Source organism: Staphylococcus caprae, from assembly GCF_002902725.1.
In the GTDB taxonomy this organism is placed as follows: Bacteria; Bacillota; Bacilli; order Staphylococcales; family Staphylococcaceae; genus Staphylococcus; species Staphylococcus caprae.
This window is the reverse complement of sequence record NZ_PPRT01000097.1, coordinates 1-54007: the sequence shown is the minus strand read 5'-3', so window position 1 is coordinate 54007 and position 54007 is coordinate 1. Positions and strand designations below refer to the sequence as shown.

General features: G+C 34.4%; 47 protein-coding genes, 1 tRNA gene, 1 other RNA gene and 1 riboswitch. Of the genes, 38 read left to right on the top strand and 11 right to left on the bottom strand.

Translation table 11 applies throughout. The features are described from left to right. Positions 1–143: 143 nt before the first annotated feature. A riboswitch (purine riboswitch) is annotated at positions 144–246 on the top strand. Positions 247–533: 287 nt separating this feature from the next. The 11 genes from xpt to CD155_RS12700 all read left to right on the top strand — a co-directional run bounded on the left by xpt (position 534) and on the right by CD155_RS12700 (position 13997). Continuing rightward, a complete protein-coding gene (xpt, locus tag CD155_RS12750; protein WP_002445192.1) occupies positions 534–1112 on the top strand; it encodes a xanthine phosphoribosyltransferase in 579 nt (192 codons plus the stop codon). Beyond that, the gene (gene pbuX / locus CD155_RS12745; RefSeq protein ID WP_103213501.1) at positions 1112–2380 is read left to right on the top strand and encodes a xanthine permease PbuX; all 1269 of its coding nucleotides are present in this window, start codon (positions 1112–1114) and stop codon (positions 2378–2380) included. Before xpt ends, pbuX begins: the two co-directional genes overlap by 1 nt. A 36-nt stretch (positions 2381–2416) precedes the next feature. Continuing rightward, positions 2417–3883, top strand: coding sequence for an IMP dehydrogenase (gene guaB, locus CD155_RS12740; RefSeq protein WP_103213500.1), 1467 nt, complete (start codon positions 2417–2419; stop codon positions 3881–3883). Positions 3884–4054: 171 nt separating this feature from the next. Then, complete coding sequence (gene guaA, locus CD155_RS12735) at positions 4055–5596, top strand: glutamine-hydrolyzing GMP synthase (protein ID WP_103213499.1); 1542 nt, start codon at positions 4055–4057, stop codon at positions 5594–5596. Positions 5597–6197: 601 nt separating this feature from the next. Beyond that, a complete protein-coding gene (locus CD155_RS12730; RefSeq protein ID WP_103213498.1) occupies positions 6198–6437 on the top strand; it encodes a ferredoxin in 240 nt (79 codons plus the stop codon). Positions 6438–6439: 2 nt separating this feature from the next. Beyond that, the gene (locus tag CD155_RS12725; protein ID WP_258026363.1) at positions 6440–8155 is read left to right on the top strand and encodes a hypothetical protein; all 1716 of its coding nucleotides are present in this window, start codon (positions 6440–6442) and stop codon (positions 8153–8155) included. 3 nt (positions 8156–8158) lie between these two features. Continuing rightward, on the top strand, positions 8159–9406 hold the full coding sequence (locus CD155_RS12720) for an ATP-grasp domain-containing protein (protein ID WP_103213497.1): 1248 nt from the start codon (positions 8159–8161) through the stop codon (positions 9404–9406). Next, on the top strand, positions 9403–10614 hold the full coding sequence (locus CD155_RS12715) for an ATP-grasp domain-containing protein (protein WP_103213496.1): 1212 nt from the start codon (positions 9403–9405) through the stop codon (positions 10612–10614). The genes CD155_RS12720 and CD155_RS12715 overlap by 4 nt, the downstream gene beginning before the upstream one ends. Before the next feature lie 17 nt (positions 10615–10631). Next, positions 10632–11807 (top strand): MFS transporter, encoded by a 1176-nt coding sequence (locus tag CD155_RS12710; protein ID WP_103213495.1) that lies wholly within the window; start codon positions 10632–10634, stop codon positions 11805–11807. Between the two features lie 430 nt (positions 11808–12237). Beyond that, entirely contained in the window at positions 12238–12621 is a 384-nt protein-coding gene (locus tag CD155_RS12705; RefSeq protein WP_002445209.1) for a VOC family protein, read from the top strand. Between the two features lie 173 nt (positions 12622–12794). After that, entirely contained in the window at positions 12795–13997 is a 1203-nt protein-coding gene (locus tag CD155_RS12700) for a GTP-binding protein (RefSeq protein WP_103213494.1), read from the top strand. A gap of 167 nt (positions 13998–14164) precedes the next feature. Here the strand turns inward: CD155_RS12700 and CD155_RS12695 are convergent, their stop codons facing one another. The 3 genes from CD155_RS12695 to CD155_RS13265 all read right to left on the bottom strand — a co-directional run bounded on the left by CD155_RS12695 (position 14165) and on the right by CD155_RS13265 (position 14912). Further along, positions 14165–14353 (bottom strand): hypothetical protein, encoded by a 189-nt coding sequence (locus CD155_RS12695; protein ID WP_002445215.1) that lies wholly within the window; start codon positions 14351–14353, stop codon positions 14165–14167. A 325-nt stretch (positions 14354–14678) separates the two neighbouring features. Further along, a complete protein-coding gene (locus CD155_RS13270) occupies positions 14679–14750 on the bottom strand; it encodes a PSM-delta family phenol-soluble modulin (RefSeq protein ID WP_095323428.1) in 72 nt (23 codons plus the stop codon). 93 nt (positions 14751–14843) lie between these two features. Continuing rightward, a complete protein-coding gene (locus CD155_RS13265) occupies positions 14844–14912 on the bottom strand; it encodes an alpha-1/alpha-2 family phenol-soluble modulin (protein ID WP_103213502.1) in 69 nt (22 codons plus the stop codon). A 601-nt stretch (positions 14913–15513) separates the two neighbouring features. Here CD155_RS13265 and CD155_RS12680 point away from each other — a divergent pair. The 3 genes from CD155_RS12680 (at position 15514) to CD155_RS12670 (ending at position 20084) form a co-directional block, all read left to right on the top strand. Next, a complete protein-coding gene (locus tag CD155_RS12680; RefSeq protein WP_103213493.1) occupies positions 15514–17013 on the top strand; it encodes an NADH dehydrogenase subunit 5 in 1500 nt (499 codons plus the stop codon). Positions 17014–17028: 15 nt separating this feature from the next. Continuing rightward, positions 17029–19599 (top strand): DUF2309 domain-containing protein, encoded by a 2571-nt coding sequence (locus CD155_RS12675; RefSeq protein ID WP_103213492.1) that lies wholly within the window; start codon positions 17029–17031, stop codon positions 19597–19599. 116 nt (positions 19600–19715) lie between these two features. Next, positions 19716–20084 (top strand): Na-translocating system protein MpsC family protein, encoded by a 369-nt coding sequence (locus tag CD155_RS12670; RefSeq protein ID WP_103213491.1) that lies wholly within the window; start codon positions 19716–19718, stop codon positions 20082–20084. Between the two features lie 43 nt (positions 20085–20127). Here CD155_RS12670 and CD155_RS12665 read toward each other — a convergent pair whose 3' ends face one another. Beyond that, a complete protein-coding gene (locus CD155_RS12665; protein ID WP_080981431.1) occupies positions 20128–20373 on the bottom strand; it encodes a hypothetical protein in 246 nt (81 codons plus the stop codon). Positions 20374–20708: 335 nt separating this feature from the next. Between CD155_RS12665 and CD155_RS12660 the strand changes: the two genes are divergently transcribed. The 5 genes from CD155_RS12660 (at position 20709) to CD155_RS12640 (ending at position 24887) form a co-directional block, all read left to right on the top strand. Beyond that, entirely contained in the window at positions 20709–21386 is a 678-nt protein-coding gene (locus CD155_RS12660) for a phosphatase PAP2 family protein (protein ID WP_103213490.1), read from the top strand. Positions 21387–21410: 24 nt separating this feature from the next. Further along, positions 21411–22262: a patatin-like phospholipase family protein gene (locus CD155_RS12655; protein WP_103213489.1), complete on the top strand. Its 852-nt coding sequence runs from the start codon at positions 21411–21413 to the stop codon at positions 22260–22262. A 128-nt stretch (positions 22263–22390) separates the two neighbouring features. After that, entirely contained in the window at positions 22391–23119 is a 729-nt protein-coding gene (locus CD155_RS12650; protein ID WP_103213488.1) for an alpha/beta hydrolase, read from the top strand. A gap of 36 nt (positions 23120–23155) precedes the next feature. Continuing rightward, positions 23156–23404: a hypothetical protein gene (locus tag CD155_RS12645; protein WP_070830714.1), complete on the top strand. Its 249-nt coding sequence runs from the start codon at positions 23156–23158 to the stop codon at positions 23402–23404. A 154-nt stretch (positions 23405–23558) separates the two neighbouring features. Continuing rightward, positions 23559–24887: a sodium-dependent transporter gene (locus tag CD155_RS12640; protein WP_070830716.1), complete on the top strand. Its 1329-nt coding sequence runs from the start codon at positions 23559–23561 to the stop codon at positions 24885–24887. Positions 24888–24972: 85 nt separating this feature from the next. Here CD155_RS12640 and CD155_RS12635 read toward each other — a convergent pair whose 3' ends face one another. Beyond that, positions 24973–25521: a hypothetical protein gene (locus CD155_RS12635; protein WP_070871584.1), complete on the bottom strand. Its 549-nt coding sequence runs from the start codon at positions 25519–25521 to the stop codon at positions 24973–24975. A gap of 121 nt (positions 25522–25642) precedes the next feature. Continuing rightward, complete coding sequence (locus tag CD155_RS12630) at positions 25643–26182, bottom strand: pentapeptide repeat-containing protein (RefSeq protein WP_002445235.1); 540 nt, start codon at positions 26180–26182, stop codon at positions 25643–25645. A gap of 326 nt (positions 26183–26508) precedes the next feature. On the opposite strand from CD155_RS12630, the gene CD155_RS12625 reads away from it, so the two are divergent. From CD155_RS12625 to CD155_RS12600, 6 genes are all read left to right on the top strand, one after another. Continuing rightward, a complete protein-coding gene (locus CD155_RS12625) occupies positions 26509–27417 on the top strand; it encodes a PLP-dependent cysteine synthase family protein (protein WP_103213487.1) in 909 nt (302 codons plus the stop codon). After that, on the top strand, positions 27410–28555 hold the full coding sequence (locus tag CD155_RS12620; RefSeq protein ID WP_103213486.1) for a bifunctional cystathionine gamma-lyase/homocysteine desulfhydrase: 1146 nt from the start codon (positions 27410–27412) through the stop codon (positions 28553–28555). The genes CD155_RS12625 and CD155_RS12620 overlap by 8 nt, the downstream gene beginning before the upstream one ends. 217 nt (positions 28556–28772) lie before the next feature. Continuing rightward, on the top strand, positions 28773–29798 hold the full coding sequence (locus tag CD155_RS12615) for a methionine ABC transporter ATP-binding protein (RefSeq protein WP_103213485.1): 1026 nt from the start codon (positions 28773–28775) through the stop codon (positions 29796–29798). A gap of 2 nt (positions 29799–29800) precedes the next feature. Beyond that, entirely contained in the window at positions 29801–30460 is a 660-nt protein-coding gene (locus CD155_RS12610; RefSeq protein ID WP_103213484.1) for a methionine ABC transporter permease, read from the top strand. A gap of 49 nt (positions 30461–30509) precedes the next feature. Further along, the gene (gene gmpC / locus CD155_RS12605; protein ID WP_103213483.1) at positions 30510–31355 is read left to right on the top strand and encodes a dipeptide ABC transporter glycylmethionine-binding lipoprotein; all 846 of its coding nucleotides are present in this window, start codon (positions 30510–30512) and stop codon (positions 31353–31355) included. A 435-nt stretch (positions 31356–31790) separates the two neighbouring features. Further along, positions 31791–32795: a LysM peptidoglycan-binding domain-containing protein gene (locus CD155_RS12600; protein ID WP_103213482.1), complete on the top strand. Its 1005-nt coding sequence runs from the start codon at positions 31791–31793 to the stop codon at positions 32793–32795. A 71-nt stretch (positions 32796–32866) separates the two neighbouring features. Here CD155_RS12600 and CD155_RS12595 read toward each other — a convergent pair whose 3' ends face one another. Both CD155_RS12595 and CD155_RS12590 read right to left on the bottom strand, forming a co-directional pair. Then, a complete protein-coding gene (locus CD155_RS12595; RefSeq protein WP_103213481.1) occupies positions 32867–34369 on the bottom strand; it encodes a glycosyltransferase in 1503 nt (500 codons plus the stop codon). Between the two features lie 216 nt (positions 34370–34585). Continuing rightward, positions 34586–34858 carry a hypothetical protein gene (locus CD155_RS12590; RefSeq protein WP_070871591.1) on the bottom strand — a complete coding sequence of 91 codons (273 nt, stop codon included), beginning with the start codon at positions 34856–34858 and terminating at the stop codon, positions 34586–34588. Between the two features lie 179 nt (positions 34859–35037). Here CD155_RS12590 and CD155_RS12585 point away from each other — a divergent pair, with 179 nt between their 5' ends. Continuing rightward, on the top strand, positions 35038–35427 hold the full coding sequence (locus CD155_RS12585; RefSeq protein WP_002445248.1) for an NUDIX hydrolase: 390 nt from the start codon (positions 35038–35040) through the stop codon (positions 35425–35427). Between the two features lie 15 nt (positions 35428–35442). Next, positions 35443–35910, top strand: coding sequence for a GNAT family N-acetyltransferase (locus CD155_RS12580; protein WP_002445250.1), 468 nt, complete (start codon positions 35443–35445; stop codon positions 35908–35910). Between the two features lie 111 nt (positions 35911–36021). On the opposite strand, the gene CD155_RS12575 is transcribed toward CD155_RS12580, so the two are convergent. The 3 genes from CD155_RS12575 to gltC form a co-directional block, all read right to left on the bottom strand. After that, entirely contained in the window at positions 36022–36813 is a 792-nt protein-coding gene (locus CD155_RS12575; RefSeq protein WP_002445251.1) for a YibE/F family protein, read from the bottom strand. Further along, positions 36810–37922, bottom strand: coding sequence for a YibE/F family protein (locus tag CD155_RS12570; RefSeq protein ID WP_002445253.1), 1113 nt, complete (start codon positions 37920–37922; stop codon positions 36810–36812). Before CD155_RS12570 ends, CD155_RS12575 begins: the two co-directional genes overlap by 4 nt. Before the next feature lie 154 nt (positions 37923–38076). Continuing rightward, a complete protein-coding gene (gene gltC, locus CD155_RS12565; protein WP_103213480.1) occupies positions 38077–38958 on the bottom strand; it encodes a glutamate biosynthesis transcriptional regulator GltC in 882 nt (293 codons plus the stop codon). Positions 38959–39162: 204 nt separating this feature from the next. On the opposite strand from gltC, the gene gltB reads away from it, so the two are divergent. The 11 genes from gltB to recR all read left to right on the top strand — a co-directional run bounded on the left by gltB (position 39163) and on the right by recR (position 53245). Then, positions 39163–43659 carry a glutamate synthase large subunit gene (gene gltB, locus CD155_RS12560; RefSeq protein WP_103213479.1) on the top strand — a complete coding sequence of 1499 codons (4497 nt, stop codon included), beginning with the start codon at positions 39163–39165 and terminating at the stop codon, positions 43657–43659. 21 nt (positions 43660–43680) lie between these two features. Further along, positions 43681–45144, top strand: coding sequence for a glutamate synthase subunit beta (locus tag CD155_RS12555; protein ID WP_103213478.1), 1464 nt, complete (start codon positions 43681–43683; stop codon positions 45142–45144). 61 nt (positions 45145–45205) lie between these two features. Then, positions 45206–45298, top strand: a tRNA-Ser gene (locus CD155_RS12550). 179 nt (positions 45299–45477) lie between these two features. Then, positions 45478–46929: a PTS system trehalose-specific EIIBC component gene (gene treP / locus CD155_RS12545; RefSeq protein ID WP_103213477.1), complete on the top strand. Its 1452-nt coding sequence runs from the start codon at positions 45478–45480 to the stop codon at positions 46927–46929. Between the two features lie 31 nt (positions 46930–46960). Beyond that, complete coding sequence (gene treC / locus CD155_RS12540) at positions 46961–48595, top strand: alpha,alpha-phosphotrehalase (protein ID WP_103213476.1); 1635 nt, start codon at positions 46961–46963, stop codon at positions 48593–48595. Positions 48596–48617: 22 nt separating this feature from the next. Then, positions 48618–49337, top strand: a complete 720-nt coding sequence (treR, locus tag CD155_RS12535) for a trehalose operon repressor (RefSeq protein ID WP_103213475.1) — start codon at positions 48618–48620, stop codon at positions 49335–49337. A gap of 121 nt (positions 49338–49458) precedes the next feature. After that, an RNA gene (gene ffs, locus CD155_RS12530) (signal recognition particle sRNA large type) lies at positions 49459–49728 on the top strand. Between the two features lie 201 nt (positions 49729–49929). Beyond that, the gene (locus CD155_RS12525; RefSeq protein ID WP_037541799.1) at positions 49930–50460 is read left to right on the top strand and encodes a GNAT family N-acetyltransferase; all 531 of its coding nucleotides are present in this window, start codon (positions 49930–49932) and stop codon (positions 50458–50460) included. A 70-nt stretch (positions 50461–50530) separates the two neighbouring features. After that, the gene (gene dnaX / locus CD155_RS12520) at positions 50531–52237 is read left to right on the top strand and encodes a DNA polymerase III subunit gamma/tau (RefSeq protein WP_103213474.1); all 1707 of its coding nucleotides are present in this window, start codon (positions 50531–50533) and stop codon (positions 52235–52237) included. Between the two features lie 87 nt (positions 52238–52324). Further along, positions 52325–52642 carry a YbaB/EbfC family nucleoid-associated protein gene (locus CD155_RS12515; RefSeq protein ID WP_002434018.1) on the top strand — a complete coding sequence of 106 codons (318 nt, stop codon included), beginning with the start codon at positions 52325–52327 and terminating at the stop codon, positions 52640–52642. Between the two features lie 6 nt (positions 52643–52648). Then, positions 52649–53245: a recombination mediator RecR gene (gene recR, locus CD155_RS12510; protein ID WP_070830748.1), complete on the top strand. Its 597-nt coding sequence runs from the start codon at positions 52649–52651 to the stop codon at positions 53243–53245. Positions 53246–54007: the final 762 nt, after the last annotated feature.

Here is a 54007-nt window from a genome sequence, read left to right as displayed (position 1 = left end):
CATATATAATTATATAATTTTGATGTTGATTTTCCAATAAGAATCTATATTTGAAATTAAAACGATTACATAATAAATTGTTGATTTCTCAACTTTGAACTATTTTAAATGATATTGAAAATACATGAAAAGTTTGCTATCATCATTAAATAATTTATAAAACTCATATAATCTAGAGAATATGGCTTTAGAAGTTTCTACCATGTCGCCATTAACGACATGACTATGGGTAACAACACAATACTTAGGAGTAGTTTAAAGCGTTGAAACATAACTGGGAAAGTGAAAGGCGTTTTGATTCGTAATAAAACTCATTAAATTGGCATCTAACATTTTTAGCATTGTCACAATTTTAGTTTATTTATATCGAAATTGAATCATACGTTTTTAGGACTAAGTTGGCGTATCTTCTTCTTAATTTGCAACCTCGCAATGTATTGCTCGTTCACTCATAGATCCTGAAACTATACTTTAGTTTGAGGGTTTTTTTGTATCTAGAAATCAATACCAAAGAATTTGAGGAGGTTTTTTGAGTGGAGTCGTTAGGACGTAAGGTCAAAGAGGACGGCGTTGTGATTGATGAGAAAATTTTAAAAGTGGACGGTTTTTTAAATCATCAAATCGATGCTTCGCTTATGAATGAAGTAGGAAAAACGTTTTATGAACAGTTCAAAGACGAGGGCATTACTAAAATTTTAACCATAGAAGCATCAGGTATCGCCCCAGCTATCATGGCTTCTTTCCATTTCGATGTTCCTTGTTTATTTGCTAAAAAGGCTAAGCCTAGCACATTAAAAGATGGTTTTTACAGTACAGATATTCATTCATTTACTAAAAATAAGACGAGTACAGTTATCGTTTCTGAAGAATTTTTAGATGAAAATGATAAAGTGCTTATTATTGATGATTTCTTAGCAAATGGAGATGCCTCATTAGGACTTAATGAAATTGTGCAACAAGCAAAGGCGACTACAGTTGGTATCGGTATCGTTGTTGAAAAAAGTTTCCAAGATGGGCGTCAACGTCTAGAAAATGAAGGGCTGAAAGTATCTTCATTATGTAAAGTGGCATCATTAAAAGGTAATAAAGTTACGCTTCTAGGTGAACAATAATGAAGAATTTCATCCTAAGTGTTCAGCATCTTTTAGCAATGTACGCCGGAGCGATTTTAGTCCCTATAATCGTAGGAACTAGCTTAAAATTCTCTTCCGAAGAAATTGCTTATTTAGTAACAGTTGATATCTTTATGTGTGGTATTGCTACTTTTTTACAGGCTAATAAGATTACGGGAACAGGTTTACCCATTGTATTAGGTTGTACGTTTACTGCAGTAGCACCAATGATACTTATCGGACAAACGAAAGGTCTTGGCATACTTTACGGCTCATTATTTGTTTCAGGAATTTTAGTCGTAATCATTGCTCCTTTCTTCTCTTATTTAGTTAAATTCTTTCCACCTGTTGTTACAGGAAGTGTCGTAACGATTATTGGTATTAATCTTATGCCTGTAGCAATGAACTATCTTGCTGGTGGGGAAGGTGCTAAAAATTATGGAGACCCTAAAAATTTGATTTTAGGTGGCGTGACATTGGTCATCATTCTAATTTTACAAAGGTTTACGAAAGGCTTTTTGAAATCAATTGCTATCCTCATAGGTCTTGTATTAGGGACAGCCTTAGCAGCTGTGTTCGGTCTGGTAGATATTAAACAAGTAGGAAGTGCCCATTGGGTTGGCTTACCTCTACCATTTAGATTCTCCGGTTTTGGCTTTGATTTAAGCTCAACACTCGTTTTCTTTATTGTTGCAGTCGTAAGCTTAATAGAGTCCACAGGTGTCTATCATGCACTTAGTGAGATTACTGGGAAAAAGCTTGAGCGAAAGGATTTTCGTAAAGGTTACACTGCGGAAGGTCTAGCAATCATTTTAGGATCTATATTTAATTCTTTCCCTTACACCGCTTACTCGCAAAATGTAGGTCTTGTGTCACTCTCAGGGGCTAAAAAGAATAACGTCATCTATGGCATGGTGGTTTTATTACTCGTTTGTGGTTGCATACCTAAGTTAGGTGCACTTGCTAACATCATACCTTTACCTGTTTTAGGTGGCGCAATGATTGCAATGTTTGGCATGGTTATGGCGTATGGTGTAAGTATTCTAGGGAGTATTGATTTTAAAAATCAAAACAATTTATTAATTATCGCTGTTTCTGTAGGACTAGGCACAGGTATTAGTGCAGTCCCTCAAGCATTTAAAAGTTTAGGAGAACAATTTGCTTGGTTAACTCAAAATGGCATTGTTCTAGGTGCAATTTCTGCAATTATCTTAAATTTCTTTTTTAATGGTATAAATTATAAACAAAGCGACGAAAATGTGAAATAATGTAACTAACTATATTAAATTGGAGGCTGTTTTTAAATGTGGGAAAATAAGTTTGCTAAAGAATCTTTGACGTTCGACGATGTATTACTCATTCCAGCTGAATCAGATGTTTTACCTAGTGACGTAGATTTAAGTGTAGAATTATCAGATAGAATTAAATTAAACATTCCTGTTATTTCTGCAGGTATGGATACGGTAACTGAATCAAAAATGGCAATTGCTATGGCTCGTCAAGGTGGATTAGGTGTCATCCATAAAAATATGAGCATTGAAGAACAAGCTGATGAAGTACAAAAAGTTAAACGTTCAGAAAATGGTGTCATTACTAACCCGTTCTTCTTAACTCCAGATGAAAGTGTTTATGAAGCAGAAGCTTTGATGGGTAAATATCGTATTTCAGGTGTCCCAATTGTTGATAATCATGATGACAGAAATTTAGTAGGTATTATTACTAATCGTGATTTACGTTTCATTGAAGACTTTTCAATTAAGATTTCAGATGTAATGACGAAAGAAAATTTAATTACAGCTCCAGTTGGCACGACTTTAGATGAAGCGGAAGCGATTCTTCAAGACCATAAAATTGAAAAACTTCCATTAGTAGAAAATGGACGACTAGAAGGTTTAATCACAATTAAAGATATTGAAAAAGTATTAGAATTCCCATACGCAGCGAAAGACGCACATGGTCGTTTATTAGCAGCGGCGGCTATCGGTACGTCTAAAGATACGGAAGTTCGTGCTCAAAAACTAGTCGAAGCTGGTGTTGACGCATTAATTATTGATACCGCACATGGTCACTCTAAAGGCGTAATTGAGCAAGTTAAACATATTAAAGAAAAATATCCTGACATCACAGTTGTAGCCGGTAATGTCGCAACTGCAGAAGCAACGCGTGCATTATTTGAAGCAGGTGCTGACGTTGTTAAAGTAGGTATTGGACCAGGTTCAATTTGTACGACACGTGTTGTTGCAGGTGTCGGTGTACCTCAAATCACAGCTGTATATGATTGTGCGACAGAAGCACGTAAGCATGGTAAAGCGATTATTGCTGACGGTGGTATTAAATTCTCAGGAGATATTATCAAAGCATTAGCGGCTGGTGGCCACGCGGTAATGTTAGGTAGCTTATTAGCTGGTACTGAAGAAAGTCCTGGTGCTACTGAAGTCTTCCAAGGTAGACAATATAAAGTTTATCGTGGTATGGGTTCATTAGGTGCTATGGAAAAAGGATCAAACGATCGTTACTTCCAAGAAGATAAAGCACCAAGAAAATTTGTTCCAGAAGGTATCGAAGGACGTACAGCTTATAAAGGCCCACTACAAGATACAGTTTATCAACTTATGGGCGGTGTAAGAGCTGGTATGGGTTATACTGGTTCTCCTGACTTGAAAACATTACGTGAAGAAGCACAATTTACACGTATGGGTCCTGCTGGTTTAGCAGAAAGCCACCCTCATAATGTACAAATTACTAAAGAATCACCAAACTATTCTTTCTAAATAAAGTATGAAGAAGTTTGATCATTTTAGAGGACGCTCTTTATAACGGTGTCGTATGGGCTTGTTTAATTCATTTTCAAAAGTAATGGAAATAGACCTATACGTTATCATTTGAGGGAGCGTTTCTCTAAGTATTACATAAATCAAAAACAATAAAGGAGATTCGCAATTATGGAAATGGCGAAAGAGCAAGAGTTAATTCTTGTCTTAGACTTTGGTAGCCAATACAATCAATTGATTACACGACGTATTCGTGAAATGGGCGTATACAGTGAATTACATGATCATGAGATTTCAATTGAAGAAATTAAACGTATGAATCCTAAAGGTATCATTCTTTCAGGTGGTCCAAATTCAGTTTATGAGGAAGGATCATTTACTATTGACCCTGAAATTTATAATTTAGGTATTCCGGTCTTAGGTATTTGTTACGGCATGCAATTAACAACAAAACTATTAGGCGGTAAGGTAGAGCGCGCGAATGAGCGTGAATACGGTAAAGCAATCATTAATGCTAAGTCTGATGAGCTATTCTTCGGCTTGCCTTCGGAACAAACAGTTTGGATGAGTCATTCTGACAAAGTGATTGAAATTCCTGAAGGATTTGAAGTGATTGCAGATAGTCCTAGTACGAATTATGCAGCTATTGAAGATAAAACGCGTCGTATTTATGGTGTGCAGTTCCACCCAGAGGTACGTCACACTGAATTTGGTAACGACTTATTAAGAAACTTCGTGCGCCGTGTGTGTAATTGTACAGGCGAATGGACGATGGAAAACTTCATAGAAATCGAAATTGAGAAGATTCGTGAACAAGTTGGCGACCGTAAAGTGTTATGTGCAATGAGCGGTGGGGTTGATTCATCAGTCGTAGCAGTACTGTTACATAAGGCGATTGGTGACCAATTAACTTGTATCTTTGTTGACCATGGTTTACTTCGTAAAGGCGAAGGCGATATGGTGATGGAGCAGTTTGGTGAAGGATTTGATATGAACATTATTCGTGTTAACGCACAAGAGCGTTTCATGGATAAATTGAAAGGTGTATCTGATCCAGAACAAAAACGTAAAATCATAGGTAACGAATTCGTTTATGTATTTGATGACGAAGCGGCTAAGTTAACAGATGTTGATTTCTTAGCGCAAGGCACACTTTATACTGACGTGATTGAGTCAGGAACTAAAACGGCTCAAACTATTAAATCCCACCATAATGTTGGTGGATTACCTGAGGACATGGAATTTGAACTGATTGAACCAATTAATACATTGTTTAAGGATGAAGTACGTGCCTTAGGTATCGAGTTAGGTATTCCTGAACATTTAGTATGGAGACAACCTTTCCCAGGTCCTGGTTTAGGTATCCGTGTACTTGGTGAAATTACTGAAGATAAATTAGAAATCGTACGTGAATCTGATGCGATTTTACGTGAAGTAGTGCGAAAAGAGGGTCTTGAAAGAGATATCTGGCAATATTTCACAGTGTTACCTGGCATCCAATCAGTAGGTGTCATGGGAGACTATCGTACGTATGATCATACAGTAGGTATTCGAGCAGTCACATCCATTGATGGGATGACAAGTGACTTTGCTCGTATCGACTGGGAAGTGTTACAAAAGATTTCAAGTCGAATCGTAAATGAAGTAGATCACGTTAACCGCGTCGTCTATGACATTACTTCTAAGCCCCCAAGTACCATAGAATGGGAGTAAGAAATAATCATATTAAATAGGTTAGAGACTCCAAAACAAAGGGGTTTCTAGCCTGTTTATTTTTTGTGTTGAATACGTTTTGAATACGCATTTTATAAGCCTTTAACCCTTGTGGTTGAAGGTTTTTTGTTTGTCATTCATTTGAATAAAAGGCAAAAACAATGGGAGATGAGATGTCGTTGTACGTATTTGATTATAAAAATTAGGAAGTTGTGTCGAAAGTTTACCTTAGTTATGGCTCCGCAGATATCTATCACTATTTATTTACTTTCTATCATGAAAATAGTAAAAATAAAATTTTTGTTAACAAAATATTTAAAGTATAAGTATTTCTTTCTACATTTTTGTTAAATAAAGCTAACTTCTATTATTTTATTAATTTATATTTTCATCTTTATTGCAAAATTGCACCGAAACAGTTAAAATATTTTTGGGATTGTTGGAAAAAGGGGATTTATATTTAAATTAAAGTAATCTGATATTGGAAAAGTTATCTTTTATAAAAAAGCAATGTTTTTCTAACTATCATTCATTTTAAAAATGAAGTTTAACTTCGATATTTCCACGTGCACATTGAAAATTGAATATAAGGGGGATTCTTATGAACTATTACACTTATGTAGATAGAGAAAATTGTATTTCCTGTGCTGCCTGTGGAGTAGCTGCTCCTAATTTATTTAAATATGATGTAGAAGATATTGCATATGGGTGCTTAGATAATAATTGTGGATGTGAACCTGTTCCCTCTAATGAAATTGAACATTTGAAAAATGCATGTGAGGGTTGTCCGACGGAATCAATCAAAATATCACAACATCCATTTAATAAAAAGGAAGTGTGATAATGATGAATAAAAATGGTTTCGGCAAGTTATTGTTAGAAGTTCAAAATAAAGTCCATTGTTTGAAACATCCAACCGAAATTATTCGTACGCTTTTTACGTTAGATGGAAAAATAGATACGTCCGTTGGAATAAAAAGTCTCAATTTAGAACAAAGTGTCATATATCAAAATTTAACCGAGCAAAATTGTAAAGTCGTGTTTACCTCAGAGTTAGAAAATGTAGATGAGAATAGGATATATTTCGGAATAACTGAATATGGAAGATTACTTTTGGGTGCGGATTATTTTTTTGATGACTACACATTTATATTCGGTTACTTCAAAGTTGATGAACATGTGATAGAAGTCATAAAAGACAATATCCGACTAAAAATAGAGATAGAAGAGCAAATATTTAATGAAGAAGTAAACTCGTTTTTTAAAGATAAAAATAAAGATGAAATCAACGATATATTAAAATTTATAAAGTTTAATATATATCACATGGCTCCGATATTACTTTACGTCAACGATAAAACTTTTAGTACATTTTATAACTATAATAATTTGATAAAAGAATTCGATGGAGATACAGATGAATTTTTATTAAATGATTTGCCTTATAAAAATATTGAAAATTGGGAGAAAGCAGAAAAAATTTTTGTTTTTAATATGTATCTATTACTTAAATCCGGACCTCCCTCACGTGGAGAAGAAGTAAACGGTATACATTTCTCACTGTCATTTTTAAAAGATTATTTTAATCAAAAAATCAAAGAATATAGTCAAATATTGAAAAGAAAGACGGATGGTGATTTTAGTTTAGGAAAACAAGCGGTACTTATATTTTCAATGAGAAAAGAAATAGAAAATCACTATTTAATATATAGGTTTATCAATGGCCTGAATTTACATAAAGAGGAAAGATATATTGACAATAGAGAATTGTCTAAACAGAACGATGATTGTTTAAAAACAGATTTAGAAAGATTAACCTCTGTAAAATTCTCAAAAGATTACTATCATTATTTTTGCCAAATTATAGAGAAAAATCTTGATAAAGAACCTTATCAAATCATTGAAAAAATGATGCATACAATCATAAATAGAGCAATTTCTCGCACTTCATCTGATATAGGTATGGCAAGAGGGTTTAGAGCACCACTAAAATTTTATGAAGCTCACCAAAAAGATGAGCTAGAAGAGATTTTTAATTGGGGACAAAATGAATATTTTTGTTGTGTAGTCCCAAGTGCACTCATGAAAAGTGCCTTTCAAAATAATTCTAAGATACTAGCTGGCGTGCTTACCGCTATAAGTAAAAGAATGGAATATAATAGTTGGCATTATACCCCGGGAAATTTTTTGAATAATCAAACAAGGATCACGCGTCATTTCTATTTTCCGCCTGTTATGGCTGACATCACCAAGTGGAGCGATCAGCATCATAAAGGGCATGTGTTCGCTAAAGTCAGACATGCCATTCGTTGTCCAGGCTCTATTAAAAATGGGGCGACGATATATAACGCATTTTTTGATTTAAGATTAATGAAACAAAGTGGAAGTGATTACAGTGAGAATGACCTCGTCATCGCTATATATTATAAAGAAATATTGAAGCTATTATTTCAATCTTGGTTTGATGTATGTAAGAGAACTAAGCAAGAAATCAATATCACTAGTTATAGCAGAGAATGGTACCAAAATGAATATATTACAGATAAAGTGGGTGGTTAGGATATGGAAACCTTACTATTTATAAACTTAAGAAGCCATAAGGTAGAGAGAATTCAACCTATTATAGAAGCAAAAAATTTAGGATATCGAGTAGTTTTAATGGCAGATAAAGACCCTAAGTTAATCGGTCATTTATTAGATGATTTAATTATTATTAATTCTTATGAAATTCAAAAAACGATTAATACAGTTATTGAATACAACAAAAACATAAAAATTAGTGGTGTTTTTACCTGGTCAGATAAAGATGTAGAGCTTGTGTCTTTTTTAAACAAAGAATTGGGTTTACCTGGTATAAATCCGGAAATTGTGCAAAATGTGAGAAATAAATATTTGATGAGACGTGCGATGTCGAATGTTGAGGGGCTTTGCCCGAAATTTCAAGAGGTTGAAAGCTTGAACGATTTAAAAGAGGCAGTCACTCAGATTGGAATACCAGGTATATTAAAACCAGTTGGCGCCTCTGGTAGTAAAGGCATTTTTAAAATTGAAAGTAAAGCACATTTAGAAGATACGTTTAATTTATTATTGGATTCTACCTCTCCTAAAAAAGATAAAGTTTACCGTTACTATCCTAACCAATATATTTATGAAGAATACATTGAAGGAGAAGAGGTCTCTGTTGAAGGCGTTGTGCAAAATAAAGAAATATTTATAGCTGGGATTACTGATAAAAGCGTAACAGCTGAATTCTCTTTAGAATATATTGCATTTTTTCCTTCTGATAAGCCTAAAAAAGTTAAAGATGAAATCAAAAAGAAAACTAAATTGGCGATTCAAAGTTTAGATATTGATCACTGTGCTTTTCATTTAGAAGGTCGGTTAACGAAATCTGGGTTCAAAGTGATAGAGATTGCGGCAAGACCAGCTGGCGGATTTATAACATCACATCTTATCAGACTATCTTCAGGGCATTCATTTATTGAAAAAATTATCGATGTTGCTGTTGGACATCATGTTAAAGATCGTTGGCCAGATTATGAAAATGGTAATAAGAAATTATGCTTTTATAGTATACGCGCATATCAAAGTGGAATATTCAAAAAAATTGTAGGTTTGGATTCTATTATGGAAATACCTGGCGTCATAGCTGTCATACCTTTGAAAGAAGAAGGTGACGAAGTCATCATGCCACCTGAACATTTCTCTAGTTGCTTCATTGCCAATATTATTTTAGAAGGACAAAGCACTAAAGATATTGAAAACATCATCGGAGAAATCGAATCATTTATAAAGGTGGAGATACAATGACTGTCATTATATTGTCTAATACCGATGGAAACAAAACGCCTTATGATGTGTGGTTTCCAAATGCAGAAGAAAATATCATTCTTTTTTGCCCGCAAGAAAAAGAACATACGTTTAATCAACATCATTTTTTATTCATTGAATCATTTGAGAACTACGTGGATAACGTGGATGTTGAAATTAAAGCGATACAGTTAAGCAAAAAGTACAATATCACTAACATATTATCTATCTCAGAATTTGACGTTGTGCGAAGTGCAAAGTTAAGAGAGATACTACATTGTCCCGGCCAGTCATTGATAAGTGCGGAAGCATATAGAAATAAACTATTGATGAAGCAATTACTTCACGGTTCATCTGTAAATATTCCTAAATTTGAAAAAGTCATTTCTAAAGCACAAGTTGAAAATTTTGTACAACAAACTAACTATCCTGTGGTGTTAAAACCCATCTATGGTTCAGGTTCTATGGATGTATTTATAGCTAAAAATCAACAAGATATAGACACCTTTTTTGAAGAAAATAGAAATATAAATAATTATGAAATCGAAGCGTTTATAAATGGAGATATGTATCATGTTGATGGACTAATTCATAATAATAAAGTCATCGTTTCTTATGTTTCTAAATATTATAAAGGTTGCTTAGAATTTCAAAAAAATCAACCTTTAGCGAGTTATATGATTGATGAAAGTAATGCATTAAATATCACTTTCAAAGCACAAGCTGAAAAAGTCATAGATACATTACCTAGCTTTCCAAACGGTTCATTTCATGCCGAATTTTTCTTAACTGATAGTGGTGAGATATATTTTTGTGAAATAGGAAGTAGAACTGGAGGTGCAGAAGTAGGAAACGTCATTCAGAACTCGACGAATATTCACTTGAATAAAGAAAGTTTATATATGCAAATGTATGAGGATCATGCATGTACAATTCAACAAGAATCTGTTGAACGATACTCTGGCTTTGTTTTACTACCACCTCAAAATGGTGTTTATAAAGGTATTAAGAAACACTTAGATTATGACTGGATAGTAAAATTTAAAAATACTGCTCAAAAAAATAAAACCTATAACGATGCGCAATTTAGCGTGGATCATATCATATCTGTTTTAATAGAAGGCAATAATGAACAAGAACTTATTTCTAGAATTAATATTGTCACTGATTGGTATGAAAAAAATGTTATATGGGAACAACATCATTAGAATAAAGGAGATTTTTGTTGAAAAATTTACCTGAAATCACATATATACTATTTTTAGCTACATTTCTTGAAAGATTTAGCTATTTTCTAATCATACCTTTTTTATCAATTTATTTAGCTCAAAACTATCATTTTAGTGGTTTGGAAATAGGGTTGGTTGTTTCGACCTTTGCGATCACATCTTTATTTATGAGTTTTATAGCGGCCCCTTTTATCGATAAAATAGATAAAAAAATTATTATTTTTTCTGGTTTATTTCTATCGTCAATGAGTTTTCTGTGTTTCCCTTTAATCAGTAAATATATATTTTTCATTATATTTGCTTTAGTTAATAGTATAGGAAGTAGTCTTCTTTCTCCGACATATAAAACAATTTTGGCATTATTCACTAAAAAAAAGGATAAGGAATTGGTATTTAATGTACGCTATTATCTTGTTAATATTTCAGCTACATTGGCTCCATTACTGTCAGTTCAGTTGCAATTTTTAGGCGTTAATATCATTTGTTACATCATTTTTATGGCTTATTGTATCAATTTCAATGCATTTGTTTATGCATTTTTCATACTTAAATTAGATTTGAAAAATAAAAATAATACTTTGAAAATTGATATTAGTCGCATATATACTACATTTCGTGATGATAGAGCATATTCGTGTTTAATCATTGGATTAGTCCTATTTATGTTTGGTTATACCGTTATGACTAGTATATTGCCCCAATTCTTTGCGTCGCATTATAAAAATACTGACGCTTCAAAGTTATTTGCACTGTTACTTTCAATAAATGGAATTACAGTTATTACATGCCAATTTTTCGTTTATTTCTTTAGCAAACGCACATCCATTAAGACAGCAATGATAACAGGAGCTGCCTTATTGCCCATAAGTTTATTTGTGCTAGGGACAGTTGATGATATTATCTTCAAATGTATCGCAATGGTTGTGTTTACCTTGGGTGAAATGCTGGTGTTTACAATGATGGATATTCGGATTGATGAATTATCCAATTGTAGTTATAAAGGTACGTATTATTCGTTAGCTGGGTTACAAAATCTAGGTGCTCTGTTGGCACCAATTATAGGCGGCTTATGTTTAGACCGTATTCAACAAGATTGGTTGTTGTTTGGGTTATTATCTATCATAACGTCATTCAGTATATTATTTTTCTATAAAAGTAATAAACTTGCATAATCATTATGAAGAGATAGTTATCTTAAGTTGGTGATTGTATATTTAACTTCCTAAGTGTATAAATATAGATTTTAATTGTAATATTTTGTTGTAATTTCAACATTTATGTATTGATGTTTGTCAGTTAGGCAAAATTGATTCATTGTAGTTTTAAGGTTTTATAATGAAAATGTAAAAAAATAATTGAGAGGAGATGAAATTCATGAGTGATTTAATTCAATTCGCGAAAAAAGTCTTCGATTTCTTAAGAAGTATTTTAGTAAATGGTGCACCTAAATTTTAAATAGATGGCCACTCCATTAGGGAGTGGTTTTGTTGTATTAGATTGTAGTAAAACGTCAAAAAAATCAACATTTAGATTTTTGAAATTTTCGAAAGTTTAATATATATTTGTAAAACAAACTTTAAGTCTAATAATTCGGAGGGATTTATGAAGAGCGTCAATCCATTTATATATGTAAAGGATGTAGATAAATCATTAAGTTATTACAAAGATGTCTTTCAAGCAAACACTGAAATTTTAATAGCTAAAGATGGTAAAACATATCATGCCCAACTTATTATCGGAGAAAACACGTTCGTTCATTTCTCTGATACCTTTCATAAACATTCTATTTCTAAAAATCCACATCTTCTTGTCGATTGTGATTCTAAGGAAGAATTAGAACGTGTATATCAACGTTTAATCGACGATGGTGGACATATTAAAGTTAAATTATATAAAACATTTTTTAACGCGTATCATGCTGAAGTTAAAGATCGTTTGAATGGTATTACTTGGGTTTTTAATTATTTTATTGATGGTACTTTTTAAAGTTAAATATTGTTCGATGGGTTAGTTGAAAACGTGCATGTATTTTCAACTAACCTTTTTAATGTATGCGGGGAGTAAAATTATTTTCAAAAATAAAGTATTGATTAATAGGATTAACTTCTTTAAAATGTAAAACGTAATAATTACTATTTACATAAAGAGGAGTTCTTTAAATGGCTAAAATACCCGTGACAGTTCTAAGTGGATACTTAGGTTCTGGAAAAACAACATTACTGAATCATATTTTGAAAAATAGAGAGGGACGCCGTATCGCAGTGATTGTTAATGATATGAGCGAAGTCAATATCGATAAGGATTTAGTAGCACAAGGGGGAGGACTTTCTAGGACGGATGAGAAACTTGTAGAACTTTCAAATGGATGTATCTGTTGCACTTTGAGAGATGATTTACTTAAAGAAGTTGAACGTTTAGTGAGAAAGGGTGGCATTGATCAAATTGTCATTGAATCCACAGGAATTTCAGAACCTGTACCAGTAGCTCAAACGTTTTCGTATATAGATGAAGAATTAGGGATTGATTTAACTGCTATATGCAGATTAGATACAATGGTAACCGTTGTGGATGCCAATCGTTTTATTAATGATATTCAATCAGAAGATTTATTGATGGATAGAGATGAAAGCATCGGAGACGCCGATGAACGTACGATTGCCGATTTACTCATCGATCAAGTTGAATTTTGTGATGTCATGATTATTAATAAAATTGATTTAGTAAGTAAAGAAGCATTAGCAAAACTGGAGAAAACACTTCGTGCATTACAGCCCGAAGCTAAGATGATCAAAACAGTCAATGCAGAAGTTGATTTATCAGAAGTGTTGAATACTCAGTTATTTGATTTCGAGAAGGCAAGTGAGTCTGCCGGGTGGATAAAAGAACTCACACATGGTGGACATGAACATCATACGCCTGAGACTGAAGAATATGGCATTTCATCATTTGTGTATCGTAGAAAACTTCCATTCAACGCTGATCGTTTTAAAGAGTGGTTCGATCATTTACCTAGCAATATTGTAAGATCCAAAGGTATTGTTTGGTTCGCACAACACAATAGTGTTGCATGTTTACTCTCGCAGGCAGGGTCTTCTTGTGATGTCCATCCAGTCACATATTGGGTGGCGACAATGCCTGAACAAAAACAACGTGAGATTCTTATGGCTCGTGAAGAGATAGCTGCTGAATGGGATTTAGAATATGGTGATAGACATACGCAGTTCGTTATTATTGGAACTGAATTAAATCAAGAAGAGATTACTAGACAACTAGATGCGTGCTTGATTAATACTGAAGAAATGGATCAAGATTGGCGCTTGCTTCACGATCCTTATCAGTGGAAATATGATAAAAGGATGTAAGGGAAACTATAGTAAATCTGAAATAATGCTGGAATAATATATAGGAAGGTTTATCTGAGTAGTTTAAACTGTTGTTCCACGTGAAAAGTGCATAAAAAATTAAGGTTATTGCAAAAGTGTGTCATATCATTACTTTCGTAATAACCTGTTTTTTAAATTTATTAAAATTAAGCTATAGCAAATGGCGTAGTGAAAATGAGTAGTACGAAAAAGTTAATTAAGAATAAAGTGACGTTTAATGGTTGGTTGGCTTTAAACATTCCTATGATGTTAATAATAATAGATATCACAAAGAAAGTTGCACCTGGGAAATACCAAAAACTAAAGCCACTTTCGTTATATAAATTAGTAAACATTGTTGTATAGCAAATAAAAACACTGATTAGTGTAAAAATAATGGATAAAATATTTAATATTGAGAGTCTTTTCATATATTGTCGTTCCTTTCGATGTCGTTTTATGATCTTAGCATTACAATTGAATTAGCAAATTGTATGCTATACATACTATTATATGTATACATATGTTTATTACAATAGTTATTTTTAGCTTTAATATAAATATTCAAAAGAAATGGCGCGAGAGTTTGTTTGTGTGGATAGATGCATCAATGCATACAAGGATAATAAGTCATAAAAAAACCACCATCCGTAGGGATAGTGGTTGAAGTATTAGTATGAACTATTTTTTGAATTTTTTAACTAAGTCTACGATAGTTTTAACGATTTCGATGATTGTTGTAACGATACCCATGTTTAGTGGCCTCCCTTCGTATCGGTGTATGTTAGAGAATTTTTATTGACTACTCATAAGCCATAAGTAATAGCTTTAGATGAATCAATAAACTTATTTTTTTGTAAGTTTGTCAATTAAGCCTTTGAGTACTTTAACGATTTGATTGATGATATCACTCATTAAAATTACCTCCTTTGCTTATTTGATATCTTTATTGTAACGAGATAATACTTTGGGTAGAGTAAAAGTTCCTAACTCGTATATTCAATGTCCTAAGTGAAATTTTTAGGCCAGTTAATCACACACAATACTTCCTAATTGTAGAGAATCTTTGTAAACCTTTACAAAACCTTAATATTCACGTTTATAGCAATGATGTCTTTTCCTAATTTAACCTTATTTTAGGTAGATGAAAGAGGGATGAATGTACGTAATTAATTGACTTGTGACACTATTTGAAGTATATTTGTGTTAATATGCGCAAAAGTAACAACTAAGTCTTACTCTAGCAATTCTGGATTTTATATCTTAATTGATGGAGAAGAAAGAGTTCTTGCTTTGCTACAAACAATATATAGGCAGCTTATTTAAATAAAGAAATTAAAAGGTAACTTGTGGACGAGTTATCTATACATACTTGAGTTGAATTGAAGCCTACAGTAGTTATAAATTCTTTTACATTATTTTAGAAAGGATAATGGAAGGATTTTGCTATTGTAGGCTTTTTTGTTGTGAAATTTGATTAAATAAGGAAATAAATTTTTAAAGTGGGGGACGTGCAATGTTAAGTATGAGTTTCGTTTTAACAATATTTTTTATAACACTTGTCATTGCTATACTGAGTGGATTGTTATTTTTAATCCAATCAGTACCAATTAAATACATAAACATACATTTATATCTTGTTTTTTTACCAATAATTATTGGCATCATAGGTTTGCTTACTGTTAAAGATGGAGAACAAATCGGTCCGTTTACCTTAGATCATCTTGCGTGGTTGATGGGAAGTTTTATTCTAGTTTTAGGATTTATTATTCAAAAGTTCTCAGCTCGTTATTTATTAGGTGATCGTAACTATCGCAAATATTTTCCATTATTTACGTTGATTACATCATTTGCATCTGTAGCGTGGTTGAGTGGTGATTTAAGATTAATGGTTCTGTTCTGGGGGGCAACGCTGTTATCTTTAACATTGCTCATTCGTGTGAATCGTTCATGGAAAATTCCACATGAAGCAGCTAAAATTTCTGGAAAATCTTTTGCATTAGGATGGTTCGCATTACTAGTTGCAGTCGTTTTATTATTCGTTAGTACTGGAGATTGGCACATCAATATCGCTTCACCTTACGACAATACTATTAATAGTGGGATGAAATTCTTTATTGATATTCTTATTGTCATAGCAGTAATTGTTCCTGCAGCTCAATTTCCATTTCAAAGCTGGTTAATTGAATCTGTAGCGGCGCCTACACCAGTTTCGGCAATTATGCATGCTGGAATAGTTAATGCTGGAGGAATTATTTTAACGCGTTTTTCGCCTGTTTTTGACAATTCATTCGCGATTACAATTTTGCTTATTATCGCTAGTGTTTCAGTATTATTAGGTTCAGGAATCAGTTTGGTACACGTTGATTACAAACGACAGCTTGTAGGTTCTACGATGAGCCAAATGGGCTTCATGCTTGTTCAATGTGCGTTAGGTGTTTATTCAGCGGCTATTATACATTTGATTTTACATGGGGTTTTTAAAGCTACATTATTCTTACAGTCAGGTTCTGTAGTGAAACGCTTTAATATCCCAACTCCACCGAGTGCCAAGCGTTCGTATAGTTGGGTCGTGTTAGGTCGTCTATTAGCGATCGTGATTGCTGTAGCATTTTGGTTAAATAGCGACCGCAGCCCGTATGAAATTATCAGTGCCTTAATATTAGCTTGGTCCCTTATGGTGTCATGGAACCAAATGGTAGCATTTAGTCGAGGTTTAATAGGTAGAGTTGTCGGCGTCATGATGATTGTTATTGTTGCGATCGTGTATATTATTACTCACCATTATTTCTATAATACTTTAAATACCGTTTATATGCATATCGCACACCCACCTGTGATAAGCATCATTATTAGTATTATCATCCTTGTCTTAGGAAGTATTCTCAGCATTTGGGTTGCTCGACAAAGAGATTCTAAAGCATTCGCAATATTGTATTTATGGCTTGTTAAACTAGGTGAAGCCAAAGCGCAGTCTATTGAAAGTCATCCAACTTATTTGAAAAAATATTTGTAAAGGGAGAGAAAGGTTATGACTCAAGATCAACAAGATATGAATGAAATAGTATCACGTGCCAAACGTGTCATTACCCCCTTATCACCAATTTCAATTTTTGCGGCTCGTAACCCGTGGGAAGGTCTCGAAGATCGTACATTTGATCAAGTTGCACTGTGGTTAAAAGATGTCAGAGATATTGATATCTATCCTAATCATGCTTCTATTCAAGCAGCAATTGATAAAGGGGAAATTGATACTGAAGTATTTGATGACCTTTTAAAGAGAGAGTTAGATACGTATGACAGTTCGCTTTCTGAAAATGAAATACTTTCATATATCAATAATGCTAAAAGTGTGCCACATATGAGCGAAGATGATTTCTCTGATGAAAAACATGCAAAATTAGAGAAATGGATAAAAGACAATTTCAAAGAATTTGAAACTACAAAGATTGTGAGAGCGAAGAGTGCCGACCGTCTAAACGTACATGGTGAGACACTTATCGATATTTTGGATGCACATATGATTAAATGGTCAAAATTATATATTGATGATTTTCAATCAAGTTGGACAATGCCTCAACGTGATAAAGGTTTTTATACTGCATGGTTACACTTAGCCCAATATGATCCAATGTTCAAGAAAGAACAACGTCAAAAAGTTAAAGGATTGCCGCATAATGCGAATGAAGCGATACTCCAAGCGTTTAAACAGCTAGCAATTAATGAAGAAAATCAGCAAGCGTATATAGAAAGTCATTTATTATCACTTCCTGGTTGGGCGGGAATGATGTACTACCGTGCAGAGAAAAATGAACATGAAAAAGATTTACTTACTGATTATATTGCTATTAGATTGTCTATGGAGGCATTGCTCCTTAACAATCAATTTGATACGACTTCGGCCCAACCTTTTCATATTAAAAAGGGCTTAGAGTTACTCCGTTCATTGTTATTGAATAGTCAAATGACAGTTGATGAATGGTTAGACTTACCTGAGTCAAAACAACATGATTATTTAAAATTAGTTCAAACGTTTAACTCAGCATATTTTCAAAAACTGTGGCTTGAGGCATGGGAAGAAACGCATGAACGCGAATTAGTCGAAAAAATTTATGATTCATCATCTGAAGCCAATGATAAGCAATCCACACAAGTTCAACTAGCATTTTGTATTGATGTACGATCTGAACCTTTTAGACGTCATTTAGAAAGTGAAGGTCCTTTCGAAACAATAGGAATTGCTGGGTTCTTTGGATTACCAATTCAGAAGGAAGCACTTGATGAGCAATTTACGCATAATTCTTTACCAGTCATGGTAGAACCAGCTTATAAAATTAAAGAATACGCTGAACGCCACGAGTTAAATATGTATAATCAACAACAACGTTCGGTTACATCGATGTTTTACACGTTTAAACTTATGAAGCATAATGTGTTACCAAGTTTATTATTACCTGAATTAAGTGGACCATTCTTGAGTATTAGTACGATTGCTAATACAATTTTACCGAAAAAAGCGTATCAATTTGTCAATCGTTTTACGAAAAGATGGCTTCGCAAACCTGAAGCAAAATTAACAATTGAACGAGAACATGGACAATATTCTGAATTACCTGTTGGATTTACGTCAGAAGAACAAATTCAGTTCTCCAAAAATGCACTACAATTGATGGATTTAACGAAAGATTTTGCACCGCTTGTCGTTTTAGGAGGTCACGGAAGTGAATCACATAATAATCCGTATCATGCAACTTTAGAATGCGGTGCTTGCGGAGGGGCTTCAAGTGGATTCAATGCAAAATTATTAGCTACGATGTGCAATATGCCATCCGTAAGAGAAGGTTTAGCTCAAGAGGGTATTCAAATTCCTGATGAAACGGTCTTCATTGCTGCTGAACACAAAACATCAGTTGACGATCTAGAGTATATTTATGTGCCGGAATTAACCGAGGCTGCACAGCATGCATTTGAAGAATTGAAGGCAGCAATGCCAAAAGTAAGCTATAAAGCAAACTTAGAACGATTAGCTCATTTGCCAAGTATAGTTCGCCATCATAAAGACCCTGTTGGAGAAGCCCGTCGCTATGCGAGTGATTGGAGTGAGATACGCCCTGAATGGGGATTAGCTAAAAATGCAGAATTCATTATTGGTAAGCGAGAGATTACTGAAAATAGTGATTTAGAAGGGCGTGCGTTTCTACACAATTATGATTGGTCTAAAGATAATGATGGCCAAATATTAAATACGATCATTTCAGGCCCTGCATTAGTTGCACAGTGGATTAACTTACAATATTATGCATCAACTGTTGCACCTCATTTTTATGGAAGTGGGAATAAAACTACGCAATCTGTTACATCAGGCGTTGGTGTGATGCAAGGGAACTCTAGTGATTTAATGTATGGGTTGCCTTGGCAATCTGTAATGGCTGGTGATAATGACATGTACCATTCACCGATACGACTACTCGTTGTTATTCAAGCGCCTGATTCACACATTCAACGTTTGCTCAATGAAAATAGTCATTTTCGTCAGAAAGTAGATCATCATTGGGTAAGACTTGCAAGTATCGATGAGCATAATAGCTGGAAAGATTGGTAATTCTAGCGTCGTTCATCGAAAATGCAAAAAGAATGATCACCTAAAATAAGTAGATTTCGGAAATATCTAGAATAATGTTAAACTATAGATAATCAAGAAATAGGAGCAGTCTAGGTATGAAAAAGACTAAAGGTATTTATGAAGCCGAAATCAGTAAAGCCATAACGCAGTGGGAAAAAGACTTTCTAGGAAGAGGTTCGTTATCTGTAAAAACGGATATTTTGCGTGATATGGTCATTATCAATTTGCAAGGTATATTAACGCCAGCAGAATATCGTGTATGTAAGACAAATGAAGGTTTGTTGAATATCAAACGCACACGTTCTGAACTTGTTGAATCAGGCCAAGAAGATTTAAATAATATTATTTATGATTTAATAGGGTTAAAAGTTGTGAGCTTTCATAGTGATTTAAGTACCGTAACTGGTGAACGTGTGATTGTCTTTAAGTTAGAAGATAATTTTGAAAAAAGAATGAAGCAATAAGTTAAAAGATGACAGTGCTATCCATGGGGTAGTACTGTTTTTATTATAGATGGAGTAAATAATTGAAATATACAATTAAGCGATAACACACGCCCATTAAATTAGGAATAATGACCATCGTGGCTATTAACTTTTCAGATTTGAATGCAAATACACATAAAAGGATAGGTATAATATACAGAATAAATAACCATAATAGTAAAGTATCAAAATTAGGATGGAAAGGTATGAAAAATCGGATAAGTGTGATGATGAGGGCAATATAAATGAGTATTCTCCTATCTTTCAAAGTCCGTCCTCCTTATGTCGACATCAGTGTGTGTCATAGATATAAGCTACATTATACATTAAAATATATGCGATATGTATGAAATTTTATTGTTAAATGAGTGTCTGATGGTTAATTTGATTCGAGGGACAGTTTGAAAAAGGAAATCATTTGAATTTGGTGTAGAATGGGAGACGATAAATAATTGTTAGAGTATATTGATTGATAAAGTGTAGCTTAAGGCGCATGATTTTGTTAGACAATAGTGTGATTTTAACAAGTGATAGAAAATGCGTTTAAAGCGTGAATAAGAAGTTAATCCTCTTCTGACACAACGTAGAGAAACAGGTGTTAATATGGAGTATGAAAAATTAGGTTCTGCAAAAATAACAATTCCATTATTTATTATCGCATTTATTATTTTTAGTTTTATGATGAGTGGCGTTTTGACGCATAGTCATTTTCTGAAAATGATAGATATGTCCTCTTTAGAATGGTTTACACACTATTTTGGTAACCCGCAGAGGATATATGAAGACGGTCTATTTAATTGCTATATGACGTTTTGTGCAACCATTGGTGATGTAAGTGCAATACTGAAATTGACGCTCATCCTCGTTGTACTATTATTTATTTTTAAAAATAAATCTCAAGCAGTTTGGGTATTGTTAGTAATGACGACAGGTACGTGGATAAATTATTTGATTAAACAAACCGTGGGAAGACAACGCCCGTTGAGTCATTTAAACATTGATTCAGGCTTGTCCTTCCCTAGTGGTCACTCAAATGCGAGTACCTTATTCTTTATTATCATCGTGATTGTAGTTATTCCGATGTTAAAAGGAAAAATTGCTCAAATACTTGTAGCTACAATCTCAACAATGTTATGGATAAGCATTTTGTTCTGTAGAATGTATTTTCACGCACATTACTTTTCAGATGTCATTGGTGGCGTGAGTTTAGCTGTATTATGGGTATTACTCTTTATAATGGCTTATCCTTTATTTACTTTATGGAGAAACGATAAAAATTAAAGTGATTTAAGGAGATTGGATAATATGGAAAATGATAAAGCACTGGTACTAGGTGGCGGTGGTATTACTGGTATGGCATGGGAAGCTGGCGTGCTAGCAGGTTTAAATGATAGCAATATTGATGTATCTACAGCAGATGCAATTATAGGCACTTCAGCTGGTTCATTTATAGGTGCTGTATTAGCGAATCAAGAGGATATGAAATCATATTATTTAGAACTACCATCACAAATTAGTTCGGATGATCGTGGTGCGATGAGTTCAGATTTATATCGCCTCTGGCAAAATGCATTTGTCGTTGGTAAAGATGATCCTGTCAAAGTAGGACAGATGCTAGGTGATATCATCTATACACACCCTTCTAAATTACCACTCGATAAACGTATGCATGCCATTAGACAGCGCTTAGGTAATGTAGAGTGGACAGATAATCTAATTATTACTGCGATTAACGCTAAATCAGGTCAACTTGCTACATTTAATGAACAAAGTCACATTGCATTAGAAGAAGCGGTTGGAGCTAGTGGAGCTGTTCCAGGTTTATGGCCACACATTCGTGTACTCGAGCAAGATTGGATTGATGGAGGAATGACGTCACCAGCAAATGCAATGATTGCCAAAGATTTCAAGAACATTATGATTATAGCACCATTAGCTGATGGCTACGGTAATCTCCCTAGTGTGAAAGATGATGCGAAAGTGTTAGATGAAAATAGTAGCGTCATAACAATCACGCCTAATAGCGAAAGTCAAAATGCTATTGGAGAGAATATTTATAGTCCTGACAATATAATTGATATCGGGCATGCTGGATATGAACAAGGTATGCAAGTCGCAAAAGAAATCAGACAACATCATCCTGCTTGGATTGAGTAGTCAATTTTAATTACAAGATTGTCCGGTACGCAATGCTCAGAATGAGTTGAAGGTTTTGAGACTGCCTTCTTAGTGAAGGGGGTCTTATTTTAAAAAAATAGCAATTTAAGTAGGAGTGAAATAGAGAAGTGAAGATTAAAGCACCTCAATCAATTTATTTGAAAGGAGATCGTCATCAAGCGATACTCTTGTTACATTCATTTACAGGTACTGTGCGCGATGTGAAGCATCTAGCAACCACGTTAAATTCGCAAGGTTTCACGTGTTATGTTCCTAATTATCCGGGGCATGGTTTGCCCTTAGATCAATTTACACAATATGATATTGATGATTGGTGGAATGAAGTTAAAGATGCTTACCATTTCCTAGAAAATGAAGGTTACCAACATATCAGCGCAACAGGTGTTTCTTTAGGAGGTTTATTCACTCTTAGATTGGCCGAACAATTTGATTTAGAGCGTATCGCTGTCATGTCTGCCCCACATAAAAAAGGTGAAAGTGGCATTGCTAAAAGAATTGAAAAATACGGACAAAGAATGAATCAAATTTTAAACTTTGATGATGAAGAACAACTTAAACAAATGAATACGATTCACGACTACAATCATCAAATTGAACTATTTCAACAAGTTATTGATGATATCATGACACATCTTAAAGACGTTAAAGTGCCAAGTAAGATGATGTATGGTGAGCAGGATGATGAGGCGTATGCCCTAAGCGCACAATTTATTTATGATCATTTAGGTACTAGTAATAAAGAATTGAATTCCTTTGCGCAATGTGGTCATCTCATGACACATGGTAAAGGACGAGATGAATTAGAACATGAAATTGTTCAGTTTTTCAGACAATAAATAATTAAATTTATAATTTTAGAGGAGATGAAGTTTATGAAACGTACTTTTTTACTCACTTATACAACTATTTCAGGTAAAACATATACTGAATTTAAAACTTTTGAAAATGGCCCCGATTACGACACATGTGTGCGACGTATTATAGATGAATTTGATGAATTACCATACCTTTTTATTAAAAAAGATGTTGTTCATTATATTAATGTAGATCACATTGAAAGTTTAGATATCGAAGAAGTCTCTGAAGGTCAAAATATAGTTTATGGATTGAACGATGAATAAAATGATTTCGAAATATGGAAGTCTTACAAACATTTAAAAATAATTAAATCTAATTATTCTGACAATCTATAGGCACATTGCACTTAAAATCAACTCATGATAAAGTGGGATTTAAGTATAAAAACACTTTAGCGCTTTAAAGGGAGTTGGTAATGTGAGTAATCAATCACAGTGGAAGACATCTACCGGTTTTATCCTAGCTAGCGCAGGTTCTGCAATTGGATTAGGTGCAATGTGGAAATTCCCGTACATGGCTGGAATATATGGCGGTGGTGCATTCTTATTTATGTTTTTGATTTTCACAATATTTGTAGGGCTTCCGTTATTAATTATGGAATTTACTGTAGGGAAAATGGGGCGCACATACACGACCCAAATTTACAGTAAATTAACTGGTAAAAAATGGCTAAATCTTATTGGATGGAATGGGAATTTAGCTGTATTTATATTATTTGGTTTTTATAGTGTTATCGGTGGTTGGATTATTATTTATATGGGCAATGTGATTTTACAAGCACTTTCTTTTAAATCCATTTCCTTAACTGATATTAAATTTGAAGAAATTATTAGCAATCCTTGGCTCACAGTACTAGGGCAAGGAATTTTTATCTTTTTAACAATGATTATTGTGATGCTCGGTGTTGAAAAAGGTTTAGAGAAAGCATCAAAGATTATGATGCCTCTATTATTTATCTTTTTATTAATTATAGTGGCTAAATCTTTAACTTTAGACGGTGCGCTAGAGGGCGCGCGCTATATTTTACAACCGAGATTACACGACATCTCAATGCAAGGTATTTTATTTGCCTTAGGACAGTCTTTCTTTACTTTATCTCTAGGTACAACTGGTATGATTACTTACGCGAGTTATGCCCCTAAAGAAATGACGATTAAATCTTCAGCAGTTTCAATTGTTATAATGAATATTTTAGTTTCTGTGCTAGCAGGTTTAGCAATTTTTCCTGCTTTAAAAACTTTCGGTTATCAACCTCAAGAGGGTCCAGGGTTACTATTTAAAGTTTTACCTTTAGTATTTAGCCAAATGCATTTTGGGGCAATTTTTTACTTCATCTTTTTAGTATTGTTCTTATTTGCAGCATTAACATCTTCCATTTCATTACTAGAGTTAAATGTTTCAAACTTTACTAAAAATGATAACCGTAAACGTAAACCTGTTGCCTTAATAGGGAGCTTATTAGTATTTGTCATTAGCATACCGGCGACACTTTCATTTAGTAGTTTAAGTGGTGTGAAATTTGGGGCAGGTACGATTTTTGATAACATGGATTTTATCGTTTCAAACATTCTCATGCCTTTAGGCGCTTTAGGAACAACATTAGTTGTTGGTCAGTTATTAGATAAAAAGCTGTTGAAAGAAAACTTTGGCAAAGACAAGTTTAAATTATTTTTACCTTGGTATTATCTTATTAAATTTGTAATGCCAGTAGTGATTATACTAGTATTTATCGTTCAATTAATATAAAGTTTAGATGCAAAAAATTTAAACGCCAAAAATAATAGCTCTAAGACTTTTTTCTCATTTGAGAAATCGTCTTAGAGCTTGTTTTTTAGTTAAAGTAAGCATCAAGATATTCTTTATCTAATTTGAGTAATTCTACGAAATCATCTGACATAATTTCTTCGCTTAACTCAATATTTTTATCTAGGATAAAATGTGCTAATTTTTCATTTTCGTCACTGGAATCAAAGAAATTTTTAGCATTATCAACGATATCATCATCACTGTAAATGATGAGTGCTCTACCATAAGGTAAATCACGTTTGCCACGTTGGTATGCGGGCTCCAATAAACTCATCACTTTAGCGCCATCTTTATAATTAAATGCCGCATCTAAGTCGCTCTTTACTTTATCGTTAATGTTGGATAAACGTTCTTTTTCAGGCTGGTTATCTGGGCGGAATTCATCTTTTAGATAATCTTTCCAGTCGCTTAAGCTGTTTTTGATCTTTTGTTCTAACTTCACATTCTCGTCTGATTTTTTATTCTCACTTTGTTTCAGTTTCTCAATATCTTGTTTAATTTCATCAAATGAAATTAAATCTTCTTTAGTTAAATTGCTCTTATCGAATTCTTCATAATGACCTGTGACATTCATATTAGTTTCTCCTTCGTCATCTTGATATTACTCTCTTAATTACCCCGTTATCTTCTAAATATAAACATAATTTAAGGAGGGTATTAAGTTAAGAGAATATCATAATGAGTTTATCTACAATTTATTTTGAAGGGTGTACGTTATCTAATTCAACTTGTTGTTTTTGTAATTCGTCTATAAGTTTTTGAGGCATTGAAGCGTTTCTTATAGCTACATTGTCAAATGCACAATTTTTAAATTTAACATTTTCAAAAGTGGCATTGTCGACTTCAATATTTGTAAATTTAATGTTCTTAAACACTGTATCTGTCATTTTGACGTTGCGAGCGAGGTTGTCTTCGAATAATATATCTTGAAATGTAAGATTATTAAGTACTGTTTCATCAAATGATGTATTTACAAAGGTTGAATCTTTGTATAAATCTTTATAAAAATGGACGCTTTCAAAGATGCAATTGTTAAATCCACATGTAATGAATTTAGTATTAGAAATGGCTTTAATATTTTTGAAAATGCCTTCGTTAAAATTACAGTTTTTGAAACGACTTTTGTTAACTTCTAATTCGTCATACATTGAATTTCTGAAATTTGAAGATGTATGGCGAAGGTTTTTAAAGTTTTCCTTCGTAAATACAGATAAAGATAAGTCCTGTTTTGTCATAAATAATAATCTCCTTTAGCCTAATTATTGGTATCAAATTTTGCTCTCAATAATGTAGTCAATGTATATTCATTTATTAGTATTCATGACTATGATAACATGTTGAACATTTATTCACATACGATTGAAGTTTAATAGCATTTATAAAAATTTTATATCTAGAAAATGCGTTTACAGGATTCGCTCTCGTGTATTTCATTCATTTTAGAAAATTGCAAAAGCGAACAGTTTCAGTTATAATTCATACCTGTTAAGTAAGAATTATAAAGATAGAAAGTAGGTTATGTTCAAACCACTCATCATGCGTTGGTTGAACAAGATAAATTATGATTGCTTATGACTTGATAGGGCAAACACCACTTGTATTATTAGAAAGCTTTAGTGATGAAAATGTTAAAATATATGCCAAATTAGAGCAATTTAATCCAGGTGGCAGTGTGAAAGATCGATTGGGTAAATATTTAGTAGAAAAAGCTATTGAGGACGGTCGTCTCAAAGAAGGTGGCACCATTGTCGAGGCTACTGCTGGAAATACTGGTATTGGACTGGCAATTGCTGCGAACCGGTACAAGGTTAAATGTGTCATTTATGCGCCGGAGGGCTTTTCCGAAGAAAAAATTTCAATTATGAAAGCATTAGGTGCAGATGTAAGGCGCACACGTAAAGCTGACGGTATGATTGGTGCACAAAAAGAAGCTAAAACATATGCTGAAAAATATGATGCTTTATATATGAACCAGTTTGGTACAGAAGATAATCCGAGTGCGTATACACATACATTAGCTAAACAACTTACAGACCAACTACCTCGTATTGATTATTTTGTGGCAGGTGTAGGTTCGGGAGGCACGTTTACTGGCGTGGCACAACATATGAAACATTATAATGTTAAAAATTATATTGTTGAGCCTCAAGGTTCTATTTTAAATGGAGGTCCGATGCATGCCCATGCAACAGAAGGTATTGGTGCAGAAAAATGGCCCATATTCTTAGAAAAGGATTTAGTAGACGGAATATTTACAATTACAGATAAAGATGCATTTAATAACGTAAAACTGATTGCCAATAAAGAAGGGTTATTAGTAGGGAGTTCTTCTGGTGCTGCATTACAAGGAGCTTTAGAACTTAAGAAACGCATTAACGAAGGCGTTATCGTCACAATCTTTCCAGATGGTAGTGATCGTTATATGTCAAAACAAATTTTCAATTATAAGGAGCGTAACGACAATGAATAAAAAAACGCAAATGATTCATGGTGGACATACTACAGATAATTATACAGGTGCAGTAACAACACCGATTTATCAAACAAGCACGTATTTACAAGATGATATCGGCGATTTAAGACAAGGATATGAGTATTCACGTACAGCAAATCCTACACGTGCTTCATTAGAGAGCGTGATTGCTAATTTAGAGCACGGTAAACATGGCTTTGCATTTGGTTCAGGTATGGCTGCGATCAGTGCAGTCATCATGCTTTTAGATAAAGGGGATCACTTAATTTTAAATTCAGACGTTTACGGTGGCACGTATCGTGCATTGACTAAAGTATTTACACGTTTCGGTGTAGAAGTGGACTTTGTTGATACAACTCACATCGAAAATGTAGAAAAATACATTAAGCCAGAAACTAAAATGTTATATATAGAAACACCTTCAAATCCACTTTTACGAGTCACTGATATTAAAGCGTCTGCTGAGATTGCTAAAAAACATAATCTAATTTCAGTTGTAGATAATACATTTATGACGCCTTATTATCAAAATCCTTTAGACTTTGGCATTGATATCGTATTACATTCTGCCACAAAATATATTGGTGGACATAGTGATGTTGTGGCCGGTCTAGTTGCTACTGCTGATGATGAATTAGGAGAACGTCTTGGTTTTATTTCTAATTCAACTGGAGGCGTGCTTGGACCGCAAGACAGTTATTTATTAATAAGAGGGATTAAAACATTAGGTTTACGTATGGAACAAATTAATCGTAATGTGGATGGTATTGTGAAAATGCTACAAAGTCATCCATCAGTTCAACAAGTGTTCCATCCAAGTATTGAAAGTCATTTAAATCATGATATTCACCAATCTCAAGCGAGTGGTCATACAGGCGTCATCGCATTTGAAGTTAAAGATACAGAAGCTGCTAAACAAGTGATTCATGCAACACAATATTTCACTTTAGCAGAAAGCCTTGGCGCAGTTGAAAGTCTTATTTCCGTGCCGGCCCTAATGACACATGCTTCTATTCCTGCAGATGTACGTGCTAAAGAAGGTATTACTGATGGCTTAATTCGCTTATCCATCGGTATTGAAGATACAGAAGACTTAGTGAATGATTTAGAAGCTGCTTTAGACACATTAAAATAGAATTTATATTTTGCGAGCTATCCTTACTTTTGTGTGAGGGTAGCTTTTTTAGTTGGGAGAGATGTTATCAGTGTCATTCAATTGCTAAAGAGAGTAGTTATTAGAATATTAATTAATTTTCGGAAAATTAAAAAAATAGTATTGACGATGTTGTGACAATTCAATATAATTCTAATATTCAGATAAGTATAATCAGAATTGATGAGGGTGAGTCGAATTGATTGAATTTCGCAATGTGAATAAGGTCTTTCACAAAAAGAGAGAGACAATACATGCTTTGAAAGATGTTTCATTTACGATAGACGAACACGATATATTCGGCGTCATTGGATACAGTGGTGCTGGTAAGAGTACATTAGTCCGACTTGTTAATCAACTTGAGACGGTTACAGATGGTCAAGTCATCGTTGATGGACATGAGATTGCTACATATAAAGAAAAAGATTTACGTGGAATTAAGAAAGATATTGGAATGATATTTCAACATTTCAATTTATTAAATTCTAAGACAGTTTATAAAAATGTTGCTATGCCTCTCATTTTAAGTAAGAAGAGCAAAAGCGAGATTAGAGAGAAAGTTATTGAAATGCTGGAGTTTGTAGGGTTGGCGGATAAGAAAGATCAATTTCCAGATGAATTGTCTGGAGGTCAAAAACAACGTGTGGCGATTGCACGTGCATTGGTAACAAATCCTAAAATATTACTTTGTGATGAGGCGACGAGTGCACTAGATCCAGCGACGACAAGTTCAATACTCAAGTTGCTAAGTAATGTCAATCGCACATTTGGCATTACGATTATGATGATTACACATGAAATGAGCGTTATACAGAAGATATGTAATCGAGTAGCTGTTATGGAAAATGGTGAAGTCGTTGAGATTGGAACGGTTAAAGATGTCTTTAGTCATCCTCAAACGAGTACAGCTAAGAACTTTGTTTCAACAGTCATTCGTACTGAACCTTCGCAAAGTCTACGTGAGTCATTTAACGACCGTGATAGCGAAGATTACAGTGATTATAAATTATTCTTAGATGCGAAACAAATTAAGCACCCTATATTAAATGAATTAGTGCATGATCATCAACTCAATGTGAATATTTTATTCTCATCTATGTCAGACATTCAAGATGAGACCGTGTGTTACATGTGGATACGCTTTGAACATGATGAACAATTTAAACGTTTTAGTCCGGAAGCGTATTTCTCCCAACATCACATTCAATTTGAGGAGGTGCAATAAATATGTTTGGTTCAAGTTTAGACGCATCACAATTATTTCAAGCTTTATATGAAACGTTATACATGGTTACGGTGGCGCTTATCATTGGTGCGCTCATTGGTATACCACTAGGCATCTTGTTAGTGGTTACACGGAAAAATGGAATATGGCCCAATATCGTTTTGCATCAAATTTTAAATCCTATCATTAATATATTGCGCTCTATCCCGTTTATCATTTTATTAATAGCGATTGTACCATTCACGAAATTATTAGTGGGAACATCAATAGGTACGACGGCAGCAATTGTACCGTTAACCGTTTATGTTGCACCTTACATAGCCCGTTTGGTTGAAAACTCTCTACTAGAAGTAGATGAAGGTATTATCGAAGCGGCAAAAGCGATGGGTGCGTCACCATTTCAAATTATACGCTACTTTTTATTACCTGAAGCATTAGGTTCACTTATTTTAGCCATAACCACAGCTGCGATTGGATTGATTGGTAGTACAGCGATGGCTGGTGCTGTAGGTGGCGGAGGTATAGGTGATCTTGCATTAGTATACGGATATCAGCGTTTCGATACGATGGTTATTATCATCACGGTTGTTGTATTAATTATTATCGTACAAATCATTCAGTCATTAGGTAACTTTATTTCGAGATTAATTCGTAGAAATTAAGTACTTAATTATATATTGATAAAACTTATTTTTAGGAGGCATTTTGCGAATGAAGAAAATAATTGGATTAATTATAGCGGCAGTTATCGTCTTAGCTGCTTGTGGCGGGAATAATGATAAAAAAGTAACGATTGGCGTGGCTTCAAATGATACCAAAGCTTGGGAGAAAGTAAAAGAATTAGCCAAAAAAGATGGTATTGATTTAGAAATCAAACACTTCTCTGATTATAATGTACCGAATAAGGCTTTGAGTGATGGAGATATTGATATGAATGCCTTCCAGCACTTTGCATTTTTAGATCAATATAAAAAGGCGCATAAAGATGCTAAGATACAAGCTTTAAGCACAACAGTTTTAGCGCCCCTCGGTATTTATTCTGATAAAGTTAAAAATATAAAAGATATTAAAAAGGGTGCACAAGTAGCAATTCCAAATGATGTTTCAAACCAAGCGCGTGCACTAAAACTATTAGAATCAGCAGGTTTAATTAAACTTAAAAAGAATTTCGGATTAAATGGCACTACGAAAGATATTGAAAGTAATCCGAAAGACCTTAAAATTAAAGCGGTAGATGCGCAACAAACTGCACGTGCATTATCGGACGTTGATATTTCAGTTATCAATAATGGTGTTGCTACTAAAGCTGGAAAAGATGCGAAGAAAGATCCGATTTACTTAGAAAGTGCTAGTTCAGATGCTGTAAAACCGTATATTAATATTGTAGCTGTAAATTCTAAAGATATGGATAACAAAACGTATAAAAAAATTATTGACTTATATCATTCAAAAGAAGCACAAAAAGCACTTAAAGAAGATACTAAAGACGGTGAGAAAATAGTAGATTTATCCCAAAAAGAAATTAAAGATATTGAAGATGAATTAGCTAAAAAATAATAACGAGTACGCTTAGCTTAAATGCATAACTGGTAACAAAGACTTATACTTTGTTGCCAGTTTTTGTATGTTTGCCCTGATATGTATATAGACACAATGAAAATTAAATTTGTTTAAAATGCTCTATTTACTCAATTCATTTTGCATTTAGGAAAACTTTTTAAATAGAAGAAAAATTATATTCGAAAGGGTGCATAACTGAATTGAAGGGTATAATTTACGAATTTGTAATACAAATGACATTGTAATTCAAGAGAATGTATATTAATTTTAATAGGTATAAGACATCTTAATGGAGCCCTATTATTTAAAAGTAATAATATTTGTAATCAGAATGTCATCAAACGCAAACATCGTGTACATAATTTAGGAGTATAATGTGCGTGTATTATAAAATTCGGGGATAGAAAAAAGACAAGTAGAGGAGGATTTTAAGTGCAAAAAAAATATATTACTGCCCTTATCGGAACAACTGCAATTAGTGCATTAGCAACTACGCAAGCGCATGCGGCGACAACGCATACAGTAAAAAGTGGAGAATCAGTATGGTCAATTTCTCACAAATACGGAATTTCAATAGCTAAATTGAAATCACTTAATGGCCTAAAATCAAACTTGATTTTCCCTAATCAAGTACTGAAAGTATCTGGATCATCGTCTAGTACAACAAAATCTAGAGCTACATCTAATAGTGGTTCAGTATATACTGTTAAAGCAGGAGACTCATTATCATCTATTGCTGCTAAATATGGCACAACTTATAAAAAAATCATGCAATTAAATGGTTTGAATAATTATTTAATATTACCAGGTCAAAAATTGAAAGTATCTGGTTCAGTATCAAATTCGTCAAGTAGCTCTAAAGCTAGTAAGCCGAAGAGTACTGGTCGTACTTCAACATATACTGTTCAATATGGTGATTCATTATCATTAATTGCAAGTAAATACGGCACTACATACCAAAAAATTATGAGTTTAAATGGACTTTCTAATTTCTTCATTTATCCTGGACAACAATTAAAAGTGCCAGGTGGTGGTAGTGGAAGTTCAAGTAATTCATCTACTGGTAAATCAACTTCAAGCGGTGGTTACTATACACCTGTTTTCTATCATCAAAACCTATACACTTGGGGACAATGTACTTGGCACGTATTCAACCGTCGTTCAGAAATTGGGAAAGGCATTAGCACATATTGGTGGAATGCGAATAACTGGGATAATGCAGCAGCTGCAGATGGCTATACAATCGATTACAATCCAACAGTAGGTTCAATCGCTCAAACTGATGCTGGTTACTACGGACATGTTGCGTTTGTAGAACGCGTAAATAGCGATGGTAGTATTTTAGTTTCAGAAATGAACTGGAGTGCAGCACCTGGTTACATGACATATAGAACAATTCCAGCATATCAAGTTAGAAATTATAAATTTATTCACTGAATAAATACGTTAATCATAGATTAAGCTGACGTGGAAATTTCATCCATGCCAGCTTTTTTTAGTGTTTTTTTCTATAATAGATTGAACGTTTGGAGTAAATGTTGATAATTCTTAACTGCTGCTGAATATTTCAACTTATCTTGATTTTTTACATGTTGCATAGGATTTTCGATAATATCTACCATATGTTGGGCTAAACTATCGATGTTATTCTTTTCGATTAAATAACCATTCTTTCCGTGATTGATAATTTCATTAGGTCCATAACGGACATCGTAGGATAACACAGGACAACCTACTTCAATACTTTCCATTATCGTTAAACCAAAGCCTTCGTATTTACTTGTTAATAAAGAGGCTTTTGATTTTCCAAATTCCACAAGAGGTTTTTTAGTATAATTTGAAATTTTCACCATATCTTCAAGTTGGTATTCTAAAATTAAGTCTTTCATCATTGCTAATTGATGATCTTCGTCTTTACCAAATAAATATAGCTTTGTTTGATGGCCACTTTCTAAAAATTTTTGATATGCTTTAATTAAATGATCCAATTGTTTTTCTTTTACAAATCTTCCTATATAAATAAATCGGTCTTCTTTATTCATGTTCGTTTCAACATTTCTTTGATTCAACTCTATAAAATGAGGGATTAGTTCAAATCGTTCATCTTCAATAGGATAAACTTCTTGAATATCATGCATTTGTTGATGTGTCAGCACAATATATTTATCAATATGCGCACTATGTTCTAAAGCATATTTGTAAGATTTCTTAGTTTTGTCGCCAGATAAATGAGAGCTATGAAAAACAAGTATGTTTTTAGTTTGATGCGTTTGTTTAATGAGTGGCGCATCTAAAAATCGCGCATCATTAAATACAATATCATTATCTTTAAAACGTGCCTCGAAATAATACTGTGCGAGGGCTTTATCATTTTTAAATGTTTTATAGATTTTTTTACCTTTGTATAATTCTATCCCATTGATTTTATTTTTCTCATTATTATGAAAATATCTTTTACAATACATGAAACCTTTAGAATCGATGAGTTCATCGCTATGTCTTAAAGAAGAATCACTATAATAAAATATCTTTCTATGAAGTTGACCAAATAAATTATATTCATGACGTTCGTACTTTAAACCTGTTGAAGGAGAAATAAAGTCTTCATATTGTAATACATCTGATTGACCATAATATTTACGAAATTGCACATACGTGTTGTCATTATAATAATGGACGTAGCTTTGGTTTTTACCAAATTCATGTTTTAGCCCTTTAATTTTACGTTTAGTTTTATTGTATTTCGGATTTTTAGTTATTAATGTTTTCGGAACTTTAAATAACTCGAAATTTGAAAGCCATTCATACATATTTTCAAACTCTATATTTTTGGTGATTTTATTTTCCTTTAAAAAATGCTTATAGACACTTGGATAATTGCCGTAATAATTTGTAGTGAGAATCTTAGTCGGTAAACCAAATTCTTCGTCAATAAGTTTGATACGTCGTAATAAAGACTGTGTTCTCCCACCATGGGACATAGGGAGTGTTGTTGTTACTGTGTAAAGCATGCAAATATCTCCTTTAATAGTTACCATCATAGAGTTTTATATGTTTCAAAGATAGATTATTTCACATATTAAAGATTTTTATAAAAATTACAAGTGATTTGAATAAAAAAAGGACGAAATAGAAATCACTTTATTATAAATGATTTCAATGTTTCGTCCCTTAAAAGATACCTAAAATTGAAATGATTCGAGTCTTAAGCGATTCGGTTCAACAATTTACTGATATTCATCTTTAACTTTACGGAAGCTTGTAAATAAGCGTAAACCGTTAATTGCGAAAGAAGTAAGTGCGCCTAATTTACGTAGTTTAGATGGTGATTTTAAAGATACATAAAAGTCTATAATTGTACCAATTGCACTTAATCCTAGTGATAAATATACTAATTGTTTATTTTTAGCATCATGACGGATACCGTTGTAACCATCAACGATAAAACCTGCCATATTGAATAAGTTAGATAAACGCGCTGCGCGAGTTTCTTTTGCCATAAAAAATCCCCTCCAATAGTCATCTTATACATAAAGGCTGAGACATCATTGATTATCTCAACCTCCTTTAAAATTATGAATTTTGAACTTAATCACTTCATGATTTAATATATGATAACATATTACTAAATATATTAAGCTTTTTGAAGTAATAAAGAATAGGGTAGGTCGCTTGTGAAATGATTAAATGTGTATGTTTAGTAGAAGAAAAAGATGACAAAATCTTACTTGTTCAAGTTCGAAATAGGGAAAAATATTATTTCCCGGGTGGTAAAATTGACGATGGTGAAAGTTATGTTGAAGCATTGCAACGCGAACTCAAAGAAGAGTTATGTTTAGATTTAGCTGAAGAAGAACTGGAATTTATTGGTACTGTCGTAGGGGAGGCATACCCACAACCTGACACACGTACTGAATTGAATGGATTTAGAACGACGAGATCGATTGATTGGTCGAAGGTAACTACAGATAATGAAATTACGGACATTCAATGGTTCGATATTAAAGATACAGAATATATTGCTCCTGCGGTAATCACTTGGATTAATCAATTTTCGAAAAAGGATTAGAAACTAGGAGGACTCATGTACATAAAAGCGTATAAGCCAGAACTGTATCATCAAGTTGCAAATTTAGAAGTTTTAGAGAGTGACTCGAAATTTACTAAAACGCCACTTGAAAATATAAAATCAGCACAAGAAGATGCTGATAGACATCCTACTTTAGTTATGAAAGATGGTGTATGTGTGGCCTTTTTCACTTTACATGAAGGGGATGGTCCTAAAGATTATACTGATAATTCTCAAGCCATTTTCTTTAGGTCGTTTAGTGTCGATCAACGTTATAGAGGTCGTGGCATTGGCAAGAGGACGATTGAATTATTACCTAGTTATGTGAAAGATTGCTATCCGCATATTAATGAAATTACGCTGGCGGTAAATACTGATAATAAAAGAGCGATTGATTTATATCAACAAGCGGGTTATCAACATACTCATGATAGTGAGTTGGTTGGCCGTCCCGTTCACGTGATGACACTAGATTTGAAATAAAATATGACAATACACGAAACCCCACCATTCATGATGTGTAACCTATGAAGTTAGATTTTAGTCCAACTTTTGAGGGCCGGTACATCGTTGAGTGGTGGGGCATTTTACATGTTAATCATGTTCAGAATATTGTGTTGTAGTGTGGTTCTGATGTTTTTTACGTTTAATCATAAATGCTGTAACCCATGCCGTAATAGGAATGCTGAGTGCCACTGCGATGCCTCCAAGTAATATCGAGACGAATTCTTGCGCGAAAATTTTGGAATTGATGATATGACCAAATGAATAATGTAATTTGAAAAACCAGAAAAATAAAGTTAATTGTCCGCCAAAATATGCTAAGTAGATGGTATTAGCTGACGTTGCTAAAATTTCTCGACCTACACGCATACCCGACTTGAATAATTGTCCTTGATTCAGCTCTGGATTGGTCTCACTTAATTCATACATAGGTGAACTAATTGTAATAGCTAAGTCGATGACAGCAGTAATTACTGCTAAGACAATTGTGAAAACCATAAATTGTACCATGTCGATTCCTATATTCATGGAATATACATATGTTTCGTCTTGTTGTTCGGTTGCAAACCCTTGAAGGTGTCCCATTTTTACGGAAAGAAAAATGACTAATATTAATATTAGAGTTGTGACAATAGTACCGATAAACGCCGCTTGAGTTTTGACATTATAGCTGTTTAACACAAAGAGATTCACTGCAGCAATGACGATACAGAAGACAAAGGTTACTAAGTAAATGGGCACGCCAAAAATAATTAAAATGATACTAACAATGAGTATAATGAAGTTTAAAAATAACGTGAAGAATGAGACGAGTCCTTTCTTACCTCCGAAAATAATCATTAGTACTAATAGTAATAATCCTAAAATAGTTATTGCGCTCATTGTTTAGCACCTCGCATTTTTAGCCAAACTTCCATTAATGCAATCGTAATAGGAATGGTTAAGACAATGCCGATACCCCCGGTCATCGCTCTAGCTACTTCTAGTGACCAGTTCATTGAAATGGTATACGTAATGGTGTTAGCATTTTTCAAATAAATAAGGAACATTGGTAAGCTACCAGATAGGTAAGAAAAGAGTAAAATATTCGTCATCGTTCCCATAATATCTTGACCGATATGACGTCCTGCTAAAGCCCAACGTCCCATCGTGATATCTGGTGTGCGTTGGAGGATTTCATACATTCCACTAGAAATCGTTATAGCGACGTCCATGACGGCACCTAATGTCCCGATTAAGACGGAAGCGAGAAAGACTTCTTTAGGTGGGAGTGTAAGGAAGGTCATTGTTTCGTATTTAATGCCATTACCTCCAGTCAATTGAATAATCAATTCCGTAACTCCGATGCAAAGAAATGTTCCGATAAGCGTACTTATGATTGTCACGAGCGTTCGCATATGCCATCCGGTAACCAGTAGCAATGTGAAGGTGGTCGAGACGATAATCGCAAAGGTCATTAATAGGAATAAGCTTATTTGGCCATGTTGATTATGTATATATATTGCCCCGATGACAGCAATGGTATTAATAATAAGTGACAATATAGATTGTAAACCGACCTTTTTACCCACAATTAATACAATGAGAAGGAAAAGCCCTGTTATTGCGACAACTAAGCCATCTCTTTTTTTCTCAATAATGTTAGCGTCGTTCGTTTTTTTAGAAATATGTAGTAATACTTTGTCATTTTTAGAAAATGCTTCCGAATCGGCTTGAGACTTTACATATTGATGGTTAATCGTTGCTGACTGGCCTTCAAATTTACCATTTAGAATTTTTAAGGTGAGTTTTTCTTTATATTTAATATCTTTATTATGTTGTTCATCCGTTATCTTTTCTGAATGAATTGGCGTGACGTTTGTGATTTTTCCTATAGGCATATTGTAAAATTTATCGTTAAAACACGTAAAAATAAATAAGCTAAGGAAAATAAAGCAGAAAGCGACAATCATCCATGTGAAAGGTTGTTTAAATAAAGTCTTGAACTGCATGTTAAAACCTCAATTCTCAATTTAGTATATTAAATTGACATAGTGATTATACGCCCAATAGTAACTGAATACAAAAAATTGTGAAATAAGACCATTTAAATTTTTATCTCAATTTACCAAAAAAGCGCGTAATAAACGCTGTTACTATAATTAGCTAAAATTGAGCTGTCTGATTCATCATAGTATGAATGAATTGCCACATGAGGTCGATATCTGTTTTTTTATTATCGTATTTAGTAATTGCGCACATTGTTCGCTTTAATTCGGTGTGCGAAAGAGGTATGTACGTCCAATCTTGATGAGAAGGCAGGTGAATGTTTTGGTTGCAGACGACGAAACCTTTATTTTTACGTAATATATATTGCGCAAGTTGTTTATTGGATACGACATACACATGTGATTTAATCAAATATTCTAGTTTATTTTTTATAGTATTTGAGAAAGGCATTAAGCAGTATAATGGTTTGTTCTCAAATTGTGTTAATGGCGGTTGAGTAGTCATTGCAATTGGATGATCCTTGGGCACATACATATGATAATTTTCTTCAAATAGAGACGTTGTATGTAGTTGAGATTGCGCAGAAACCTCTTTGGTTAACTCTACAAATCCTATATCTAATTGCCCAGATACCACTTGTTCTACAATATCTTCGTGAGTCATCAATTGTGGTGTAGCAAGACTCTTGCTTTGTTGTTCAAATGTTTGCACGAGTGGCAACATCATTTGTGACACATCACTTTCCTCATATCCGATATAAATGGTTCGCTGATCTGTAGAGGATTGTTGTTTGAATAGTTGAATGGTTTTATCTAGTTGGTCCAGAATTTGAGTGGCTTCCGATAAGAGTTGCTTACCTTCTGCAGTAAGAATGATGTTTCGGCCACTTCTTTTGAAAAGGGTCACATTCAATTCTTTTTCAAGTTGTGCAATCTGACGACTGATGGCAGACTGAGCAATGTTTAACTCTAGTGCTGCGTCAGAAATATGCTCTCGTCGTGCAACTTCCACAAAGTACTTAAGTTGTTTCATCTCCATGATGTATACCCCCCTGTTTTACAAATGACGAAAAATTCTGAAAAGTAAAATGATATAAATACATTATAGCAGTATGATGTGAATTTGTTCTAATTTTTAGATGAGTCTTATCTAATTTATATATTGAACAGATAAATATATTACATTATAGTAATTATTATCAAACTAAAATTGTCAGAAAATTCTAATAAGGGAGTGTGCATCATGTACAATGAGAAATTAAAAAAGGGTTTGTATGATTATCGTGAAGAACATGATGCGTGTGGTATTGGATTCTATGCCAATATGGATAATAAAAGATCTCACGATATTATAGAAAAGTCTCTAGAAATGTTGCGACGATTGGATCATAGAGGTGGCGTAGGAGCTGACGGAATCACTGGCGATGGTGCCGGTATTATGACTGAAATTCCATTTAAGTTTTTTGACCAATTAACTGACATCAAAGTTCCCGGTGAAGGACATTATGCCGTGGGATTATTTTTTTCTAAAGAAAAAGTAAAAGATTCAGCACATGAAGCCGTGTTTAATTCATATTTTGAAAGTGAAGGATTTAACGTTATCGGATATCGAGACGTGCCTGTAGATACCAATGCGATTGCTAAGCATGTTGCAGACACAATGCCATATATTCAACAAGTATTTGTAGATATCAGAGGTGTTGAAAACGTTGAGAAACAATTGTATTTAGCTAGAAAGCAAATTGAGCGTTATGGAGAAGAACAATCTCTAGAACTATATTTCACAAGTTTATCTAAAAGAACAATTGTATATAAAGGTTGGTTACGTTCGGATCAAATTAAAGGATTGTACTTAGACCTACAGAATGACGATTTCCAGTCGAAGTTAGGGCTTGTGCACTCTAGATTTAGTACAAATACATTTCCAAGTTGGAAACGTGCGCATCCCAACCGTATGCTCATGCACAACGGTGAAATTAATACAATTAAAGGTAATGTAAACTGGATGAGAGCACGTCAAAATAAGTTAGTTGAGACTTTATTTGGCGATGAGAAGGATAAGGTCCACTTTATTGTTGATGAGGATGGAAGTGACTCAGCAATTGTGGATAATGCGCTCGAGTTTCTTTCTCTAGCAATGGAACCTGAAAAAGCTGCTATGTTGTTAATTCCAGAGCCGTGGTTATACAACAAGTCTAATGATAAGAATGTCCGTGCTTTCTATGAATATTATAGCTATTTGATGGAACCATGGGACGGTCCTACAATGATTTCATTTTGTAATGGCGATAAAATTGGTGCTCTTACTGACCGAAACGGTTTACGACCAGGTCGTTACACTATAACTAAAGATAATTTTATCGTTTTCTCTTCTGAAGTGGGTGTTGTTGATGTACCTGAGGAGAACGTTGCTTTCAAAGGTCAACTTAACCCAGGAAAGTTGCTTCTTGTCGACTTTTTACAGAATAAAGTTGTAGAAAATAATTATTTGAAAGCTGATATTGCTAGTGAATTACCTTATTTACAGTGGTTAGAGGAGTGTAAGATCGATAATCACTTTGAAGAGGTTAAATATGAGCCTTCTGATTGGGATGAGTCTACATTATTCCGTCTGCAAAAGCAGTTTGCTTACACAAAAGAAGATATAAACAAGTATATGGCAGATTTAGTAACAAGCAAGAAAGATCCGATTGGTGCAATGGGGTACGATGCGCCGATAGCAGTGCTCAATGACAAACCAGAATCACTATTTAATTATTTCAAGCAATTATTTGCACAAGTAACAAATCCGCCTATTGATGCCTATCGAGAAAAGATCGTAACAAGTGAATTATCATACTTAGGCGCTGAAGGGAATTTACTTCACCCTGATGAAACGGCTTTACAGCGTATTCAATTGAAGAAACCAGTCCTTACGGAAGCACAACTAGCAGCCATAGATCAATCACGTTTTAATGTGACTCATTTATCGACAGTTTATACAGAAAGTCTTGAGGCAGCATTAGAGGATCTTGGTGAAAGAGCTATAGAAGCTGTGAAGTCTGGTGCGAAAATCTTAGTACTAGATGACCAGTCACTTGTATCTGAAGAAGGATTCGCGATGCCGATGTTGTTGGCATTAAGTCATATCCACCAATTATTAATCCGTGAAGGGTTAAGAATGGAAACCAGCCTAGTTGCGCAATCAGGTGAAACAAGAGAAGTACATCATGTAGCATGTTTACTTGGTTATGGAGCTAATGCAGTAGTGCCTTATTTAGCACAGCGTACGGTAGAACAGTTAACACTTAAAGGTCAGTTAGCAGGTTCAGTTACCGACAATGTTGAAACTTATACGCAAGTGCTATCTGAAGGTGTGATTAAAGTGATGGCTAAAATGGGGATTTCCACTGTACAAAGTTATCAAGGGGCACAAATTTTTGAAGCAGTTGGTTTATCTCAAAAGGTCATCGATCAATACTTTACTGGTACGCAATCTAAATTATCAGGTATTAGTATTGAACAAATTGATAAAGAAAATAAAGCAAGACAGAGTGATACATCAGACTACCTTGAATCAGGAAGTACATTCCAATGGAGACAACAAGGTCAACATCATGCGTTTAATCCTCGTACTATTTTCTTACTACAACATGCTTGTCGAGATAATGATTATGAGTTGTTTAAGGAATTTTCCGAGACAGTCAATCATCAACGTACGGATCATATACGACATTTATTAGAGTTTAAAACGCAACGTCCGATTGATATTAGTCGCGTTGAGCCAGCGAGTGAAATTGTTAAACGGTTCAACACTGGAGCGATGAGTTATGGTTCAATTTCAGCTGAAGCACATGAAACTCTAGCGCAGGCTATGAATCAGATTGGTGGTAAAAGTAATAGTGGAGAAGGCGGAGAAGACCCGTCAAGATATGGAATTCAAAAGGATGGAAGTAATAAGACGAGTGCGATTAAACAAGTTGCGTCTGGACGATTTGGTGTAACAAGTGATTATCTTCAACATGCTAGAGAGATTCAGATTAAAGTTGCGCAAGGCGCTAAACCAGGGGAAGGTGGACAACTACCAGGATCTAAAGTGTATCCATGGATAGCAGAAACAAGAGGATCGACACCAGGTATTGGATTGATTTCTCCGCCACCACATCACGATATTTATTCAATTGAAGATTTAGCTCAATTGATACATGATTTGAAGAACGCAAATAAAGAAGCGGATATCGCAGTTAAACTTGTATCGAAAACGGGTGTAGGAACGATTGCTTTGGGAGTTGCGAAAGCATTCGCTGATAAAATCGTCATTAGCGGTTATGACGGAGGAACTGGGGCTTCGCCTAAGACAAGCATTCAACATGCAGGTGTACCATGGGAAATTGGTTTAGCTGAAACACATCAAACGTTGAAGTTAAATGATTTACGTAGTCGTGTGAAATTAGAAACAGATGGTAAGTTGCTGACTGGTAAAGATGTAGCGTATGCGTGTGCGCTTGGAGCGGAAGAGTTTGGATTTGCAACTGCGCCACTTGTAGTGTTGGGATGTATTATGATGCGCGTGTGTCATAACGATACATGTCCAGTCGGAGTTGCTACGCAAAACAAAGATTTACGTGCGTTATTTAATGGTAAAGCACAACACGTTGTTAATTTTATGTATTTTATTGCAGAAGAATTGCGTGAAATTTTAGCTTCATTGGGATTAGAAACTGTTGAAGATTTGGTAGGAAGAACAGACTTATTACAACGTTCATCACAACTAAGACCTGGTAGTAAAGCCGCTGCAATTCAAATTGAAAACCTTATCGAGCAGTCTGAAGGACCTAACACAAAACAAATATTACAAGATCATCATTTAGATATTGGTTTTGATTTAAATTATTTATATCCAGATGCTAAACATAGTATTGAGAATGGTCATTCGTTCACAGGAAGTTATGTTGTAAATAATGAACAACGTGATGTAGGAGTGATTACAGGTAGTGCCATCGCGAAACAATATGGTGAAGAAGGCTTACCAGAGGATACAATATTTGCTTATACTGAAGGTCATGCTGGTCAAAGTCTCGCTGCTTATGCGCCACGTGGATTAACTATTCACCATACTGGTGATGCAAACGACTATGTAGGTAAAGGGTTATCAGGTGGAACTGTGATAGTCAATGCTCCAAATGAAGCACGTGAAAATGAAATTATCGCTGGTAATGTGAGCTTTTACGGTGCTTCAAGAGGTAAGGCCTTTATCAATGGTAAAGCAGGAGAACGTTTCTGTATTAGAAATAGTGGTGCTGATGTTGTTGTTGAAGGTATTGGAGATCATGGTCTTGAGTATATGACTGGCGGACATGTCATTATTTTAGGTGATGTGGGTAAGAACTTTGGCCAAGGTATGAGTGGTGGTGTGAGTTATATCTTCCCTTCAGATATTGAACAATTTAAAAAGGATAACGCGCTCGAAACGCTAGCATTTAGCAGTGTAGATTATGATGAGGAGAAAGCATTAATTAAAGAGATGCTTGAAGCACATTATAAGCATACGCGCAGTCTAAAGGCACGAGATATTTTAGATCAATTTGAAAATGTGAGCCAATACGTAGTTAAAGTCATTCCAAAGGATTATCAATTGATGATGCAAAAAATTGATTTACAAAAACGACAATTTGAACGTGTAGATGAAGCGATGCTCGCAGCATTTTACGATGATAGAGAAAGTATTGAAGAAACATTGCACCCAGCAGTAGTTTATTAGAGAAGTGGAGGAAGATAAATCATGGGCGAATTTAAAGGATTTATGAAATATAACAAACTGTCTTTGTCAGAATTGTCTTTAGTAGACCGTCTTTCTAACCATGATGCGTTTCAACAGCGTTTTTCTAAGGATGAGGCCTCCATTCAAGGTGCACGTTGCATGGATTGTGGTACACCATTTTGTCAAACCGGTCTATCTTATGGAAGAGAAACAATCGGTTGTCCTATTGGTAACTATATCCCGGAATGGAATGATTTAGTATACCATCAAGATTTTAAGTCGGCTTACGAAAGGTTAAGTGAGACAAATAATTTCCCTGAGTTTACTGGACGTGTGTGTCCTGCACCTTGTGAAAATTCATGTGTAATGAAAATTAATAGAGAATCTGTTGCGATTAAAGGTATTGAGCGAACGATTATAGATGAAGCGTATGACAATGGTTGGGTTCAACCGAAGTATCCCGAAGATAGAAAAGATCAAAAAGTTGCGATTGTTGGAAGTGGGCCAGCTGGTTTAACAGTCGCTGAAGAGCTTAATATTAAAGGTTATCAAGTCACCGTCTTCGAAAAGGCGAATGAGCCAGGTGGACTACTTATGTATGGTATTCCTAATATGAAATTAGATAAGGATGTTGTACGCCGTCGTATAGCATTGATGGAAGAAGCGGGCATTGTTTTTAAAACAGGCGTTGAAATTGGTGTGGATATGGATAGAGAAACACTTGAAGAAATGTTCGATGCTATTATTCTGTGCACAGGTTCTCAAAATGCGAGAGACTTACCTTTAGAAGGACGTATGGGCTTTGGCATTCATTTTGCAATGGATTACCTTACTGAACAAACTCAGTATCTAAATGGTGAAATTGATGAAGTCACTATCACTGCTAAAGATAAGAACGTGATTATTATAGGTGCTGGTGATACTGGTGCAGACTGTGTTGCTACAGCTTTACGTGAAAATTGTAAATCAATTGTTCAATTTAATAAGTATACTAAACAACCCGAAGAAATTACGTTTGAAAGTAATACGTCATGGCCTTTAGCAATGCCAGTTTTTAAAATGGACTATGCGCATAAAGAATGTGAAGCGAAATTTGGTCAAGAGCCTAGAGCATATGGTGTGCAAACGATGCGTTACGATGTAGATAACATTGGAAATGTTCGAGGATTATATACTCAAATATTACAAGAAACACCAGAAGGCATGGTAATGGCTGATGGCCCTGAGAGATTTTGGCCAGCTGATTTGGTCCTCTTATCCATTGGGTTTGTAGGGACTGAAACAACTATACCTCATGCGTTTGGAATTAAAACTGAACGTAATAAGATTGTCGCAAACGATACAGATTTCCAAACGAATCACCCTAAATTTTTTGCGGCTGGAGATGCACGTCGTGGTCAAAGTTTAGTAGTATGGGCAATCAAAGAAGGACGTGCTGTTGCTCAATCTGTCGACCAATATTTAAGTAAAAAGGTTCTAGTGTAGACACAAAATAATTTTATTGACTTTTAATAAGCGCTATTATATGATTGTTATTGTGTTCATTGGAGGAATACCCAAGTCCGGCTGAAGGGATCGGTCTTGAAAACCGACAGGGCCTTAACGGGCCGCGGGGGTTCGAATCCCTCTTCCTCCGCCATTAGAATTAAAATCCAAGACTAATAGATACAAAAGGCAAGTACTTATCTTAATGAGTATTTGCCTTTTTTATTTTTGTCAAATATACTATCGACGATATTTTGAAAATATTATGTAAGCCTTTACATAACTTGTATAGACAAGTTATACTCTCTATAAGAAATTAAGGGAGTGAAGCCCATGGCTGTAAAAAGAAACGATGTAAAAGCCATCGTTGAAGCAATTGGAGGAAAGCACAATATAGACAAAGCAACGCATTGTGTGACACGTTTACGACTCGTACTGAATGATGACAGTAAAGTAGATAAAGATGCATTAAGTGATAATCCTTTAGTTAAGGGACAATTCAAAGCAGACCATCAATATCAAATTGTCATTGGTCCTGGTACAGTAGATGAAGTATACAAACAATTTGTTGAAGAAACAGGTGTAGAAGCATCTTCTAAAGATGACGCTAAAAATGCGGCAGCACAAAAAGGTAATCCGCTGCAACGTTTAATTAAATTGTTGGGAGACATTTTTATTCCAATACTACCGGCTATTGTTACAGCTGGTTTGCTTATGGGGATTAATAATATTCTCACCATGAAGGGGCTATTTGGTGCTAAACCATTAATTGAAATCTATCCTCAAATCGCTGATATTTCGAATATCATTAATGTAATCGCTAATACGGCCTTTATTTTCCTACCGGCATTAATTGGTTGGAGTAGTATGAGAGTATTTGGCGGTAGTCCGATTCTAGGATTAGTGCTTGGTTTAATCTTAATGAATCCGCAACTTGTGTCTCAGTATGATATTGGGAAAACTAAAATACCGACCTGGGATATTTTCGGATTGCATATCAAACAGCTTAATTATCAAGGTCAAGTGTTGCCTGTACTTATCGCGACATATGTTTTAGCTAAGATTGAAAAGGCTTTAAACAAAGTCGTACATGATTCGATTAAAATGCTAGTTGTTGGGCCAGTTGCCTTACTTGTTACTGGATTCTTAGCGTTTATCGTTATTGGCCCCGTCGCATTAATCATTGGTACTGGAATTACGAATACAGTTACATTTGTGTTTGAGCATGCTGGTTGGCTTGGAGGAGCAATTTATGGCTTAGTTTATGCGCCTCTTGTCATTACAGGATTACACCATATGTTCTTAGCTGTGGATTTTCAATTGATGGGCAGTAAACTAGGTGGTACTTATTTATGGCCAATCGTAGCGATTTCTAATATTTGTCAAGGTTCTGCAGCGTTTGGGGCATGGTATGTCTATAAACGCCGTAAGATGGCTAAAGAACAAGGTTTAGCTTTAACGTCAGGTGTTTCGGGTATGCTAGGTGTGACTGAACCAGCTATGTTTGGAGTCAATTTACCATTGAAATATCCATTTATCGCAGCGATTTCAACTTCATGCGTGTTAGGTGCCGTGATTGGTGCGAATCAGGTTCTAGGAAAAGTAGGCGTCGGTGGTGTACCAGCTATCATTTCAATACAAAAAGAATATTGGCTAGTCTATGGCATTGTCACACTTGCAGCGGTCATTATTCCATTTTTTGTGACCATTTTCCTATCAAAATGGAGTAAACAAGAAGCTAAAGAAATAGTAGATGAACCAGAAGCAGAAAAAGAAAGTGAGTAAGCTTTAAAAAATAGATATGAGGTGGGAAAGTATGGCGCAAAATGATTGGAGAAAATCAGTTGTCTATCAAATTTATCCTAAATCATTCAATGATACGACTGGTAATGGTGAAGGAGATTTAAATGGCATCATTGAGAAGCTAGACTATTTAAAATATTTGGGTGTGGATTATTTATGGCTTACACCAATCTATGAATCTCCGATGAACGACAACGGATATGATATTAGTAATTATTTTAAAATTAATGAACAGTTTGGAACAATTGAAGACTTTAAGCGATTAGTTGCTGAAGCGCACCAACGAGATTTAAAAATTATGTTAGACATTGTAATTAATCATACATCAACACATCATGAATGGTTTAAGGAAGCTATACGTTCAAAAGATAGTCCGTATAGAGATTATTATTTCTTTAGAGAATCAAACGATGGCCCACCGACGAATTGGGAGTCTAAATTTGGTGGAAATGCATGGCAATATGATGATAAAACGGATGAATATTACCTGCATTTATTTGATGTTTCTCAAGCTGATTTAAATTGGGACAACCCTGAAGTAAGACGAGAATTATATAAAATTGTTAATTACTGGATTGATTTCGGTGTAGATGGTTTTAGATTTGACGTTATTAATCTTATATCGAAAGGTGCATTTAAAGATTCACCTAAAATCGGAAAAGAATTTTATACAGATGGTCCACATGTTCATGACTATTTAAATGAGTTAAACCGTCATACATTTGGAGGTAAAGATTTGATGACTGTAGGAGAGATGTCTTCTACGACAATCGATCATTGCATTAAGTATACTAAACCTGAAAGACAAGAATTAAGCAGCGTTTTTAATTTTCATCATTTAAAGGTGGACTATGAAAATGGAGACAAATGGACTTATGCTGACTACGATTTTCACCAGTTAAAAAATATTTTGATGGAATGGCAATTAGGTATTCATCAAGGTGGAGGTTGGAATGCAATATTTTGGTGTAACCATGATCAACCTAGAGTAGTATCCAGATTTGGTGATGATTCTAATGAGGAATTACGTCAAGCTAGTGCGAAAACTTTGGCAATCGCATTGCATATGCTTCAAGGGACACCTTACATTTATCAAGGTGAAGAGATAGGAATGACGAACCCTCATTTTTCAATGATAAATCAATATCGAGATGTTGAGTCTTTAAATGCCTTTCAAGAGTTGAAGCGCAAGGGCTATTCGGAAGATTATATTTTGAAAATTCTTGATCAAAAATCGAGAGATAATTCACGCACACCTATGCAATGGACGAATGGAGAGGCTTCCGGTTTTACAAGTGGGCAACCATGGATTGATATTGCTCCGAATTATAAAGAGGTGAATGTTGAACAAGCAATTGAAGATGATCATTCAGTATTTCACATGTATCGTCGCTTGATTGATTTGCGTCATAACCACGACATTCTCACTTATGGAGATATTACGCCTTTATATATGACACATGATCAACTTTTTATTTACCGTCGTAATTATCAATCTAAATCGTGGCTTGTGATTGCAAACTTTTCAAAAGAAGCGGTGATGATTCCAAGAGATTTAGATACTGAAGGAGATATCATTATTCAAAATGGTACAATAACGAATGACGAAATATCAGGTTTCGGGGCGATTGTCATCGAAACACATTAATGATAGTGAATGAGGCATGTTCATGAAGCGAAATAAGTTCCTAATGATTTATGAAGATTTAAAAAATAATATTTTATCGCAAGATTTAAATTATGGTGATCAATTACCTTCCGAACATGATTTAGTTGCCACTTATAATGCTTCTCGTGAGACCGTCAGAAAAGCATTAAATTTGCTTGAACGAGATGGAATGATCCAAAAATTGCGTGGTAAAGGTTCGATCGTTATTTTTCAAGAAATCACCGAATTTCCATTTACTGACTTGATCAGTTTTAAAGAAATAAAAGAGCGATTAGGCCTTAATTATCAGACAGAAGTCATCGTGAATGAAGTGGTAGAAGCACGTGAATACCCTAATGTTCAAAGAGAATTGAAGGTTGCTGAAAGAGAAGAATTGATTCATATTCAAAGAACACGTCGCATTAATAATCAAGTGAAGATTTTTGACGAAGACTTTTTCTTAAAAACTGTAGTTGATGATATTTCCGATGATATAGCCAAAGATTCAATATATGCATACTTAGAAAAGGATTTAAATTTGAATATTAGTTATTCAAGTAAATCGATTACATTTGAACCTTTTTCTTCTATAGAATATAAAATATTTGGAAACCAACTTACGCCGTATACAGCTACTGTTAGAAGTCATGTTTATCTTAAAGACACGACATGTTTCCAGTACAATATTTCGAAGCATATTGCGAATGATTTTAAGTTTAAAGAGTTTTCTAGAAGACGATAAAAAGTGACGTGATGACTGGATTATTAATGCAATTTTAAATGTATGTAAAAGCGTATTGTGAGATGAAGATGAAATTTTTACGCTTGCAAATCGATGCGAAATTATAGTATTATAAATCTTACCGTGCTAGGTGGGGAGGTAGCGGTTCCCTGTACTCGAAATCCGCTTTATGCGAGACTTAATTCCTTTGTTGAGGGCGCATTTTTGTGAAGTCTGCCCGAAGCACGTAGTGTTTGAAGATTTCGGTCCTATGCAATATGAACCCATGAATCATGTCAGGTCCTGACGGAAGCAGCATTAAGTGGATCCTCATATGTGCCGTAGGGTAGCCGAGATTTAGCTGTCGACTTCGGTTACGTTTATGATATGCGTTCGATACAAAGGTGCATGGTTTTTATTTTGAGATTAAAGCAAATAAGATATAGATGAAAGAGTGGCTTATCATATGATGAAGTCGCTCTTTTTTTATTAAATGGATTAATTTCACATAATTTGTTAAGGTTATACCGAAATAAACTAAATGACGATGAAAAATATTGAGTGATAAACGATAAAAATAAATTGATGAATTCATATGAATCTTGGAGGAGACATGCAAATTTTTTTAAGTACGTTAACAGAAGTTGACTATGATAAATCCCTTGATAGTATTGAAAGAAATTATGATCAAGATCCTGAAACAAGTTGGAAAGAGCGCGCACGTGTTAAGAATCTTCGAAAGTCTGAGAATTACAATTATGAGTTGGAAGTCATTGCTAAAAATGAATCAAATGAAGTCGTAGGACATGTATTATTAGCAGAAATCACGCTGACCTCACAAAATGACAAACAAACCGCTCTTGCAATAGGTGCATTATCGGTCAATTCAGAGGTACGTAAACAAGGTTTAGGTAAAGCGCTGATTCAAGCGGTAGAGGAACGCGCTAAAGCGCAAGGCTATGAGGCGATTTTTGTTTTATGTGATACGGATTATTTTGAAAATCTAGATTATAAAGATGCTCAACAATTCGATATTGGCATAGATGAAGAACAGAAAGAACACGATTTGTATGTTAAATTCCTAAATTCAAATGGAGAACGTTTTTCTGGTATGACAGTAGAACTTCCTGAAGTGTTGAAATAATTTATTTTCATTGAAAAGAAAAGTGACGAGCATGATATAATGGTGAGTAATTGTTAATGGAGGTGCTACAGTGGATTACCAAGCTTTGTATCGAATGTATAGACCGCAAAGTTTTGATGATGTCGTTGGACAAACACATGTCACTAAAACGTTACGTAATGCGATATCCAAAGGGAAACAATCCCATGCGTACATTTTCAGTGGACCCAGAGGAACTGGGAAAACGAGTATCGCAAAGGTGTTTGCAAAGGCAATTAATTGTCTTAACAGTGATGATGGAGAACCTTGTAATGAATGTGAAATTTGTAGAGGAATTACTCAAGGTACCAATTCTGACGTCATTGAAATAGATGCTGCGAGTAATAATGGTGTAGATGAGATTAGAAATATTAGAGATAAAGTCAAATATGCACCAAGTGAGTCTAAATATAAAGTATATATTATTGATGAGGTTCACATGTTAACGACTGGGGCGTTTAATGCGTTGCTTAAAACGCTTGAAGAACCTCCGGCACATGCAATTTTTATTCTTGCAACGACTGAACCACATAAAATTCCTCCTACGATTATTTCAAGAGCACAACGTTTTGATTTTAAAGCAATTAGCATGGATCAAATTGTAGACCGTTTGAAATTCGTAGCAGACTCTCAATCGTTGAACTATGATGAGGCAGCGTTAGAATTTATTGCAAAGGCTTCAGAAGGTGGCATGCGTGATGCACTGAGTATCATGGACCAAGCGATTGCCTTTGGAGAGGAAAAGTTAACATTGCAAGATGCATTAAATGTGACAGGCAGTGTTGATGAAGCGGCGTTAAATGAACTATTTAAAGATGTGGTCAATGGAGATGTAAAAGCAGCTTTCGGTAGATATCATCACTTTATATCTGAAGGTAAAGAAGTGAATCGTCTCATCAACGACATGATTTATTTTGTTAGAGATACGATTATGAATAAAACATCGAATGAAACGATTGAATTTGATGCCCTCATCGATTTCGAACTGGATATGCTTTATCGCATGATTGATATTATTAATGACACCTTAGTTTCTATAAGATTTAGTGTGAATCAGAATGTTCACTTTGAGGTATTATTAGTCAAACTTGCTGAAATGATTAAAGCACAACCACAAACTGTTCAGAATGTAGCAACGACGACTGTAGCGACAGAACCTGATAATGATGTATTGCTTCAGCGTATGGAACAGCTTGAAAATGAATTAAAAACACTGAAAGCACAAGGCGTTCCAAACGGAGGTCAAACACAACAACCTAAGAAACCTACGCGTACTGTTCAACGCTCTAAAAATGCATTTTCAATGCAACAAATAGCAAAAGTACTAGACAAAGCGAATAAAGAAGATATCAAATTGTTGAAAGATCACTGGCAAGAAGTGATTGACCATGCGAAAAGCAATGATAAAAAATCATTAGTGAGTCTGTTGCAAAACTCAGAACCTGTCGCAGCTAGCGAAGACCACGTGTTAGTTAAATTTGAAGAAGAAATTCATTGTGAAATCGTTAATAAAGATGATGAAAAACGTAATAATATAGAGAGTGTTGTATGTAATATAGTAGATAAATCTGTTAAAGTCGTAGGTGTTCCCTCAGATCAATGGCTCAGAGTAAGAGCAGAATATTTACAAAATCGTAATTCAAACGGTGATAATAGTAGTGAATCTGGAGAAGAACACCAACCAAAACAAGTTGATGTAGCACAAAAAGCTAAAGATTTATTTGGTGAGGAAACAGTACATATGATAGACGAAGACTGATACATGACAAGCAATATATTCGTATGTATAATGTAATAAAAGCGATTTATTAATGAGACTGTTTAATTTCAAGGAGGAAATGATATTATGCGCGGTGGCGGAAATATGCAACAAATGATGAAACAAATGCAAAAAATGCAAAAGAAAATGGCTCAGGAACAAGAAAAATTAAAAGAAGAACGTGTTGCCGGAACAGCAGGCGGTGGCATGGTTACTGTAACAGTGACTGGTCATAAAGAAGTGGTAGATGTAGAAATTAAAGAAGAAGCAGTAGATCCAGATGACGTAGAAATGCTTCAAGATTTAGTATTAGCTGCTACAAACGAAGCGATGAACAAAGCTGATGAGTTAACTCAAGAACGTTTAGGTAAACATACTCAAGGCTTAAACATCCCTGGAATGTGATAAATAATGCATTATCCAGAACCTATTTCTAAACTTATAGACAGTTTTATGAAACTGCCAGGCATTGGTCCTAAGACGGCTCAACGTCTGGCTTTTCATACTTTAGATATGAAAGAAGACGATGTTGTTCAGTTTGCTAAATCGTTAGTAGACGTTAAGCGAGAACTTACGTATTGTAGCGTTTGTGGTCATATCACTGAAAATGACCCTTGCTACATTTGTGAAGATAAACAACGCGATCGATCAGTGATTTGTGTAGTTGAAGATGATAAAGACGTTATTGCAATGGAAAAAATGCGCGAGTACAAAGGTCTATATCATGTGTTACATGGTTCGATATCGCCAATGGATGGCATTGGACCTGAAGATATTAATATTCCAGCGTTAGTTGAGCGCCTGAAAAGTGATGAAGTTAAAGAATTGATCTTAGCAATGAATCCGAATTTAGAAGGCGAGTCAACTGCTATGTATATTTCAAGGTTAGTGAAACCAATTGGAATTAAAGTTACACGCTTAGCACAAGGTTTATCCGTAGGTGGAGATTTAGAGTATGCAGATGAAGTGACATTATCTAAAGCCATTGCTGGAAGAACTGAAATGTAGATTGAATTTGAAAGGGAGTGGGACAGAAATATAATTTAGCAAAATTATTTTCGTTGTCCCTCTCCCAACTTGCATTGTTTGTAGAATTTCTTTTTAAGAAATTCTCTATGTTGGGGCCCCGCCGGCAAGGATGGCTAGGATTAAAAGAAGCTTGATATAAGCGCACTTTTAATTCAGACATCTACTGCCAATATGTTAAAGAAAGCTGAGACGATTAATTATGTCCCAGCTTCTTTTTTATTTGAGGAAAGGAATTTGAGTAGGGAATAGGATATTTGATAGAAAAAGTGTGAGGATGTAAGTATGGAAAGTCATCGAACGCTGTTGCAGAGTACAAAAAGTTTGGTATTGAGGGTAGATTCTAAATAAATTGAAAAACTTTTAAAAAAAGTTAAAGTTTGTGAAATGAAGGGGCTAGTGCATCTATAAATTGTGGCAAAGCAAATTTTAAAGGGGAAAGGCGATTATTAAATCTTTATTTTGTATTTTAAGTTCGGATATTGGAGTTTGGATGTTTTAGAATTGTTAAGCTAGTGTAAATTTTACCGTTGTTAAAAAGCTCTAAAGCCTGTATAGTATTTATTTGTTGAGCGAAACAAATCAACTGAAATCTTAAACAGACATTAAAATTAATTATAAAAAGTTGTTGACTTCAACTTTGCAAAAGAGTATAATTAATTCTTGTCGGTAATAAAAATGAACATTGAAAACTGAATGACAATATGTCAACGTTAATTCCAAACAAACAGTAACGAAAGTTAC

What these genes read in the sequence shown, in the direction of transcription:
- pbuX (WP_103213501.1), top strand. Translation starts at nt 1,112, where the DNA reads ATGAAGAATTTCATCCTAAGTGTTCAGCATCTTTTAGCAATGTACGCC.
- guaB (WP_103213500.1), top strand. Translation starts at nt 2,417, where the DNA reads ATGTGGGAAAATAAGTTTGCTAAAGAATCTTTGACGTTCGACGATGTA.
- guaA (WP_103213499.1), top strand. Translation starts at nt 4,055, where the DNA reads ATGGAAATGGCGAAAGAGCAAGAGTTAATTCTTGTCTTAGACTTTGGT.
- CD155_RS12730 (WP_103213498.1), top strand. Translation starts at nt 6,198, where the DNA reads ATGAACTATTACACTTATGTAGATAGAGAAAATTGTATTTCCTGTGCT.
- CD155_RS12725 (WP_258026363.1), top strand. Translation starts at nt 6,440, where the DNA reads ATGATGAATAAAAATGGTTTCGGCAAGTTATTGTTAGAAGTTCAAAAT.
- CD155_RS12720 (WP_103213497.1), top strand. Translation starts at nt 8,159, where the DNA reads ATGGAAACCTTACTATTTATAAACTTAAGAAGCCATAAGGTAGAGAGA.
- CD155_RS12715 (WP_103213496.1), top strand. Translation starts at nt 9,403, where the DNA reads ATGACTGTCATTATATTGTCTAATACCGATGGAAACAAAACGCCTTAT.
- CD155_RS12705 (WP_002445209.1), top strand. Translation starts at nt 12,238, where the DNA reads ATGAAGAGCGTCAATCCATTTATATATGTAAAGGATGTAGATAAATCA.
- CD155_RS12700 (WP_103213494.1), top strand. Translation starts at nt 12,795, where the DNA reads ATGGCTAAAATACCCGTGACAGTTCTAAGTGGATACTTAGGTTCTGGA.
- CD155_RS12695 (WP_002445215.1), bottom strand. Translation starts at nt 14,353, where the DNA reads ATGTTTACTAATTTATATAACGAAAGTGGCTTTAGTTTTTGGTATTTC.
- CD155_RS12680 (WP_103213493.1), top strand. Translation starts at nt 15,514, where the DNA reads ATGTTAAGTATGAGTTTCGTTTTAACAATATTTTTTATAACACTTGTC.
- CD155_RS12675 (WP_103213492.1), top strand. Translation starts at nt 17,029, where the DNA reads ATGACTCAAGATCAACAAGATATGAATGAAATAGTATCACGTGCCAAA.
- CD155_RS12670 (WP_103213491.1), top strand. Translation starts at nt 19,716, where the DNA reads ATGAAAAAGACTAAAGGTATTTATGAAGCCGAAATCAGTAAAGCCATA.
- CD155_RS12660 (WP_103213490.1), top strand. Translation starts at nt 20,709, where the DNA reads ATGGAGTATGAAAAATTAGGTTCTGCAAAAATAACAATTCCATTATTT.
- CD155_RS12655 (WP_103213489.1), top strand. Translation starts at nt 21,411, where the DNA reads ATGGAAAATGATAAAGCACTGGTACTAGGTGGCGGTGGTATTACTGGT.
- CD155_RS12645 (WP_070830714.1), top strand. Translation starts at nt 23,156, where the DNA reads ATGAAACGTACTTTTTTACTCACTTATACAACTATTTCAGGTAAAACA.
- CD155_RS12635 (WP_070871584.1), bottom strand. Translation starts at nt 25,521, where the DNA reads ATGAATGTCACAGGTCATTATGAAGAATTCGATAAGAGCAATTTAACT.
- CD155_RS12630 (WP_002445235.1), bottom strand. Translation starts at nt 26,182, where the DNA reads ATGACAAAACAGGACTTATCTTTATCTGTATTTACGAAGGAAAACTTT.
- CD155_RS12625 (WP_103213487.1), top strand. Translation starts at nt 26,509, where the DNA reads ATGATTGCTTATGACTTGATAGGGCAAACACCACTTGTATTATTAGAA.
- CD155_RS12620 (WP_103213486.1), top strand. Translation starts at nt 27,410, where the DNA reads ATGAATAAAAAAACGCAAATGATTCATGGTGGACATACTACAGATAAT.
- CD155_RS12610 (WP_103213484.1), top strand. Translation starts at nt 29,801, where the DNA reads ATGTTTGGTTCAAGTTTAGACGCATCACAATTATTTCAAGCTTTATAT.
- gmpC (WP_103213483.1), top strand. Translation starts at nt 30,510, where the DNA reads ATGAAGAAAATAATTGGATTAATTATAGCGGCAGTTATCGTCTTAGCT.
- CD155_RS12595 (WP_103213481.1), bottom strand. Translation starts at nt 34,369, where the DNA reads ATGCTTTACACAGTAACAACAACACTCCCTATGTCCCATGGTGGGAGA.
- CD155_RS12590 (WP_070871591.1), bottom strand. Translation starts at nt 34,858, where the DNA reads ATGGCAAAAGAAACTCGCGCAGCGCGTTTATCTAACTTATTCAATATG.
- CD155_RS12585 (WP_002445248.1), top strand. Translation starts at nt 35,038, where the DNA reads ATGATTAAATGTGTATGTTTAGTAGAAGAAAAAGATGACAAAATCTTA.
- CD155_RS12580 (WP_002445250.1), top strand. Translation starts at nt 35,443, where the DNA reads ATGTACATAAAAGCGTATAAGCCAGAACTGTATCATCAAGTTGCAAAT.
- CD155_RS12575 (WP_002445251.1), bottom strand. Translation starts at nt 36,813, where the DNA reads ATGAGCGCAATAACTATTTTAGGATTATTACTATTAGTACTAATGATT.
- CD155_RS12570 (WP_002445253.1), bottom strand. Translation starts at nt 37,922, where the DNA reads ATGCAGTTCAAGACTTTATTTAAACAACCTTTCACATGGATGATTGTC.
- gltC (WP_103213480.1), bottom strand. Translation starts at nt 38,958, where the DNA reads ATGGAGATGAAACAACTTAAGTACTTTGTGGAAGTTGCACGACGAGAG.
- gltB (WP_103213479.1), top strand. Translation starts at nt 39,163, where the DNA reads ATGTACAATGAGAAATTAAAAAAGGGTTTGTATGATTATCGTGAAGAA.
- CD155_RS12555 (WP_103213478.1), top strand. Translation starts at nt 43,681, where the DNA reads ATGGGCGAATTTAAAGGATTTATGAAATATAACAAACTGTCTTTGTCA.
- treP (WP_103213477.1), top strand. Translation starts at nt 45,478, where the DNA reads ATGGCTGTAAAAAGAAACGATGTAAAAGCCATCGTTGAAGCAATTGGA.
- treC (WP_103213476.1), top strand. Translation starts at nt 46,961, where the DNA reads ATGGCGCAAAATGATTGGAGAAAATCAGTTGTCTATCAAATTTATCCT.
- treR (WP_103213475.1), top strand. Translation starts at nt 48,618, where the DNA reads ATGAAGCGAAATAAGTTCCTAATGATTTATGAAGATTTAAAAAATAAT.
- CD155_RS12525 (WP_037541799.1), top strand. Translation starts at nt 49,930, where the DNA reads ATGCAAATTTTTTTAAGTACGTTAACAGAAGTTGACTATGATAAATCC.
- CD155_RS12515 (WP_002434018.1), top strand. Translation starts at nt 52,325, where the DNA reads ATGCGCGGTGGCGGAAATATGCAACAAATGATGAAACAAATGCAAAAA.
- recR (WP_070830748.1), top strand. Translation starts at nt 52,649, where the DNA reads ATGCATTATCCAGAACCTATTTCTAAACTTATAGACAGTTTTATGAAA.